The 57,671-nt window shown below is 61.4% G+C and carries 44 protein-coding genes, 2 tRNA genes, 1 other RNA gene and 1 pseudogene (1 of these 48 running past the window's edge); 34 read left to right on the top strand and 14 right to left on the bottom strand.

What is annotated here, in order from left to right:
- The 9 genes from HMPREF2781_RS12720 to HMPREF2781_RS08735 all read left to right on the top strand — a co-directional run.
- Positions 1 to 417: the 3' portion of a PMP-22/EMP/MP20 family protein gene (locus HMPREF2781_RS12720; protein ID WP_246821827.1), read on the top strand. It extends 261 nt beyond the left edge of the window; 417 of the gene's 678 nt are visible here — the last part of the coding sequence; the start codon falls outside the window, past its left edge; the stop codon is at positions 415 to 417.
- Complete coding sequence (locus HMPREF2781_RS08770; protein ID WP_070645445.1) at positions 417 to 3,305, top strand: vWA domain-containing protein; 2,889 nt, start codon at positions 417 to 419, stop codon at positions 3,303 to 3,305. Before HMPREF2781_RS12720 ends, HMPREF2781_RS08770 begins: the two co-directional genes overlap by 1 nt.
- A gap of 70 nt (positions 3,306 to 3,375) precedes the next feature.
- Complete coding sequence (locus tag HMPREF2781_RS08765; RefSeq protein WP_070645443.1) at positions 3,376 to 7,041, top strand: tubulin-like doman-containing protein; 3,666 nt, start codon at positions 3,376 to 3,378, stop codon at positions 7,039 to 7,041.
- A complete protein-coding gene (locus HMPREF2781_RS08760; protein WP_070645437.1) occupies positions 7,041 to 9,878 on the top strand; it encodes an AAA family ATPase in 2,838 nt (945 codons plus the stop codon). The genes HMPREF2781_RS08765 and HMPREF2781_RS08760 overlap by 1 nt, the downstream gene beginning before the upstream one ends.
- A gap of 23 nt (positions 9,879 to 9,901) precedes the next feature.
- Positions 9,902 to 12,322, top strand: a complete 2,421-nt coding sequence (locus HMPREF2781_RS08755; protein ID WP_070645435.1) for a SaeA-related protein — start codon at positions 9,902 to 9,904, stop codon at positions 12,320 to 12,322.
- Between the two features lie 2 nt (positions 12,323 to 12,324).
- Positions 12,325 to 14,022: a GAP1-N2 domain-containing protein gene (locus tag HMPREF2781_RS08750; protein WP_070524552.1), complete on the top strand. Its 1,698-nt coding sequence runs from the start codon at positions 12,325 to 12,327 to the stop codon at positions 14,020 to 14,022.
- 18 nt (positions 14,023 to 14,040) lie between these two features.
- A complete protein-coding gene (locus tag HMPREF2781_RS08745; RefSeq protein ID WP_010188425.1) occupies positions 14,041 to 15,000 on the top strand; it encodes a hypothetical protein in 960 nt (319 codons plus the stop codon).
- Complete coding sequence (locus tag HMPREF2781_RS08740) at positions 15,000 to 16,010, top strand: TRAFAC clade GTPase domain-containing protein (protein WP_070645433.1); 1,011 nt, start codon at positions 15,000 to 15,002, stop codon at positions 16,008 to 16,010. Before HMPREF2781_RS08745 ends, HMPREF2781_RS08740 begins: the two co-directional genes overlap by 1 nt.
- Positions 16,007 to 16,501, top strand: a complete 495-nt coding sequence (locus tag HMPREF2781_RS08735; RefSeq protein WP_010188427.1) for a hypothetical protein — start codon at positions 16,007 to 16,009, stop codon at positions 16,499 to 16,501. The genes HMPREF2781_RS08740 and HMPREF2781_RS08735 overlap by 4 nt, the downstream gene beginning before the upstream one ends.
- Before the next feature lie 28 nt (positions 16,502 to 16,529).
- On the opposite strand, the gene HMPREF2781_RS08730 is transcribed toward HMPREF2781_RS08735, so the two are convergent.
- Positions 16,530 to 17,870, bottom strand: a complete 1,341-nt coding sequence (locus tag HMPREF2781_RS08730; RefSeq protein WP_070645431.1) for a hypothetical protein — start codon at positions 17,868 to 17,870, stop codon at positions 16,530 to 16,532.
- A 58-nt stretch (positions 17,871 to 17,928) separates the two neighbouring features.
- Here HMPREF2781_RS08730 and gluQRS point away from each other — a divergent pair, with 58 nt between their 5' ends.
- Together gluQRS and HMPREF2781_RS08720 are read left to right on the top strand one after the other, a co-directional pair.
- A complete protein-coding gene (gene gluQRS, locus HMPREF2781_RS08725; protein ID WP_070645430.1) occupies positions 17,929 to 18,870 on the top strand; it encodes a tRNA glutamyl-Q(34) synthetase GluQRS in 942 nt (313 codons plus the stop codon).
- Between the two features lie 11 nt (positions 18,871 to 18,881).
- Complete coding sequence (locus tag HMPREF2781_RS08720; protein WP_070444250.1) at positions 18,882 to 19,217, top strand: hypothetical protein; 336 nt, start codon at positions 18,882 to 18,884, stop codon at positions 19,215 to 19,217.
- Positions 19,218 to 19,453: 236 nt separating this feature from the next.
- On the opposite strand, the gene HMPREF2781_RS08715 is transcribed toward HMPREF2781_RS08720, so the two are convergent.
- Positions 19,454 to 19,542, bottom strand: a tRNA-Ser gene (locus HMPREF2781_RS08715).
- A gap of 166 nt (positions 19,543 to 19,708) precedes the next feature.
- Between HMPREF2781_RS08715 and ffs the strand changes: the two genes are divergently transcribed.
- From ffs to HMPREF2781_RS12645, 8 genes are all read left to right on the top strand, one after another.
- An RNA gene (ffs, locus tag HMPREF2781_RS08710) (signal recognition particle sRNA small type) lies at positions 19,709 to 19,807 on the top strand.
- A gap of 81 nt (positions 19,808 to 19,888) precedes the next feature.
- Positions 19,889 to 21,160, top strand: coding sequence for an aspartate aminotransferase type Ic (locus HMPREF2781_RS08705; protein WP_010190010.1), 1,272 nt, complete (start codon positions 19,889 to 19,891; stop codon positions 21,158 to 21,160).
- The gene (locus HMPREF2781_RS08700; protein ID WP_246815703.1) at positions 21,108 to 21,722 is read left to right on the top strand and encodes a suppressor of fused domain protein; all 615 of its coding nucleotides are present in this window, start codon (positions 21,108 to 21,110) and stop codon (positions 21,720 to 21,722) included. Before HMPREF2781_RS08705 ends, HMPREF2781_RS08700 begins: the two co-directional genes overlap by 53 nt.
- Before the next feature lie 32 nt (positions 21,723 to 21,754).
- The gene (locus HMPREF2781_RS08695) at positions 21,755 to 24,352 is read left to right on the top strand and encodes a DNA polymerase III subunit gamma and tau (protein WP_083308551.1); all 2,598 of its coding nucleotides are present in this window, start codon (positions 21,755 to 21,757) and stop codon (positions 24,350 to 24,352) included.
- A gap of 57 nt (positions 24,353 to 24,409) precedes the next feature.
- Positions 24,410 to 24,790 (top strand): YbaB/EbfC family nucleoid-associated protein, encoded by a 381-nt coding sequence (locus HMPREF2781_RS08690; RefSeq protein ID WP_010190004.1) that lies wholly within the window; start codon positions 24,410 to 24,412, stop codon positions 24,788 to 24,790.
- 113 nt (positions 24,791 to 24,903) lie between these two features.
- Positions 24,904 to 25,560 carry a recombination mediator RecR gene (gene recR / locus HMPREF2781_RS08685; RefSeq protein WP_010190001.1) on the top strand — a complete coding sequence of 219 codons (657 nt, stop codon included), beginning with the start codon at positions 24,904 to 24,906 and terminating at the stop codon, positions 25,558 to 25,560.
- A gap of 482 nt (positions 25,561 to 26,042) precedes the next feature.
- Positions 26,043 to 26,417: a DUF6973 domain-containing protein gene (locus HMPREF2781_RS12815; RefSeq protein WP_371325732.1), complete on the top strand. Its 375-nt coding sequence runs from the start codon at positions 26,043 to 26,045 to the stop codon at positions 26,415 to 26,417.
- A 255-nt stretch (positions 26,418 to 26,672) separates the two neighbouring features.
- Positions 26,673 to 26,903, top strand: coding sequence for a hypothetical protein (locus tag HMPREF2781_RS12645; protein WP_210386024.1), 231 nt, complete (start codon positions 26,673 to 26,675; stop codon positions 26,901 to 26,903).
- Positions 26,904 to 27,294: 391 nt separating this feature from the next.
- Here the strand turns inward: HMPREF2781_RS12645 and HMPREF2781_RS08680 are convergent, their stop codons facing one another.
- From HMPREF2781_RS08680 to leuA, 5 genes and pseudogenes are all read right to left on the bottom strand, one after another.
- The gene (locus HMPREF2781_RS08680) at positions 27,295 to 28,074 is read right to left on the bottom strand and encodes a type 1 glutamine amidotransferase (protein ID WP_070645426.1); all 780 of its coding nucleotides are present in this window, start codon (positions 28,072 to 28,074) and stop codon (positions 27,295 to 27,297) included.
- On the bottom strand, positions 28,067 to 29,356 hold the full coding sequence (locus tag HMPREF2781_RS08675; protein ID WP_070645424.1) for a Mur ligase family protein: 1,290 nt from the start codon (positions 29,354 to 29,356) through the stop codon (positions 28,067 to 28,069). The genes HMPREF2781_RS08680 and HMPREF2781_RS08675 overlap by 8 nt, the downstream gene beginning before the upstream one ends.
- Before the next feature lie 369 nt (positions 29,357 to 29,725).
- Positions 29,726 to 30,931, bottom strand: a pseudogene (locus tag HMPREF2781_RS08670) (DNA polymerase III subunit epsilon); the annotation flags it as partial.
- A gap of 104 nt (positions 30,932 to 31,035) precedes the next feature.
- Complete coding sequence (locus HMPREF2781_RS08665) at positions 31,036 to 32,886, bottom strand: hypothetical protein (RefSeq protein ID WP_070645420.1); 1,851 nt, start codon at positions 32,884 to 32,886, stop codon at positions 31,036 to 31,038.
- A gap of 331 nt (positions 32,887 to 33,217) precedes the next feature.
- Positions 33,218 to 35,032, bottom strand: coding sequence for a 2-isopropylmalate synthase (gene leuA, locus HMPREF2781_RS08660; RefSeq protein ID WP_070645417.1), 1,815 nt, complete (start codon positions 35,030 to 35,032; stop codon positions 33,218 to 33,220).
- Between the two features lie 271 nt (positions 35,033 to 35,303).
- On the opposite strand from leuA, the gene HMPREF2781_RS08655 reads away from it, so the two are divergent.
- The gene (locus tag HMPREF2781_RS08655; protein WP_070645416.1) at positions 35,304 to 36,506 is read left to right on the top strand and encodes a mannosyltransferase family protein; all 1,203 of its coding nucleotides are present in this window, start codon (positions 35,304 to 35,306) and stop codon (positions 36,504 to 36,506) included.
- Here HMPREF2781_RS08655 and HMPREF2781_RS08650 read toward each other — a convergent pair.
- Positions 36,503 to 37,375 carry a DMT family transporter gene (locus tag HMPREF2781_RS08650; protein WP_070645414.1) on the bottom strand — a complete coding sequence of 291 codons (873 nt, stop codon included), beginning with the start codon at positions 37,373 to 37,375 and terminating at the stop codon, positions 36,503 to 36,505. The genes HMPREF2781_RS08655 and HMPREF2781_RS08650 overlap by 4 nt on opposite strands.
- Positions 37,376 to 37,521: 146 nt before the next feature.
- Between HMPREF2781_RS08650 and HMPREF2781_RS08645 the strand changes: the two genes are divergently transcribed.
- Positions 37,522 to 38,787: an aspartate kinase gene (locus HMPREF2781_RS08645; RefSeq protein WP_070444232.1), complete on the top strand. Its 1,266-nt coding sequence runs from the start codon at positions 37,522 to 37,524 to the stop codon at positions 38,785 to 38,787.
- A 19-nt stretch (positions 38,788 to 38,806) separates the two neighbouring features.
- Positions 38,807 to 39,844, top strand: a complete 1,038-nt coding sequence (locus HMPREF2781_RS08640; RefSeq protein WP_070645411.1) for an aspartate-semialdehyde dehydrogenase — start codon at positions 38,807 to 38,809, stop codon at positions 39,842 to 39,844.
- Between the two features lie 99 nt (positions 39,845 to 39,943).
- On the opposite strand, the gene HMPREF2781_RS08635 is transcribed toward HMPREF2781_RS08640, so the two are convergent.
- Both HMPREF2781_RS08635 and HMPREF2781_RS08630 read right to left on the bottom strand, forming a co-directional pair.
- A complete protein-coding gene (locus HMPREF2781_RS08635; RefSeq protein ID WP_070444228.1) occupies positions 39,944 to 41,266 on the bottom strand; it encodes a YkvI family membrane protein in 1,323 nt (440 codons plus the stop codon).
- A gap of 277 nt (positions 41,267 to 41,543) precedes the next feature.
- Positions 41,544 to 42,092 carry an RNA polymerase sigma factor gene (locus tag HMPREF2781_RS08630; RefSeq protein WP_070444226.1) on the bottom strand — a complete coding sequence of 183 codons (549 nt, stop codon included), beginning with the start codon at positions 42,090 to 42,092 and terminating at the stop codon, positions 41,544 to 41,546.
- Positions 42,093 to 42,265: 173 nt separating this feature from the next.
- Between HMPREF2781_RS08630 and HMPREF2781_RS08625 the strand changes: the two genes are divergently transcribed.
- From HMPREF2781_RS08625 to HMPREF2781_RS08615, 3 genes are all read left to right on the top strand, one after another.
- Positions 42,266 to 43,822, top strand: a complete 1,557-nt coding sequence (locus HMPREF2781_RS08625; RefSeq protein WP_070645409.1) for a catalase — start codon at positions 42,266 to 42,268, stop codon at positions 43,820 to 43,822.
- 129 nt (positions 43,823 to 43,951) lie between these two features.
- Positions 43,952 to 45,403: a hypothetical protein gene (locus HMPREF2781_RS08620; RefSeq protein ID WP_070645407.1), complete on the top strand. Its 1,452-nt coding sequence runs from the start codon at positions 43,952 to 43,954 to the stop codon at positions 45,401 to 45,403.
- A 262-nt stretch (positions 45,404 to 45,665) separates the two neighbouring features.
- Complete coding sequence (locus tag HMPREF2781_RS08615; RefSeq protein ID WP_070645405.1) at positions 45,666 to 47,168, top strand: hypothetical protein; 1,503 nt, start codon at positions 45,666 to 45,668, stop codon at positions 47,166 to 47,168.
- Positions 47,169 to 47,246: 78 nt separating this feature from the next.
- On the opposite strand, the gene HMPREF2781_RS08610 is transcribed toward HMPREF2781_RS08615, so the two are convergent.
- Positions 47,247 to 47,323, bottom strand: a tRNA-Pro gene (locus tag HMPREF2781_RS08610).
- A gap of 81 nt (positions 47,324 to 47,404) precedes the next feature.
- Positions 47,405 to 48,310: a metallophosphoesterase gene (locus HMPREF2781_RS08605; protein ID WP_070444218.1), complete on the bottom strand. Its 906-nt coding sequence runs from the start codon at positions 48,308 to 48,310 to the stop codon at positions 47,405 to 47,407.
- Positions 48,311 to 48,352: 42 nt separating this feature from the next.
- On the opposite strand from HMPREF2781_RS08605, the gene HMPREF2781_RS08600 reads away from it, so the two are divergent.
- A complete protein-coding gene (locus HMPREF2781_RS08600) occupies positions 48,353 to 48,817 on the top strand; it encodes a GatB/YqeY domain-containing protein (RefSeq protein WP_010189970.1) in 465 nt (154 codons plus the stop codon).
- A gap of 95 nt (positions 48,818 to 48,912) precedes the next feature.
- On the opposite strand, the gene HMPREF2781_RS08595 is transcribed toward HMPREF2781_RS08600, so the two are convergent.
- Positions 48,913 to 51,357: a transglycosylase domain-containing protein gene (locus HMPREF2781_RS08595; RefSeq protein WP_246821826.1), complete on the bottom strand. Its 2,445-nt coding sequence runs from the start codon at positions 51,355 to 51,357 to the stop codon at positions 48,913 to 48,915.
- A gap of 214 nt (positions 51,358 to 51,571) precedes the next feature.
- On the opposite strand from HMPREF2781_RS08595, the gene HMPREF2781_RS08590 reads away from it, so the two are divergent.
- The 4 genes from HMPREF2781_RS08590 to HMPREF2781_RS08580 are packed head-to-tail and all read left to right on the top strand — an operon-like array spanning position 51,572 to position 53,335.
- The gene (locus HMPREF2781_RS08590) at positions 51,572 to 51,871 is read left to right on the top strand and encodes a WhiB family transcriptional regulator (RefSeq protein WP_070444216.1); all 300 of its coding nucleotides are present in this window, start codon (positions 51,572 to 51,574) and stop codon (positions 51,869 to 51,871) included.
- A gap of 13 nt (positions 51,872 to 51,884) precedes the next feature.
- Positions 51,885 to 52,046, top strand: coding sequence for a Sp36 family protein (locus HMPREF2781_RS12420; RefSeq protein ID WP_010189965.1), 162 nt, complete (start codon positions 51,885 to 51,887; stop codon positions 52,044 to 52,046).
- Entirely contained in the window at positions 52,046 to 52,504 is a 459-nt protein-coding gene (locus HMPREF2781_RS08585; protein WP_010189964.1) for a RidA family protein, read from the top strand. Before HMPREF2781_RS12420 ends, HMPREF2781_RS08585 begins: the two co-directional genes overlap by 1 nt.
- A gap of 18 nt (positions 52,505 to 52,522) precedes the next feature.
- Complete coding sequence (locus HMPREF2781_RS08580) at positions 52,523 to 53,335, top strand: MBL fold metallo-hydrolase (protein WP_070645401.1); 813 nt, start codon at positions 52,523 to 52,525, stop codon at positions 53,333 to 53,335.
- Positions 53,336 to 53,432: 97 nt separating this feature from the next.
- On the opposite strand, the gene glxR is transcribed toward HMPREF2781_RS08580, so the two are convergent.
- Positions 53,433 to 54,116 (bottom strand): CRP-like cAMP-activated global transcriptional regulator GlxR, encoded by a 684-nt coding sequence (gene glxR / locus HMPREF2781_RS08575; protein WP_010189962.1) that lies wholly within the window; start codon positions 54,114 to 54,116, stop codon positions 53,433 to 53,435.
- A 291-nt stretch (positions 54,117 to 54,407) separates the two neighbouring features.
- On the opposite strand from glxR, the gene nth reads away from it, so the two are divergent.
- Genes nth through HMPREF2781_RS08555 form a run of 4 tightly spaced genes read left to right on the top strand, consistent with a single transcriptional unit; the run spans position 54,408 to position 57,545 of the window.
- Positions 54,408 to 55,067, top strand: coding sequence for an endonuclease III (nth, locus tag HMPREF2781_RS08570; RefSeq protein ID WP_246821824.1), 660 nt, complete (start codon positions 54,408 to 54,410; stop codon positions 55,065 to 55,067).
- Between the two features lie 9 nt (positions 55,068 to 55,076).
- Complete coding sequence (locus tag HMPREF2781_RS08565; RefSeq protein ID WP_070645399.1) at positions 55,077 to 55,646, top strand: TlpA family protein disulfide reductase; 570 nt, start codon at positions 55,077 to 55,079, stop codon at positions 55,644 to 55,646.
- Positions 55,643 to 56,320 (top strand): NUDIX hydrolase, encoded by a 678-nt coding sequence (locus HMPREF2781_RS08560; RefSeq protein ID WP_070645397.1) that lies wholly within the window; start codon positions 55,643 to 55,645, stop codon positions 56,318 to 56,320. The genes HMPREF2781_RS08565 and HMPREF2781_RS08560 overlap by 4 nt, the downstream gene beginning before the upstream one ends.
- Before the next feature lie 37 nt (positions 56,321 to 56,357).
- Positions 56,358 to 57,545: a MarP family serine protease gene (locus HMPREF2781_RS08555; RefSeq protein ID WP_070645395.1), complete on the top strand. Its 1,188-nt coding sequence runs from the start codon at positions 56,358 to 56,360 to the stop codon at positions 57,543 to 57,545.
- Positions 57,546 to 57,671 lie beyond the last annotated feature (126 nt).

Here is a 57,671-nt window from a genome sequence, read left to right as displayed (position 1 = left end):
TTTGGCGCGCCGGGCTCGTCTGATGGTTTCGGTGAATCCTCGCCCGCACCGGATTACCGCCGTCAGGTGGCAGCACCGACGAGTCCGACGAAGGGGCCATGGCCGCTGCTCATCGCCGCTGGCGTTTCTGCGGTTATCGCGCTGATCCTGTTGGTGATCGCGCCGCTCATCGCTTCGCCGACACAGACTGTGTTCTTTGTCCTGGCTATCGGTGGATGGCTGCTGGCCGGAATCGTGTCCTTTATTCTCTTGGGCCTGTACACGCTGAAGAACACGCAGCGTCAAGCCGAGACCTTTTATGTTGAGGACACCACGCAAACCTTGCTCTACCGCATCATCATGGGTGGAAGTTTTGTTCTTGTCATTATTGCTGCGGTGGAAATCGCCTTCTACGTAGGAAAGGCGGTTGGCGCCTAATGAAGAAGTTCACTCGAGTTCTTGCCCTATCCGCGGCGATGGCAATCGCTGGCTTCGGTGGCAGCCTGGGAGCGGTAGCGCAGGACGCTCCGCCGCCACCTCCGGAAGCTCCTGAAGCCCCAGAAGCTCAGCCGGAAGAACGCCCTGAGGGAATCGGTTCCGAATCCTCGCTCTCAGAAGTCTCACAAAAGAACTTGTCTGATTTCGGCTCCTGTATTGCCAGCGAGAAATCTGCAGACCTGCTTTTCGTTCTTGACCAATCAGCGTCGTTGGTGGGGTATGAGGGCTCGCAGCCGACGGATGCCGATGCCTTCCGCGTTGATGCCACGGCGGACATCGTAAAGCAGCTGGCCAACCTCGGTGAAGACAATGGCGCAGACATCAACGTGAAACTCGCCGGCTTTGGTTCTGACTATTACAGCGATCCGGCCGAGTACGGTGGATGGACCAACGTCTCCGGTAACGGCGATGCCCTGCAGGGGGAATTGGACAAGTTCCGCAAGGAGGACCGCGTAGCGGACCTCGAAACCAACTACGGCGCGGCCTACAAAGGCGCGTTGAAGGAACTGGCTTCTCACCAAGGCAGTAGCTGCCGCGGCATCGTGTTCTTTACCGATGGCAAGTACTACACGGATGCCGAAGCCAACGATCTCCAGGGTGCGCAGGACAAGCTGTGTGAGGTCAATTCCTCTGTCACCGCGTTCCGCAACTCCAATATTCGCCTCTTCAACGTGGGCCTCGTTCCGGCTGCGGAAGCCCAAGATCAGGTTCGCCAGCTCACCCGCATGGCGGAGGGAGAAGACTGCGGTCAGGGTGCCCCGAACGGTGCATTCTTTGACGCGGGTGAGGACCCAGCAGCGCTGTTCGCGGCTTTCCGTAACCTCATCCCTACCTCGGGTGGTGTAACCAAGGAAGGTAACTTCAAGGACCAGTTTGATTTCGTCCTTGATAACTCCGTGTCCCCTGTGCGTTTGTCCGCGGTGCCGAAGAATTCGGTGGGTGAAGGCGACCTCATTCCGACCCTGACTGGTCCCGATGGCGAAACGGTGGAGCTTAAACCCGATACCACGAGCGTCGCTGGCGCGAAGGTCTCCGTGACGGAGAACAACAAGCTGCCGGGCATGGTTGATATCGCTATGGAAAAGGATGGCGATTCCTGGGCCGGAGCATGGACTTTTGGTTACAAGGCGGCTGAGGGTACGGACGGCGAGTACCTCGCTTCCGTCGTTATGGTGCCGGGCCTTAACCTGGACCTCAAGACCGAAGACGGGGCCAAGGTAGAAGGCGGCATTAACTCGGACCAGATCCTGAAGGGACAGTTGGTCGATGGCAAGGGCGAGCCACGTGCGCTGGAGGGTGAGGGAACCCTCTACGCGGAGTTCGTACCAGAGGACGGCACCCCGGTCACCCTTGTAGAGAATGCGCCGATCACCGATGGACAGCAGGTAGATATTCCGCTGGACAAGGTGGAAAACGCGGCATCCGGTCAGTTGCGAACCCGCGTGGAGATCACCACCAAAGAAACGGGTGAGCGCCCGGGCTCGAAGCTGGACCCCATCAACGCGGAAACGCCGCTGACGGTTACCCCGGTCAATATGCCGACGGTGGGCTCGGCGCAGACAATTACCATGACGGAGAAAGAGATTACCGTCGACGTTCCCGTGACCGGCCCCGGCAAGGTGTGGGTGGCAGACCAGACCATGGATTCTGATGGTGGAATGCTTCCCGCGGGAGTTCCTTCCGTTGCAGTGAGTTCTCAGCACAACTCGGAAGATTCCGCACTCGAGCTCTCCAAGGATGAGAAGGCAACCATCCCGGTGACTCTCAGCGTGGAAGAGATGGCGGATGGACCACTGCGCGTGGAGCCGGTCATTAACCTGCAGTCTGCTGAGGACAACCAGCAGATGGAGCTGCCGCTGACGTTGCAGGGCTCCATGACCGCACCACTGAGCAAGTTTGCTTTCGGCCTCTCCTTTGTCTTGGCGGTACTGCTGGCACTGCTGATTCCGCTGGCCATTCTGTACTTCATGAAGTGGTTTAGCGGCCGCATTCCGGAAAAGCCCCGCATGTTTACGAAGACCATCCCGGTACGCCGTGATGGTGCGAACCTCGTGCGTACCGACACCGGCCGCCCGTTTGCGGTGTCCAAGGATGAGTTCCAGGGTGCCGTTCCGGTGGAAGCCTCTGCACGTTCTGCCCGCTTGGGCAGCAATGATGCCAAGGTAAAGATGGGACTGAGCCCCTTCACTGCCGCCCACGTGGAGGTCCAGCGCGATGGCACTATCTCCGGCGAGGGCAAGAAGTCCGGTTACCGGGCAGTGTTGCCGCTTGCGGTGCAGAACACGTGGTTCTTCATCGGTAACAAGAAGGACCGCGATTCTGGCGAGATTGTCATGACCATCGATACGTTGGCACAGGCCAGCGCATACGACGAGATGTCGAAGGAGATCAGCCGCCAGGCCCTGCAACTCTTTGATCAAGTCGAATTCCCAGCCGAAAAGGCTGAGAAGGCACAGACGCCGCCGCAGGCAGGCCAACCGGGGCAGCCGGTCCAGCAGAACCAGCCCGGCTCCCAGCCGCCGAGCGGTCCGCCGCCGCAACGTGGACCGCAGCAGGGCGCTCCCCACCCGGGTGGGCGCCAGCAGGCACCGCAACCTGGCGGTTTCGGCCAGTCCCAGCCTTCCGGACCGTCACCTCAGAACCAGCCAGGTCGCGCTGAAGAGCCGGGACGCCCCGGCTTCGGCGGAGCACCACACTTTGGTGGTGGATCTGGTTTCGGCGGCGGCCCGAGCTTTGGCCAACCGGGCCAGCAGCGCCCAGACAATCCTGGTAACCCTGGTAATAACGGCGGCTGGCCCCCAGCCCCGGGATTTGGCTCCCAGGGTTAAGCCGGCAGAGCAGCACACAACAGACATAAACAGCACAGAAGCGAACCTCCCCTTCGAAAGGTAGTTAAAGATGAAGAAGTTCCTCGTCGTCGGTTGCGGTGGCTCCGGCGCCAAGACGCTGGCGTTCATGATGGACCAGCTCAAGGCCGAGCTGCGAAACATCGACCCGGACATGACCGAGCTGCCCAAGGCCTGGCAGTTCGTCAACATCGACGTGCCGCTCGAGGAGGAAGCGGGCCCGCAGAAGCTGCCGAATGTTACCCAGAATGGCGGCCACTACGTGGGCATTGGTGCTCGCCAGAACTACAACACCTTCGATGAGGGCGTGTCCAGCATCCTGGGCCGTGCCGGCAAGCTCGGTGAGATCGCAACGTGGGCCACCCGCAACCCCTCTACCAATGACGTGAAGCTGGCTGATGGCGCCGGCCAGTACCGCGCGATTGGCCGTATGCTGACCCTGCCGAATCTCAAGAAGATCCGCCAGTCGCTCAAGGAAGCGGTGGATGAGATGTTCACGCAGGAGGCAATCCAGGAGCTCAACCGCCTCAACTACAAGCAGACCAAGCTGGACACCGATACCGGTGATTCCCAGCCGGTTGTCCTCGTTGTCTCCTCCATGGCAGGTGGCGCGGGCGCCTCGATGTTCTTGGATGTGTGCCGTGTACTCACCACTATTCCGAACGTGAACCCGCAGGGCACCCTCATCTTCATGTACACCCCGGAAATCTTCGCCGATAACAAGGCGGATGACATGGCCGGCGCGTGGCCGAACTCGCTGGCTATGTTCGGTGAGGTTGTCGCCGCACAGATGGGTAATGCGTATGATCACGACCGCGCTATCTTTGAGGCCTTCGACATGGGAACCCCGCCGGAGGGGCAGACCTTCGGCCGTATTTTCCCCATTGGTTCCAAGATGGGCACCACCAGCGCTCGCTTCGGCGATGGTTCCGCCATGTCCATCTACCGCGGCTTGGGCCGCGCGTTGGCGGGGCTGATGGCTTCCACCAAGGCCAGCGATAACCTCGTGTCCTACGCGCTGACTAACACCCCGGCCGGTGATGGCGGCCGCCGTTTCTTCGGTTGGGATCGCCCGGACGGCACGCCGTGGGGGCGCCTGCCCTGGGGTTCGCTGGGTTATGCCCAGGTTTCGATGGGCCGTGACCGCTTTGCCGAATACTCTTCCCAGCGCCTTGCCCGCAGCGCCTTCGAGCGCCTCTTCAACGGCCACCTCGATCCGCAGAACCCCGAGGCCGGCGAGATGCAGATTGCGAAGAAGTTGGAGGAGCGCCTGCCTAGCGCCTTTAGCTCTATGACGCTTGATCCTTCCTGGGCACAGGGCGGACAGATCGATAGCGGTAGCGTCTGGAACTGGCTCAACAGTGTGTTCGGTGGCCAAGCCCAGCAAGCCGCGGACAGCGCCGCGAAGCACCTGCAGAACTTCATTCCGGTGGGCCAGGGCCGCAACGTCAACGAATGGCGCGAAGAGTTTGAGGGCAACATGGCCGATCCCCGCAATGAGCAGGCCATCGCATCGGTTCTGAACAATGCTGCGTATGACATTGTTTACCGCTACGCCAACTTCTTCAGCGATGGTGTCCTCGCCACCGTGGAGTCGGAGCTGGCTGCGGTGGGCGTGCCCTATGTGCGCGAGATGCTCTCCAAGATCACGGATGTGCTCACCAACTCTGACCGTCTCCTGCCGTGCCTGTCTGAGTACTCTGGCTACTACCAGAACACCCGCGTGTTGGCGAAGCCGGAAGGCGCGGATCCAATCCTCAGCCCGCTGACTGGCAAGGGCCAGATGACGGACCCGACTCCTACGGTTAATGCTCTGATGGGTCTGTACTTCAACCAGTTCTACAGCTACGCCCTTATGGCCATTGCGCACCTGCTCAAGGATGTCCTGCAGGACTATGCCGATGAGAACCTCTTCCACCTTAAGCGCGAGCTGGGGGATGCCCACGCGGTGTTGGAGAAGGCCGTGTCAAAGCGCCCGGAGACCAACAAGTTGGCCGACGTCCGCACAGACGAGGTCAACTCGTGGCCAACAGAGCTCGATGAGGTCGTGGAAACCCGCTTCAAGGGTGCCGAGAACGAGATCATGCTGACTGATGTCAACACCTTCATCTCAGACTACCGGGACCAGATGCTGCGTACCATCCAGGGCCAGCAGTCCACCTCGGATGTCACCAACTACGAGCAGGCTTATCCCTTTGCGGTGCGTGCGGTCATCCGCGGTGAATGGGAGTCGCTCGATGCGGCCCAGGCGCCGAATGACACCCTGGCCCCGCAGAAGCGTACCAACGATGCCTACTCCAACCGTGCTGGTTGGGTGTCCAAGTACCTCTCGCGCCATCCGCAAAGTGGTGAGTCCCGCGAATCGCAGCGCGCGCACTACCACGCTAAGATCCGCCCGACTGATCTGCTGGAGCGCTCGCGCCAGTGGATTAACCGCCGTGATTATGAGTTCCAGAAGTTCAACTCGGTGGATCTGCGCCGCTACCTCACTCTTACCCCGGACATCAACGAGGTCGAGCACGCTGAGCGCCAGCGCCGCTTCATCGAGGCTTTCCAGCTGGCCCTGAGCTATGCCCGCCCGTTGGCTGCTGTTAACGACGACATGGTTCAGCGCATCCACGGCAAGTCCGTGCAGTACACCTACTCCTTCTCCGATATCCCATTTGCGGAGCTTGGCTCCGCAGAAACTGGCATTGCCTCCCAGCTGGAGTCGGTGCTCAGCCGCCCGGAGATTGACGGGCCTTCCACGGTGGCTCTGCGCAACTCGCTAAACATGTCGGATCACGTTCAGCACATCGAGATCTTCGGTTCCTACCCCAACTACTCGCCGATCGTCTTCTCTTCGATGTTCAACTACATCGCCAAGGACATCGAGAAGCAGGACAATTTCGATGGTTCCTGGTGGTCGGAGCGCCGCACCCGTCCGCTGCCGGCAGCCCTGCCGCTGACGAAGACGGAGCGTCAGGCCATGGTGGCGGGCTGGATCATCGGACGCATTACCGGCCGCGTCTACATTTCCAACGCCGATGCAGCCAATGCGGCAGCCCACATTTTCGATGACACGGATGGTGGCGTGAACGGCTGGGTTGATTTCCCGGATCCGCTGCTTATCTCGCCGCGCCGCATGATCAAGAAGTCCGACTGGATGCCTTCGGTTCTGGAGTCCATCTTCATCGCCTACGCGAAGGTGCAGGAAACCGGGCGCTACGGATTCGCTTCCTCGCTCTACCCATACCAGCTGTTGCGCGGGCTTTTCGACGACGGCCTGGACTTCGCCCATTCCGGTGCATCCACGCACCCGGTGGTTCACCGCCTCGCGCAGTTCTTGGCATCCGGTGAAGCTCCGAACCGCGGAGTCATGGGTACCTCCATCCAGGACCGCTACGAATCCTTCGTGGAGGAGCTGGATAAGTTCACCCGCGGTGCGGACCACTTCGTGCCGGGCCACACCAATTCCTTGCCGGGACAGGGACGGAAGGAAAAGCCCTTTGCGGAGGTACGCTCCCGCGAGGTCGCATCGCATACGCCGTACTACCGTGACTTGGCGCTGGACGTCATCGAGGTAGTTCCGGTTATCCGCAATTACCTGAACCAGGCCAAGACTGTGGCGGAGAATCCCGTCGCCCAGCCTGCCCCGCAGGTGCGTAGCTCCGATTCCGGCTTTGGCCAGGACGTCGCACCGGAATTCAACCTCAACGACCTGGATGACACCTTCTAATGACGAACGTAATCTTTTTCGGACACGGCGCCACGGCGGATGATATCCGCTCGCGCCTTAGCGATTTGCGTGCGGTTGGCCTCCTGCAGGACTTCCTCTGGATTGACTATGCCCACCCCACCAACGGGGCCGTTGTGCGCTCCTTCACGGAGGAGGGCACGGCGCGCTTGTCGACGCTCGACGATGCCCTCCGCAGCTTCAGCGGGGACGTCCTCCTCGCCACCATTGACCCGATGGATGCTCAGCAACCGCAGGACGTCGCCAAGCTCACGGAGTGGGTCGGGGCCGTCGATCAGCGCCTGATTCAAGCCTCCAACCTGCGCGTGCGTTTGCTGCTCTCCGCCCTGCCGCGTGAGAGCGTGGACATCGTTCCGCTGCAGGGCTGGAGTAACCTCGTGCTCTCCCCAGAGGAGGGTGGAACCCCGGCCTCCTCGCGTATTCGCCCCATCAAGCGCACTGCCAACGGTTTCGAGCTTGCACAGTTTGCAGCCCCAGCCGTAGCCAGCATCTTCGGTTTGTGGCGCGGCATGCCCGAGCCGGCAGTGCTGGACCCGGATACGCATCGCGTCATCGAGACCGGTGACCGGCAGCGCTTCCGTTTGGTGCGTGCCTTCCACCGCACCATCGATGCCGGTGATATTGAGGACAAGGTCAGGAAGGCCGTCTTCGATCCCGGCCAGCGCCTACCGCAGCCGCAGGTCAATAACATTTCTCGCGCCGTGCACTACGCCAATCCGGAGCAGCTGACGGATCAGTGCGCCCAGATGTTCATCAACCAGGAGATTTCCCCGTTGGTGAGCGCTCCGACCGCTTATGAGGAGCTGCAGTCCCACAAAGTCAGCGGCTGGGCGGCGTTGAAGGATAACCTGCGTTTGTACTGGTCCACCGTGGTGGGCAAGCCGCAGGATTGGGTCGAGGGCCAGCGCGGTGCAATGAACAAGAACGCGGCTACCTTCCTGCAGAAGATGCTCTACGGTGCGGACTCCAGCGTGGAGGTCGTCTTGGCCGGGCACTCCGGTAAGGGCAGCGGTGCGACGAGCGTCGACGAGCTGCGCCAAGCCAGTGAGCACACCATGCGAGTTGCCCGCGAGCAGCAGTTCTCCTTGGGCCAGGAGCCGCAACTCTCGCGCACGTGGGAGGCCTATCACGATTATGCGCTGGGGCTTGTCGATGGATCCTGGCGCGACAGCATCGACACCAAGGGGCTGCGCAATAACCAGGGCAACATGTACATCGTGCAATACGGTGGCCAGTCCGTGCAGGATGTCAGCGCTTCTTTCGAGGGCTTCCATCCGCTCATGACCAGCACTCTGGGCTATACGCACGAGTCCCAAGCAACCGTCGCGCCTTTCGATCCGGTGGGTGCCGAGCGCTTCGCCGCCGATATTGAGTACACCAGCCAGCAGACCCGCAATGAAGCTGTCAGCCGCAAGAAGCACGAGTTTGCTTCGTGGCGAGCAAAGAACAGCACCACCTTCGCGTGGAAGGTGGGCCAGGGCCTGTGGGAGAAGCTGGGGCACGCCCAGCAGAAGTACCGCGACGCACACGCCAAGGCACGTGAACTGCAAGAGTTGGCCAACAGCTTCCAAGCGCGTGACTTCAACGCGGAGAACAAAGCGCTGACCCGAAAGCTGCGCACGATGTGGATTGTGTTCTTCGTAGTGCTTGCTCTGATGACCTACATGGTGGCCGGCCGCTACAACCCGGACTTGCCGTTGGGTGAGTACCTGCAGTGGTTCGACTGGCCGTGGTACGTCGTGGGCATCATCCTGGCTGTTCTTCTTTTCCTTGTGTGTTCTTGGGCGGTCTTTACCAAGGCTCAGCGTGAGATCTTTGACTACGTGCAGCGCCGCAAGCTGTTGAACCGCAACCAAGAGATCGCCGCGCAGAATCTGGCGACGGCCTCGGCCGAAATCTCGCGTATCTCTAATGCCTATAACCAGTTCCTGAGCTGGTCGGCATTGCTGGGCCGCGCTATCTACGCGCCCTTTGGGCGCAAGGAGACGTCGAGCGATCACCTGCGGACGCCGCAGTCGGGCCTTCCGGAGAACGCTCGCATTGCTCAGGCCGTGCTCAACCGCGATGATGCCGTGCGCATGACGGATGAAATCCGCTCCCACATTTTCCAGACGGAGTGGGCACACCGCTCGCTCAAGTCCCTCCTCGATGACATGAATGACACCTTTGAGCGCAACCGCACTGGCCACTCGGCCGTGGCGCTCAATGAGATGTGGGGCATGGCTGGCCTCGGCTCCAGCACTGCGTTAGATAACCTATCGCGCAGCCTTGACCACCCTTATATGCAGGACCGCGACCTCAAGCAACAGGAATGGCAGAAGGTCATTACGGATCCACGCATGGCCCGCAGCTTGCAGCAATACCTCAGTCGCGTGACCTTCCGCGAGGAAGGCGGCAGCCGCGTTCAGAGCACCGCCGAGTTCCTCGACGGCATGAACCAGGAAAAGGGTGCTCTTCAGGCCTTTAGCCCCAATGCGCTGACCAATGCGGGCGGCGCTGAAGGATATACCGAAATCGACGGCTCGCGCACCCGCATCGTGGAGGTGGACAGCCAGACCGCACTGACCAGTCAGCTCTCACGTTCTGTGACCGTGGTGCAGTACGGAAGGATCACTGATTTCAAGTACCTGATCCCGGATGCGGCGTCTGGTGCTCCGTCCTTTAAGGATTCCTCGGACTTCTCCTTGGATGATCTGGATGACATGGACCACATGGGCTTCAAGTCGCCGGGGCAGAGCAATAGCGAAAGCCCGACTGCGCAGCCGTCGTTTGGCCGGCCGGAAGCGCCGGACCTCTCAGACCTCGACGAAACTTTCTGACGAGACCTTCTTAAGGAACGTTGATGACACACAATCAGAAACCTTCGATTGCGGATGTGCCGCTGAGTGAGCTTAAGTCCCTGCACCAGCTCAAGCGCGTAAACGCCGATGATGTGCGTGCAGCTGTATCAGCGCCGTTTAGGCAGTTCGCCGAGCAGATTGCCGCCGCGTATAACGGCGAAGCGGTCGAGCACCCGGAGCTGAGCGCGCAGGCGCGCAATGCTGCGGTGGACCAGGAACGTGCTGCGCAGGAGCGCGCGGCACAAGAGAGGGCAGCGCAAGAACGTGCCGCGCAAGAACGCGCGGCACAGGAGTGCGCAGAACGCGAGCGCGCCGCACAGGCTGAAGCGCAGGCCCGCCAACGCGAGCAAGCACAGCGTGCCGCTGCAGCCGCCGGTGTAGCGCAGACAGGTTCCGCGGCTCAACCCCAACCGGCGCAAGCAGCGGCACAGCCGCACGATTTCTTCGCCGAGTGGGAGGCACTGCAGGCAGAGGAAGAGCAAAAGACTCAGGTTAACGAAGAGGACTACATCACCATCCCTGGTTTCGGGATTAAGGCGGAGTACCAGTTTCGCCAGGACCCGAACTGGGAAGCCCCCGGCATCGAGTTTGAAGTCGAGGTGCCGCAAGAGGCGGCGCTGGAGCAGGAATCTCAAGAAGAGCCTGGCTACGGCATAGAGCCAGAACCGGAGCCGGAGGATTCCGATCAGCGCCATCCGGTGCGCCTGTGGTGGCCGGAGCTCGAGCACGCGCCGGATGAGGTGGTGTTCTACCGAGTCGTCGCCGATGACGCAGAGATGGTGGCGTCCCCGGATGCCGGTGACACCCTCGTCTACACGAAGGGAACCGCCTACCGTGAACACGAGCCGGGCGAGACAGGCTTGCGCCACTACGCGGTATGGGCTTATAAGGGCCGCGACCTTCGTGAGCTTGTCAACAGCCAGCCGGTATTCATGGGAGACACGGGCGTGGTCTTCCCGCCGGTGAACGTTCAGGTGTCCACCATCAAGGGCGCCATTCAGGTGTCTTGGGACCTGCTGCCGGGGCACTCGAGCGCCATGGTTTATGCCTGCCGCGATAGCGAGAAGGAAAAGCTGTCCCCGCGCTTCGAACAAGACGTGGACAGCAGCGGGCGCAAGGCGACTATTCCGGTGCAAGAGACCGGACAGACCGTCGTCATCTCCTTGCTGGGCCAGGCGGAGTTCCACGGCGCTACTGAGCAAAGCCAAGACGAAGTCGCAGTCCAGCGCTCCGTGAAGCTCGCCAGCGAGCTGGAGAAGCTGGAGCTCTCCCGTTGCGAGCGCCGCAGCGAATACGGACAGGACACCATCGAGGTGGATTGGTACTCGCCCAAGACCGGCGAGGTAAAGATTTATCTCACGCCCACCGCCCCGCAGGCGGACCTGCGCACGTCCGCAGTGCCGAAGACCTACGTCGAAAGCGCACTGTCGAGTGCTATCAGTGAGACCCGCGGTGTGTCCGAACCGGGCTCCTTCCAAACCACCACGGTGCCGTGGCCGCCAGATTGGTACGAGGTTTACATCACCCCAGTGAACTTCAACGATGCTGATGCCTGGGTAGGTGAATCCAAGGTGCTGCAGCGCGTGCAGTCCATTGAGGATGACCAGTTCCGGCTCATTGAGCGCGTGGACAGCCAGCTCATTACCTTCGATTGGCCGAAGGGTGCAACGGCGGTGGAGTACTCCACCAACCGCGAGCACGATCAGATCCGCGAAGAGGACTACGACCTCCAGGGAGGCATCCGCCTGCACCTCGATCAGCACGGTGATACCGTGCGGCTGAAGCCTTATGCGGTCTTCGCAGGCAAGCGCACCGAGGGCAATGAGCGCGTGATCCAGTACGAAGGTCTGCGCCCAGTGACCTATGACTTTGAGGTCGATTCCTCCCAAGGCCAAGCCAGGGTGTTCCTCTGGAGCTTGGGCAACGGCGATAAGCGCCAGTTCTCCTGCCAGGTGGTCTACCGAGCTGACCGCCTGCCGCTTTTCCCCGAAGACGGCGAGGCGCTCGGCATTGTGGAGACCAATCTGCAGAGCACCACGCACGTGGCTCATGGCTTGGGCCCGATGCGCGGGCAGCACCCAGATTTCACGGTGGCATTAGGCGAGCGCATTCAGCGCGGCGGCTTCATCCGCCTGTTCGCCGTCGAGGGCTTTGATAGCCAGGTTGATACCTCGTTCGACAGCTTCGGTGGTGATGATGCCTTCAGTGGTTTCTCGGAAAGCTACAGCGATGCTTCCTCGACGCTGAGCGCATCAGATAAAGCTGTGGTGGTAGAAGGCGATGTGTCCTACCGACTGGGGCTGTACCCACCCGTGCAGAATCAGGCTCCGAACTATGAGGCGCAGTATGAGCAGCAGAACTACGACCAGCAGAACTACGGGCAGGATTATTCGCAGGATCAGTACTTTCAAGGAGGCCAGTAGTTATGGGCGGCGCCTTTAGCTATGCATCATTTTCCCGTGCCAATGGCCGCGCCGGTGGCTGGGGTGTAGGCCAGAAGGCCGGTGATATCACCCAAGAAGAGTTGGCTGAGCTCGTGTCCTTCGTGCCGACCTCTCTCAACAACGGCACGACGATCCCGGATTTCCCCTCTGCCCAGCAGCGCGCGGAACTGGTTCGCCGTACTGCGGTCTTTGCGCTCACCCCTGAGGCGGAAAAGTGGGTCACCATGGTATCCGTCCCCGCGGGCCTGGATGCGACCGGCCGCGGCGGCAACGTCTTTACCTACACCTCGATTTCGCGCACGGGAACCCCGCCGGCACCGGCGACGGTCCTGTTTTCTCCTGACATCCCAGCACCTTTTTCCATCTACGAGGTGGATAAGGTGCAGATTCCGGAAAAGATCTCAGCGCGCGGACCGTTGCACTCGGACGTGTTGTTGGAAGAGTTTTTGGATGGCGAATTCCGCTACCCAGAGAAGCTTCCCGCACCGTTCAAGGCGGTAGCCCCGAACCCGAATCCGAGCTTCAACCGTGCGCTGGTTTCTGCCATGGCCACAGTGTTGAATTCCCGCAACGGCCTGGTCATCCTCGTGGCCCCTGATAACCAGGCAGCGCTGTGGATTGCTGCCACCGCCCGCGAGGTGGGGGAGGATGGTTTCGGCTTCTCCACTTTTGAAAAAGCCGCCGCCATCAATGAGTTCCCGCTGAGCACCTCCACCATGCTCGTGGTGCCGCCGAGCGAGAAGCAGCGTCTCGCGGAGACGGCGATCCCCGGCAATCCGGTCGTGTTCGCCCTCGATGAGGCCCTGCCAGACGTCAGCTCCTATGCAGAAAATGCCGCGGAAGAAGCTGAGTCTGCGGCTCCGGAGCCACAGCAAGAGCAGGCCGAGCAGCGCACTGTTTCGACACCCATAGCAGAGGAGAACGCTGCAACGGGTAGCGAACCTGCACAGCGAGACGCGCAGAGCTTTGACGATTCTTGGGGTCAGGACCCAGCTGATTTCGGAGCACCTATCGCAGACTCCTCACCTTTTGCGCTCCCGGGCCATGGACCCGCGGGTACTCCGCCAAATCCCCTCGATGCGCCTGAGCCGAACACGGCGCAGGAGAACCCTTTTGCCACGAAGGCGGAGGCCGCGCCGTCAGCTGGTGCAGACACCGCGCCGGCAACGGCGTCGGGCGGCAACGCCAACGTTCCTGGGCTCAGCGCCGAGGAGTGGCATAGGCTCAAGGAATTCGATCCGCGCTGGTGGATCGAGCACCTTGATACCCACCGTGGTCGCTCCATCCAGCTGGCCTACCTCGATAAAAACTCGTTGGGTGAGGGGTTGGACAAGCTGTTGATGTCCGCGATTGTTGCCTCCTGGGTTTTCTACTTCCCGCGGGATTTCAACCTCCTAGCAGAGGATGCCCTGCAGCCCTGGGAGGACCGCGAGCTCGAGCACATCGGATACCTCACCGCTACGCACTTCGCCGGAATCATCGCACTGGATCATTGCGAGCGCTATGCCACGGGGCGCGTCGCCATGTTGCTAGATGGCACGACACAGTTGCTGGCGGAGCGCTCAGCTCCCATGCAGCAACGACCGGGCCCATCGCATTTTGAACCGAACACAGCATGGCAACACCGGGGAGCAGCTCTCGGTGAGCACGGTCGAAACATGGGATTCCACGGAAGGTAAGAGAAGGAAATAAGCGTCATGGCTAAATACACACTGCGGGACGGAGAGTCCCGCCGCATCGGCTCAGACGGCATCCTGCGCGTCGAAGCCTTCGAGATGGGAACCGGCGGCGCCTCCATGGAGCTGGCGATTTTGGGAGAAGGCGTTGATGCCGTGCGCGTCCACGACCTCTCCATCATGGTGCACTCCCTGCCCGAGCGCGCCACCATCGTCGTGCGTCCGAAGCGGAATGGGACCTTCGGCCTGCGCAGCGAGGTCCGCCTGACGGTGAGCAACTCGAGTGATTCGGTGACGTTCCCGCGCGTGCTTATCGACGCCGCCGAGGACTCCGCCGAACGCCTCGCCGAGGTCACCCCGGAATCCGGCAGCTACCACTTAGAAGCATTCGGCACGACCGAAGGCGCCGGAATCACCGATTCCGCCCGCGAGGTGCGCTCCAAGATGCGTCGCGCGGAGCTGGATGTCGCAGGCCTTGATAATGTCACCGTGGTCGTCGATGGTTCCGCCTCCATGCAGATCAATGTCACACCGAAGATCGTCGAGGCGACCGCCAAATATATCGATGCGCTCTCGGATGCCTTCCGGCACTTCCGCGCCACTGATGGGCAGGACAGCATCGAGACCCATAAGGTGGATGAGCTGACCCGTTTCATCGCGGACGTCATTGATAGTGGAGCGGAGCGTGTAGGTCAGCGGCCGTGGCGCTTGCCGACTCTCACCTCCACGTCCTCGCTGGTCATCTACGTCACCGATTCTCCCGTGACTTCCATGCTGGAAACCCAGGTGCCCACCGTCGTGCTCATCACGAGCGCTATCGGACGCCAGGAGCTGGAGCTCGCGCGAATCAACGGAACCCCGGCTCATGTGGCGTACGCGGTGATCGACGGGGACGTCGTCAAGCAGCTCGAATCCGGCGCGAACACGGAGCTTTCGGAATTGACTGACCGCGTCACTGCCATGCTGAAAGAGAGGAACTAATGCGCCAGGCACGTTGCCCGTGGACCTTTAAACCGCTCGAGGATGGTGTGACGGTAAGCCCATACACCAACCGGGAGCTGCCGCAGGGATGGACCGACGCCGTGACACATTGCGTGGCCATGGCCGGCGCGCGTAACTCCGGTAAGTCGCTCTACACCGCGGTGATGATCAAGCAGCTCAAGCAGCTGGCGCACAAGCACAACCGCTCCGTCCAAGCGGCGGATGAATCCACGCGCGAGCGCTACGCCGAGGTTTATGAGAAGCCGCTCTTTGAGGAGATGCGTGCCATGGACCCCACGCCAAGTGCGGTGGCTACCGACGCCTACCAGCGCGACCCACTGATTTTTGAGCTCGGTAAGTGGCCTGATGAACAGGGACACGAGCGCATGAATTACTTGGTCTTCCGCGACGTGGCGGGCGAAGACTTGGAGAACCCGCCAGAGAACGAAGCCGACCGCGAGAACCTCGCTTTCTTCTCCCACGCGGATTTGGTGATTTTCCTCTTTGACCCGCTGCGTGTGCAGCAAATTCAGGACTTTATCCACGGTCTGATTCCCAATATTGGTGAGCTCGGTGCGGATTCCCTGCGGGTTCTGGACAACCTGCTGGCGCTGCTCGATACGGATACCCCGCCGCCACTGGCCGTGACCATCTCGAAGTTCGACACGGTGCAGAAACTTGAGCAGGTGGATGACGTGCGTTGGAAGAAACTCATGGCCAACCGCGGCTCCGCTTTCCGCCGGGATACCGGGTGGAACTTCCGCGATTCGGACCGCTGGATGGTCCACCTTGAAGCCGAATCGCTGTTGCGCTTCTTGGGTGCTAATGACCTCATCAACAAGATCTATTCGGCAGCTCCGCGCGGCGGTAGCTTCTTCGTGGTCTCCGCGTTGGGTGAGGCCCCGACGGGCCGCCAGCTAGCCCGCAGCGGCATTGCGCCCTACCGCGTTCTGGATCCCATTCGTTGGTTGCTGAGCCAACGCGGCGTCTTTGCGCAGGATGTGTCATGACTTTCGGTAGCCCACAACCCCCAGGAACCCCGCCGACAGGCTCGCCTGCCGCGCCCGCACCGGACTATCGCTACGGTGCAGTCACCGATTCTGTCCGTCAGACCCGCCGTGCCGCCGATATGAAGGCGCAATGGGCACCGTGGCCGTTGAAGATTGCAGCGGTACTGGAGGTCTTCATCACGAGCTACGCGGTATACAACATCTGCCGGCTCATCGCCTTTGAAAACAGCCCGGCGGCGGTAAGCCGCACGGACCAGCTCTCCACTGAGCTCGGCGTGTTACTTGCCGTACTGGTTCTCTTGGTGTGTGCCCTCACCACCTATGTGCTGCACGCGCAGCAGTCCGCGCGGATTGCGCTGACCGTTATCAGCGCCATCGTGGTGCTGCTCATTCCGGCGAGTTCGGTCATGCCCGCGTCCATCGCATCGGCGGTGGTCATTGTGCTGCTGTGGCTGCCTGCGAACCGGCAGTGGTTCGGCGGCCAAGCGTGACAAGCCTAGGCCCCGTGCACCGCGGGGCTTAGGCCTTCTTGCGCAGCTCCTCGAGAGCGCGCACATTATTGGCCTTGGCAAAGAGGTTGAACGCAAGGTGGTACATCTTGCGCGCGCGGTCTGTTGCGTCGGCGGAAGAGTAGCGATCACCTAAAAGTTCGGCGACCTCCGCCATGGCGTTTTGCTCCGACGGCGTCGTGGCTTCGGCGACAGAATGCCGGTCCAAGAAATCGAGCAAAACCTGGGTGGATTTAAACATGTCCTGCGCCTGCAAGCGGAGGCTTTCGGAATACAGGACGGTCCACTTGGCGGATACGGGAAGGCTCTGGAGCTTGAGCGAATCCACGTAGCGCGAGGCCAAGATGTCATAGGCCTCCTCTGGATCGCTGTGGCGAACATCGAGGGCCACGGTCTTGAGCAAAGCATGGAGCTCGCCATCGAGGTCTCCGCAGCGTTGGAACTCGCGGGCAGCAGCGGCAAAGCAGGCCACGCGCTGCTCTAAGTCTGAAGAAGAGTGCTGTGCAGCATCGCTATAGAAGCGGGCTAGCATCACTGCGGGGAGCTGCTGGTACTCCTCGTCCGCCCGTGCGTTGGAGAGGATGGTGAAAGATTGCGTAGCCACGCGCTCGCAGTCGGCGGCAGAATTAGATGCCCACAGCGCGCCCACGGCGGACTCGAGGATGGTGCGGAGGATGTCACCCATCGTGGCCCCTGCGCCGTCGAAATCTCCTCCAGTGACGGCGTCGTTGATAGCCACGAATTCAGCAGCGTGTCCTTTCACTGCACTCGCTTCACCGCTTTTGGCAGATTCTAGGCGCTCTTGGAGCACGGCCAGTGATACATTGCTGTCGGTGCTTGAGGTGTTGCTGGCGGAGCCGGAGGACACCTCCGCGCTGGTGGGGGCGGATTCAGAGAAGTCTTTTTGGCTGGCCACGGTGCGCGCTGCGGCAATTTCATTCAACGCCGTGTCGTCGCCAGCTGCAGCGGCCTTGGCTGCGAATTTCTCTGCCGCTTCAGTGTTGTTGTTATCCAGCCATGCGCGGGCCACGCGGATATAGCCGGTAGCCACGAGCGCAGGCTGTCCGGTCAGCGCGCCCAGTGAGGCAATGGTGAGAGAATCGTCGATGTTCTCGATGGTGCCGGCAGCCACGCGAAGGGTTTCGCGGGCTTCTAGGTACTGGGCGGCGGGGACGGCGTCCTCCACGCTGCCCAAGAACCTGTCATCTGCGAGTACTCGGTTGATCTGCTCATCAATGTGGGCGGATTCATCGGTGGGGAGAGAAACCCCCGGCGCCTGGGCCCGCGCGAAGGCGAGCATCTTCTCGGCGTCGGCAGAATCAAGCAGGGGATACGTCGCATCAGAAGCCATGGGGGAGATTCTAGTAGAGGACCCCGACGCGCGCGGGACTCCTCGTAGACTGGTTGCCATGGATTTTCTCAGCCCCGCTGGGCGCTATGCCCCGAGCCCGTCCGGAGATCTGCATCTGGGTAACCTGCGCACGGCGTTGCTGGCTTGGCTCTACGCCCGAAGCAGTGGGCGCCGCTTCCTTGTTCGCGTGGAAGACATTGACACGCAGCGCTCCTCCCGGGAGTCGGCACAACGCCAGTTGGAGGACCTTGCCGCGCTCGGCCTGGACTGGGACGGGGAAGTCATCTACCAGCAGGATCGCTATGCGGCTTATGAGGCGGCGCTGGCGCAGCTTCCTACCTTTGAGTGTTACTGCTCGCGCAAAGATATCCAGGAAGCTTCCCGTGCGCCGCATGCTATTCCTGGGCAGTATCCGGGAACGTGCCGCGATCTCAGTGACGCCGAGCGCAAGGCCAAACGCGCCGAGCTCGCCGCCCAGAACCGCGTGCCCGCCATACGCTTGCGTGCTGACGTCTCCTCCTTCACCATCCATGACGCCTTCGCCGGCGAGTACACCGGGGAGGTGGATGACTTCATCTTGCGCCGTGGCGGCCAGCCCCCGGCGGATCCGAGCCAGGGTATGGACTGGGCCTATAACTTGGCGGTTGTCGTCGACGATGCCTTCCAAGGCGTCGATCAGATCGTGCGCGGCGATGACTTGCTGTCTTCCGCCCCGCGTCAGGCCTACCTGGCGCACAAGCTGGGCTATCCGGAGCCGGAGTTCGTTCATGTCCCGCTCGTGCTGAATTCGGACAACGTCCGCCTGTCCAAGCGCGATGGGGCAGTAACTCTCCGCCAGTTACTCGCGGAGCCAGGGCGGGAGATGGGCGATGTGCTTCGCCTACTCGCCCGCTCGCTGGGATATGACACCGAAGGGATTAACACCGCCGCGGACCTCCTCGAACGCTTTATCCCCGATAAGCTTTCACGGGAGCCCTTTGTCTGGGATGGAACGGTGTAGAACGGAGCAGCATGGAAGCCTTTGAGTACGCCCATCTGGAAGACGGTCTGGACTACCTCTATGACTTCTTCGAAGAGGACTTGGAGGAGCGCGTGCGCGCCGGGCGTGAGCTGCTGCCGGCGGGCATGGAAGACATCCTGGGGGATAGCACACTGGATGACTACGTGTGGCTCTGGATCAAAGAACCTGGGCCCAACGGTTTCCGCCAGTACCTGCGCGATGGCGGCTATGGCGAGGCCGAGGTGAAAGAGGCCTTCCTGCTTGCCCGCACCGAGTGGGGCATGAACACCCCGCCACACGTGGAGTGGCTCAAGGAAGACGGCTACGAGGCTCCCGAGTTCGATTAACAGCGTTTGGGTTGGATGGCACGGCTGGCAGACGGGCTGCAAAGAAACCAAAGTACTGACACCTTATGCGAAGAATCACATGTAATCACCTGGGGTTTTCCGTTTGGGGTCCCGCAAATGGTTCCCCTACTTTGGTTCCTTTTGCCCGGGCGGCTTAAGGGTTAAGGGTCTGCAGTGCTAAATGCGAGAAATCCCGGACCTCTTAGCGTGATGCTGTGAAGCCCGGGATTTCCCAGTGGCGGAGGATAGGGGATTTGAACCCCTGAGGGATGTGACTCCCGCACGCGTTCCAGGCGTGTGACATAGGCCGCTAGTCGAATCCTCCGCTGAGAAACATTACATGAGCCCCCTAATGAAGCAAAATCGCCAGGTCAGCGCGAAGAACTTGAGGATTTAGGGGCGCGAGGTAAGAAGTGCGCTTGGAAGCGGAGCGGGAGCCGGGCGGTGGGGGAGCGGTTTGGCGTCGACAAGCAAGGCACGCTAGGCTAGACCGCAGGATTCCGCGTGGCGTCCATCCTCTGAACTCCCCCAGGGCAGGAATGCAGCAAGGGTCAGGAGGCTCTGGCGGGTGCGCGGGGTCCCCTTTTATTTTGTGTGCTTTAACGCGGGGGATGTAACGGGGCGTTAGTATGGTTGCCATATGTCCGCACTACGTCCCGGAAGGAAGACGGATGTCTCTTCTTAATCTTGAAAAGTCCGAGCTTACTGAGCTTGCCGCGCAGGTGCGCAAGGACTACGAGGCCCTCAAGGCTGAGGGGTTGGAACTTGACTTGACCCGAGGAAAGCCGTCTAAGGCTCAGCTTGATCTGTCCAATGATCTGCTCGTCCTGCCGGGCCGCGGCCACTACACCGATGCCGCAGGCAATGACCTGCGTAACTACGGTAACCAGAAGGGCATCAAGGAGCTGCGTGAACTGTGGGGCAAGCTCACCAACATGGATCCGGAGCTCCTCATCGCGGCGGATTCTTCCTCCCTCAACATCATGTATGACCTCATCCTGTGGGCCTACACCTTCGGCACCAACAGCTCTGAGAAGCCGTGGTCCAAGGAAGAGACCATCAAGTGGATCTGCCCCACCCCGGGATATGACCGCCACTTCGCCATCACGGAATCCTTCGGCTTCGAGCTGATTTCGGTGCCGATGGAAGAAGACGGCCCGGACATCGAGGCGGTAGAGGAGCTGGCCAAGGACCCGCAGGTCAAGGGCATGTGGGTTGTGCCGATGTTCTCCAACCCTTCGGGCGCTGTCATCTCTGAAGAGAAGACTCGCCGCCTTGCAGCGATGGAGACCGGTGCACCGGACTTCCGCATCGTGTGGGATAACGCTTATGCCGTGCACACGCTGACCGAGGACTTCCCGGAGGTTCTGCCGATTCTGGAGATTGCAGAGCAGGAAGGTAACCCGGACCGCTTCTGGGCTATGTCCTCGTCGTCGAAGATCACCTTCGCTGGCTCCGGCGTGAGCTTCTTCGGATCCTCCGCGGACAACCTGAAGTGGTACCTGGAACATGCCGGAATCCGCGGCATTGGCCCGAACAAGATTAACCAGCTGGCACACTACGAGTTCTTTGGGTCCGCCGAGGGCGTGCGTGCGGTTATGCGCCGCCACGCTGCGCTGCTGGCGCCAAAGTTCGAAGCGGTTCTGCGCATCCTGGATAAGAACCTCACCCATCACGAAATCGCTGATTGGACCCACCCGGAGGGTGGCTACTTCATCTCCCTGAACGTGCTGGAGGGCACCGCGACCCGCGTGTGGGAGCTGGCCCGCGATGCCGGCATTCTCCTGACCAAGGCTGGCTCGGCCTTCCCCTACGGCAAGGACGAGAAGGACCACAACATTCGCTTGGCCCCGTCCCTGCCGCCGCAGGAAGAGGTTGAGGCAGCAATGGATGGCGTGGCCACCTGTGTGCTGCTCGCCGCACTGGAGAAGCTGGGGGCATAAGGCAATCAACTCTGACGAGACGGCCTACTGGCTCGACCAGATTATTCCCGCTGAACTGGCGTTTAAGAATGTCGAGGGGCAGCGCTTGGGCTTAGCTTCGCTGGAGGGTGAGCAGTCCCTTGCGGTCACTTGTGGCTTCGCCGACGTCGATACCGGCTTGGCGCACGCCGAGCAGGGGATCGATGTGCGCTGCGAGCTCCTCACCGTCGCCCGCACCAACCAGGCTGAAGCGGCTGCTGCAGTGAGTGCGGCAGCGGCATTGCTCACAGAGTCCGCAGGCTTGCTGCCCGCGCAGCCGGGTTTGCTCCTGCCCAAACTTTTTGCTGAAGGGGACGAGCGCTTCGCCCACGTGAGCGTGCGTCATGGCATGCTCATCGCTCCGTACCTGTGGGGTGGCCAGACCCCGCAGGTGGCGGAGGAGGACCGCCTGACACTGGTCTGCCAACTGCTGATGCTGAGCGACGCCGAGTACGCCTACGCCGTCGAGGAAGGCGTGCCGGCGCTGCAGCAGGCGGTGGCGGAGCAAGGCATCGATCTACTGGATTGGCAGCGCTCGGAGTGACGTGTCGGGGCGAGACGCTAGACTGACTAACCGTGGCTCTTTACCGGAAATATCGTCCAGCAACGTTCGCGGAAGTGGTAGGCCAAGAGCAGGTCACCACGCCGTTGTCCGCCGCCCTTGATGCGGGGCGCATTAACCATGCCTACCTCTTTTCCGGCCCGCGTGGCTGCGGAAAGACGTCGTCTGCGCGCATCATGGCCCGCTCGCTGAACTGCGAACAGGGCCCCACCTCTACGCCGTGCGGGGTGTGCGATTCCTGCGTCTCGCTGGCCCCTGGCGGCCCGGGCAACCTCGATGTCACGGAGCTCGACGCCGCCTCCCACAACGGTGTGGAGGATATGCGCGAGTTGCGTGATCGCGCCTACTACGCGCCGGCAGAGTCGCGCTACCGCATCTTCATCATCGATGAGGCTCACATGATTTCTGCCTCCGGTGCGAATGCCTTGCTCAAGGTTGTCGAGGAACCACCGGAGCACGTCATCTTCATCTTCGCCACGACGGAGCCGGAGAAGATCATCGGCACCATCCGTTCGCGTACCCACCACTACCCCTTCCGCCTGCTGACCCCGCCGGCGATGAAGGGGCTGCTGGAGCGCACCGTGGCCTCGGAGAACGTCCACGTGGATGACACCGTGTACCCCATGGTCATCCAGGCCGGCGGCGGGTCACCGCGTGACACGTTATCCATCTTGGACCAGCTGTTGGCGGGCGCGGGGCCCGATGGCTTGACCTACGATGTGGCCCGTCCGCTTCTGGGTGTCACGGACGAGGGCTTGCTGGATAACACGATTGAGGCTCTGGCTAGCCAGGATAAAGCGGGGCTTTTCCGGCTTGTCGACGATGTCATTGAAGCCGGCCACGATCCCCGTCGTTTTGCTATTGACCTCTTGGATCGTTTGCGGGATTTGATGATCTTGCAGGCCGTGCCATCCGCGTTGGAGGAAGGTTTGGTCTCGGCTCCGACTGACCGCGGGGAAGTACTGACTGCCCAGGCGCAGCGCTTCTCTGGCCCGCAGCTGGCCTACCTGGCGGAAACCGTCAACGAGCGCGTGTCCTCCCTGCGGGGAGCGACGTCCCCACGGCTACTTCTAGAAATTTTGTGTGCGCACCTCATCGTTGGTGCCGCCCCCGCAGCGGCAGCGGCCGGTCAGCTACCCACCGCTGCCCCGCAAGGTGCGGGAGCGCAGCCTTCGGCACCCGCAGGGCAGCCCACCGCGCCTGCACAGCGCCAGCAATCTGTGGTCGCCAGCGCCCAGGATCCCGCGGCCGCCGCTGCGGCGATCATCGCGCAGCGCCGCAGCCGTCAAGCAGCAAAGCAAGAGGCCCAGCAACAGCAACCACTGCAGCAACCGCAGCAGGCCGACAAGGCTCAGGAAGCAGTCCAGCAGGTGCAGCAGCCCCCAGCCCCCGAGGACTCGCAGCCCCAAGTGCCAGAGCGTCCTGCACAGCCGGAGGCGCAGCCTGAGCCGCAGCCAGACCAGGCTAAACAGCGCCAAGAGCCGCCGGAGCGCCAGCAACAGGAACAGCAGCAACAGGAGCAGACGGAACAACAAGAACAGGCTCAAGAACAGCATCCTGAGCCTGAGCAGCCGCACGACCCAGCCGCGGAGATTCGCGGGCGGTGGTCGGACCTGCGCGCCACCATTGGCCGTCGCAACAAGGTCGCTGAAATCATGCTTGCCGAAGCCCGTGTCCTCGGCGTGCGTGATGACACCCTGGTTCTTGGGCACACCACCGGTGCGCTGGCGGAACGCATCAATTCTCCAGGCACCAACGAGGTCATCGTGACCGTCCTTCAGGAGGAGCTCAACCGCACCCTGAAGGTCACGTGTGTCATCGGCACCGACCCGAAGGCCCACGGGTTCACGGTGACTGAGCCAGTTCAACGTACCCAGTGGAACCCCAACCAACCGCCACGTGAGGCCGCCGAGCCCGACGAGGAGGCAGAGAGTCCGGAGACTCAGGACAACGCTACTGATTCGCACTCTTCCGAAACTGCGCCAGCTTCCGCAGCCGCAACAGAATCTGATGAGGTCGACAAGACCAGCGAGCCCGAGGCGAAGGAACGCGGCGACGCTAGCGATGACCCGTGGGGCGCGCCGCGTCGGATCGGGCAGCAGGGGCCGTCGTCTGAAATGACGGCGGATCAGCCCCAGTCTCAGCACGGTGCGCGCGAGGAGGCGGGCACGCGACCGGAAGCTGCCCCGCGCGGGGCAGCAGTGCCCCCAAAGAGGGAGGCCCGTGGCAGCCAATGGCGATCACGCATCGCGCAAGCGAGCCAAGTAGCAGCCCAGCGGGATGAAGAGTTTTCCAAGGTTCCCAAGTTTGGCAACGGCGTTCCGCTGCCGCCGGAGCCGGGCCCGGACGAGGGTGAGTTCGAAGCACCACCGGAGAACTACGGTCCGCCGACAGGGATGGGTGGGGCGCCGGAAAGCGCAGGCCAAGCACCTGTCCCGCCGCAACAGTCTGCGCCTCAACAAGCTCCCGCCTCGCAGCCGGAATACACCCGCGCGGATGAGGAACGCGAGATGATGGAGGCCGCGCAGAACGCCGGCGAGATGGACCACCGCAATGCCACGGAAGTCGCGATGGAGCTTCTCGCACAGGAGTTGGGAGCGCGGCGGCTCTAGCGTGGCATCTGTACACTTGGCCCGTAGTGAAAATAACCGTGTGAAAGGATTTTTAGCATGACTGAGAACGACCCGATGCAGCAGGCAAATGACATGAACGAGATCCTGGCGCAGGCCGCCCGCGTCCAGGCTGAGCTGGAGAAGGCTCAGAAGGAAATCCTGGCCGCCACCGTTGAGGGTAGCGCTGGCAATGGCCTGGTGAAGGTCACCATGACCGGTGGCGCTGAGCTGCAGAGCGTGTCCATTGATAAGTCCGTCGTCGACCCGGAGGATATCGATACCCTTCAGGACCTCATCGTTGGCGCCTTCAAGGAGGCTCACGCTGCTGCTGGCCGCCTGGCCCAGGAGAAGATTGGCCCGCTGTCCCAGGGCATGGGGCAGTCCCAGCAGAACTACGATGGTCCGTCCATCCAGGATGTCTTCGGCGGCAACCAGTAAGTCGCGCGTTAGACTTAAAGGCCGTTGTTGCCCTCTTGCGGAGGGCGGCGCGGCCTTTAGTTGTGTCTCCGGCCGTCGCGGTCTAGGGGATTGTTGAGTGAGGGGAGCATTGCGTGTTTGAAGGACCTCTGCAGGATCTCATCGATGAGTTCTCGCGCCTGCCGGGTATTGGCCCGAAGTCAGCGCAACGCATCGCCTTCCACGTACTGCATCAAGACCCAGAGGAGATTGATCGCCTCCAGAAGGCGCTGGGAGCAGTGCGTGATGGTGTGACTTTCTGCCGCATCTGCTGCAATATTTCCCGCGAGGAAGTCTGCCGTATTTGCATCAATTCGCAGCGCGATGCTTCCACCATCTGCGTGGTGGAAGAGCCCAAGGACATTCAGGTTATCGAGCGCACCGGCGAATATGACGGCCGCTATCACGTGCTCGGCGGCGCACTCGATCCGTTGGCGAACGTGGGCCCGAAGGATCTCAACATCTCGCAACTACTGCAGCGCCTCGGCGGCGTGCTACCGGACCGAGAGCTGGCGGACTCCACCCCGGAGGAGCCGCTTTACGACGACTCCCCGGACATCACCGAGGTCATCCTCGCCACCGATCCCAACACCGAGGGCGAGGCCACCGCAGCTTATCTTGTGCGTCTGCTACGAGACTTCCCGGGACTGAAAATCACGCGCCTAGCTTCCGGCATGCCGCTGGGCGGCGACCTTGAGTTCGTCGATGAGCTGACGCTTTCGCGTGCGTTGAGCGGCCGCCTAACGGTTTAAACCGGCGCTTCAGAAAATAGAGAATTAACCGTTGAACTTTTTCGCCAGAGCTTCCATATCGGTAGGACTCATGGGGATTTCGGGTTTGGAAAAACAACTGCGGTAGCTGCCAAGATGATTCGCATAAACGTCCCGACCTGTTCCTGCGGCACGAATCTTGCTGTGGGGACTACTCGCATGGGCTAGTCGGTTTCCGAAATACTTGATTGCCCAGTCGAAATCCTTGAAATCTGGGTCATATTTGTAGGCTGAAATCCTTCCAAGTAGGGCAAAGATCCAATCTGCGCACTGAACTGTTTGGTAAAGATGGCTTTCTACTTCGAGCCGACCCGTACGGTTACTTCGCATCCCTGTCAGCTAATGAACAACGCGCAATCATTGCTGCAGTTGAACGTGCCAGGGTCACTGACATCAATCCTCAGGTAGCGCCTTTTGCGACCGCCCAGTCGGACCCCTACCGGATATATATCCAGGGCCTTGAAATGCTGTCCTGCATCGCGCTGGTCGATGTAGTATCATGCGGCATCGCCAATCAGGCAGCCACAACCGCGAGTATGGAAGCGCAGAACCGGTTTCCTGGCGCCACATCACTCCACAATGGAAAGGGCGATGTTTTTCGGCACTGCTCGTGGAATGCCCTGATGACGATGAGAATCGGTGCAGATGCAGCTGAACGCATTGCTACTAACCACGAAACTGTCGCTCAGGGGCCAGCGGATGAGACCAGCATGGACCTGTATAACAATGCCCAAGGTCGATTTCTTGGATTTGCTTTCGCAAGTAGTGGCGACGAAGCTTCTGCTCTGAACCAGTGCGCCCTCTGGGCTAGCATTGGACTGCTATCTCCACTTTCCTAGGATAGGCACGAGAAGGGGTTTATGTTAATGAGACGCATGATGGCGCGGATAGGGTTCACTAGTATTGTCTCCCTATTACTCTCCTCTTGTAGTTTTGATGACCCATTGGCTTCTCATCTCGCGTCCCTAGGACGATCGGGACATGCAATGCCCGTTACTGAGTCCATCACACTGGAGGAACTCTACGGACCAGAGTGGACTGAGTTTTCGCTCGTGTGCCCATATACTCCGTATCAAACAGTCAAAGAAACACTTATGGCTGATGATCCCCCTGTTCCAGAACACGGCTTCTCCGATCACGAAAACTTCCTCTTTCTTAGAGGAAAGGGCGACAGCGAACAATGGGTGAGGTTCTCTCGACAGGCTCTCGATCTGTGTTCTCCATCAAGTCCGTCTTCTTTAATCATGGAGTCAACGACAGTTGCTCTCACTTTTTCTCTGGATAATCCGGGTAGTGCTTGGATTCTAACCGGCTTGAACAAGTAGTCATATGGGCTCGCTGCTCCTGGGCAGTATCGGGAACACTCAGATTGGGGTCAGCGTGCACGCCCAGGCGATCATCGTCGCGGCCTTGAACGAGCAGTAGGATCGTCTTGATGGTGGCCAGCAACGGAGCATCGTGAACGCTCTGGACGCGTCTACCGCTGCGACTGAAGAGGCCGAAAAGTGGGCGAGGGATCGCCTTCGCCCTGCCGAATAACCCCGGCTAATCCACCCGCGAGGTTGACAAACTATATAGGAACACCCCCTGGATACGCGAAAGCTCGTGTGAACAACACGAGCTTCGGAAGTGGAGCACCTTAGTGCGTCCGTTGCCTACGGTACCGTGTGCCGAAGGTTGTGGTCAATCGGTTCAGTTAGTTACTTCTATTGATATCTAGCGCTGCGAGCGCGGCGGCTCCGAGGCGTTAAAACGCTCGGTGCGCAGCTGGTCAATGGCGGGGATGTTCAAGGGCTCAAGTTCGCTGAGCGCGACTCCCATGGCCTTGGCCAGCAGCAGATCCGCCAGCTGCGGGTTGCGCGCCAAGACGGGGCCGTGCATGTAGGTGGCGATAACGCTGCCCTGTACCGCGCCCTCGGCACCGCGCTGGACGGCCCTGTCGGAGAGGTCCAGAATGGCGGCGGTATCCGCATTGCCGGTTCCGCGCGTGAGCGTTCCCAGCGGTTGGGCGGCAGGCCCCAGGATGGTTGCACCCATGTGGTTCTCAAAACCGGTGAGCGGCTCGGTGAGCTCAGCGGTGATTCCGGCCTTGGTCGGTTCCGTGGATACCTCACCGATAGCGCGCTCGGTCATGGAGGCGGTGGTGGCGTCGATGAGCCCCACACCATCCACCACGCGGCCGGACGCACGGAAGGACTCGCCGAGTACCTGTAGGCCTGCGCAAATCGCCAGAATCGGGCGCTTCGCGGCCGCCGCGCGGGTCAGGCCGCCATCGGCGATGAGGTGCTCTGCGGCTAGAATCTGCGCGGTGTCCTCGCCGCCGCCAAGGGTGTAGACGTCGAGAGAATCCGGCACCGGCTCACCTAGCTTGATGGGCACGATCTCAGCCTCGTGGCCGCGCATGCGGGCGCGCTGGCGCAGGACCAGGGCGTTGCCGTCATCGCCGTAGGTACCCAGGATGTCAGGGAGGATGAGGCCAATCTGCAGGCTAGTCATTCGAGTGCTCCTTTGCTGCTGCGGCGGTGAGGGCCTTCTTCAGATCACGGAAGGCGGTGTAGTTGGCCAAGACCTCGATGCGGCCCTCCGGGCAGGATTGAATAGCGGCGAGTGGGTTTGCGATGAGCTCGTGCGAGATATCCGCATAGACCAAACGCACTGCGAGGTCGGTGCCGCGCTCACCCGCTGCCTTGACGGGAATACCTTCGAAGTCTTCGAAGCGCACGTCCCACAGCCAGGACATATCAATACCGTCGGCGACGTGGCCATTGGCGGCGATGACCAAGCCATCTGCCTCTCGGTCCACCATGGACAGCGCTTCCTGCCAGCCGGCCGGGTTCTTGGCCAGGAGGAGGCGAATCGTGCGCTTGCCCAGCGTGATGGTGGAGTAGCGTCCGGCCACATCATCGACGTCTTCCGCAGCGGCAATGGCCTTGTGGCGGTCCACGCCGAAAGCTTCGACCGCGGCGGCGACGGCTTGGGCAGCATTGCCGCGGTTCGCGCGGCCTGGGAGGGAAAGGCGCAGCTTATCGACGCCCTCCGGGCTCACCAGCCCGTCCTCCGTCACTGCCCAGGTGGGGGTGGGGCGTCGGAATTCGCGGCCGTCGGCAAGCGGCTTGACCGCGTGCCAGTCCTCGCCCTCGCGCACGATGTGGCCCCCAGTGCGCGGGCAAGTGACGGATTCACCCATCCAGCCGGCACCCGCGGAAACCCAAATGACATTCTTCGCGTCATAGGCCACGGAGGTCATGAGGACGTCATCGCAGTTGGCGATGACGAGCATGTCCGGGTGGGCCTCGACGGCGCCGCGCAAGGCGCGCTCAATCTTGTTGATCTCCCCCACGCGGTCCAGCTGGTCGCGGGAAAGGTTCAGCAGCACCAGCGCGGTGGGGTTGAGATTATCCGCGACGTGGGGAACGTGAAGCTCGTCTACCTCAAGGACTAGATGGCTTGCATCTTTGCCGGCCAAGAGTGCGGAGATGATTCCCGCATCCATGTTGTCGCCACCATCGTTGGTGGCCACGGTGTGTTCGGCGCGCACTGCGGCGGCCAGCATGCGCGTGGTCGTGGACTTGCCGTTGGTTCCGGTGACCAGGATAGCCGGGCGCTGCTTGGCCAAGTTCTGCATGATGGTGGGGTCGATGGCATTGGCGATGAGTCCGCCAATCATGCCGCCCGCGCCGCGGCCCGTGGCGCGCGAGGCGGTGGTGGCCAGCGCCGCAGCGGTGGTAGCAACCGCAGTGCGCGCGGAAGAAAACGCGCTTCGGAAGTTAAAATTCATGTTCCCCAGAGTAGTCGGGGGACCTTAGCTATCGGTGTTGTGTGAGCGGTTGTGTCCCGAGTTTTGCTGCTTCTGGTGGTTGCCACTACCGCGGCGGCCACGTCCACCGCGCCGGCGACGGCGGCGACCTTTATTGCCGCCCCTGTTCCGGTTGTTCGAGTCGGAGTCCGACTGGGCGCGCTTGTCACTCGCAGATCCGTCGGACGAAGAGCCCTGGTGCTTCTTCTGCGCGTGTTCCTGCTTGGCAGAGTGCTGAGTACCGGAGGACTTGCGGCGCGAGCGGCGGCGGTTCTTGTTCGTGGAACGATTGCGGTTGGATTGTCCGCTGCTGTGGCGTCCGCCCGAGCTACCCGTTGACTTAGACCCGGATTCTTCCTCTGACTCCGTGGGTTCCTCGATGCGCTCGAGAGCGGCAAGGAAGGCAACGTCGGACATCAGGGGGATGTCCTTGCGGTGAGCGTGCATGGGCTTGCCCACGAGGTTGGTGGTGATGTTGCAGACCACCAGGGACGTTTCTCGGGTGAGCTTTTCAGAGTAGTTGAGCTCCTCGCGGGCTAGGGCGGCGATGATGGTATCGGGGTCCTCGGTGATTTCCGGGGCTACAACGATCTCCATGCCGCGGATGAGCTCCTTGCCGGGCACATACGCGCCAGGGTTGTGGTGCTGGCGGGGCGCTTCAGCAGCGTCGACGCGGACGTGGGAACGCTGCAGCCCAAAACGGTCCGCTCGCAGATCATCCGGTGCTGCACTGCTCAGTGGGCCTGAAGCTTGCGCGCGATAAAGATCCACAAGCAGGCGGGTTGCTTCGCGGGAGGTCTCCTTCTCCGGCTTCTGCGCACGTTCGACGCTGGCCGTGGGGTCAGGCGCCGGAAGGCCGGTATCGCGAGCAACTGCTGCCAGACGAATATCGGTGCCCCACACGCTTTGGCGACGAGCCGTGGCGAGGGTATCCACGATCGCCACTGGGGTGGGAACGTGTCCCACCTTGAATCGGCGGCGCCGGCCCTTGCCGCGGTTGCGATTGCGCGCGCGGTTTTGGCGGGCGGCGGCGGTCATTGCGCGGCGTGCCTCTGAGACGATGAAACCCCAGGTGTAGGGGGCGTCGTGGACGATGAGAGTGCGGCCATCGATGAGCCGGTCCAGTGGTTTGAGGAGCATGGAAAAGGACTGTCCTGCCTGGACTTCCTCAGCACTGAGACCGTGCAGGTGTTTAGGGCCTGGGTCCTCGCCCGGATTGATGACGGCGTGGAACTCTTGGCCGATTTCGCCTTCGGCGTTGAGGGTTAGCGCATCCACAGTGAGCAGTCTGCCGGTGGAAGGGTGGATGCCGGTGGTTTGGATGGTCAGCGCCACGAAGGGGAAAGCTGCGAGGGCTTCCTCGCGGGCGGTGGCCTTGTCCTTGTTGTCGTCCTTGTGCGGCTGGGCCGTTTGTTGCTCATTCCCGGTCTGCTTTTGGGCAGCCTGGTGCGGGCGTGGTCCCGGCTTCGGGGCGTTGGTGTTCGGTGACGCCGCGGCCGGCGTCCCTGCTGCGCCAGGCTGCGCTGCAGGCTTGGTGGGGCCGGGTGTCGTAGTCATTGTTCACAGTTTAGTACCCAACTGCGAGGAAGCTGGAAAGGGCACACGTGAAGCGGTGCGAACCACCTAAATGGAAGTAAGGGTGGCGCTACGCGCTGAGGTGACTAACCGAATTCGATGATGATGACCCAGCCGTCGCGGTCAGGCGTTGGCTCTGGAGTTGGGTCCGGTGTGCGGCTTGGTTCAGGAGTGCGCTCTGTGCTCGGCTTTGGCTTGGGCGTTTCGCTGGGCTCGGGCGTGGGCTCAGTGGTCAGTTCCGACGTTGGTGTCTCGCTCGGTTCGGGAGAGATCTTTGGCGTGCTGCTCGGTTCGGAGGTGTGCTCAGGCTTCGGCGAGGACTCAGTGGTCGGCTCTGAGGTGGGCGTTTCGCTCGGCTCGGGAGAGGACTCGGTGGTTGGCTCTGACGTGAGGGAATCGCTGGGCTCGGAAGTTATCGGCGCAGCCGTGGTCGACGGAGCTGGTTCAGACGTACGTGGGGTAGCCGTCGGAGTGGTGTTCGGAGCCGCCGAAGTTGGGGTCGCCTTCTGAGTCGGCGTAGAGCTAGGTTCGCTCGTGCGCGTGGAAGGGGTGTTCTTCTCCGGCTCTTCGGGCTGAGTCTCTGCTTCCGGCGTTGCGGGCACTTCGTGGCTGCTGCGAGGGGAAGGAGTCACTTCCTCAGGCGCAGCCAGCTCTGCATGTTGAGTGGGCTCTGCTGGTTCAGTTGGCTCAGGCTGCCCGGTCAGCTCAGTTGGCTCTGCCGAGGCGGAGAAAGCAGTGTTCTCGATGGCGCGGGATGTGGTCGCAAGACTGTGATGCTCAGGGCGGTGAATCCCTGCGGCGGTGCCTTCGGTCTCCTCTTCTGCCCAGGCGGAAGGTTCGCTGTCAGCTTCTGCATCATTGGCCGGGCTCGGAGCCGGCAGCGACGTGGTATAGCCCTCCAGAACCGAGTCGGTGACATGGTCATGGGCGGGATGCATTGCGCGCACTGAGGAGACAAAGCTAGCGGTGCCGCCGACGAGTACAGCGACACTTGCTGCGCAGGCTAGCTTGAGCCCGGTGCCAGCGACAGCGATCTGGGTTCCAGTCGTCGCGGCAGCCCCAACTGAATTCAGGGAGAGGGCTTGTGCACCCTTTGTAACAGCGGAACCAGTGGTCTGTGCCGCACCCGCTGCCTTGGAGCTGCCGATAGGTGCGATTGTTGCGTGTGCCTTGGCGGTACTTGCCGCCGTCGCGGCAGCCGCTCCCGCGGCAGCGGCGATGACGCCTGCGGTTTTCACCGCAAAACTGGTGTTTGGTGTTCCATCTTCGGTGTAGAGAGTTAACGTTGGGGCTTCGGCATCTGGGGTGAAGTAGGCGCGAGCAATTGCGATGAGACCCTCGTGTTTGAATCCCGTGATGGTATCGCTCAACTGCGAGGCTTGATCGCGCGGAATGGTGGCGACGAGTTCGTCATCTAGGTGAACCTCGATGGCACGGCGGAAAAAGTGCCGGCGGTTGGACAAGCGCACGAGGAGATGGGCGGGGTGCTTCGGCAAAGAGTGCGTGGTCGCCGAAAAATCAGTGATATGCAGTGCGCGGTCACCGTTGAGCATGCCCCAGCGCTGGGCTGGGGGGATATTGAAGGGAACGCACAGGCCTGGTTCGGGGAGGAGAACCTCAAACACCGGGATGGATTCCTCTGCCGCATCTTCGCGGAGCGCGATCTCTGCGGTGGCCTGAGGAGTTAATCCCGCACCGATGATCGAGTCCAGCTCTGCATAAGCGGCAGACTGGGAGGCGGGAATGACGCCGACGATTTCCCCTCCATGCCGGACACGGAAGCCGGAGCTGGAGTGCCCACACAAGGTAACGGGGAGATGGCTATTTTCTGCTGAAGAGAACAGCTGTAAGAACATCTCTGGGTTGACGGCGTCAACCGTAAGGCGGCGGGGTTCACCAAAACCACGGTGGGGGACCACGTAGTTGGTGACCGTCATACTATTCGCCTTCGTTACTCGTACCGTGCCGAATTCGCTAGGTGTGAAACCGTGCGCAGTAGGGAATGTCGTAGCGTGGACTTAAATCCATTTAACCGCACAAGATGCTCAAATTGTTCTTGTGAAAAATTATCTTTGTTGATTATATAACTCGCCGTGGTGGGCTACAACAGTGCATATCCAGCACAGCGTTGCAAGGGGAAACATTAGCAAAAGAGATTGTGCTGGGGATTATACGCAAAGGAGGAGGTCGGGTGATGAGGCCGAGCTCCTCCTTCTTCTTCTTCTGCTGCTGCTGCTTCTTCCGGCTGGTCGGCGGATGTGGTCAGCGTTAGTCCGCGCGGTTGACGGCAGAGGTAATCGCGTTGATGGACGCGCGCGTCGTGGAGCCGGCGATGCCGGCACCCCATACCTGGGCGCCGTTGACTTCGGCGGCAATGTAGCAGGCTGCCTCCGCATCGTCACCGGAGGTGCGGGACTGCTGGGAGTAGTCGATGACCTCAAAATCAATTCCGACATCCTCCAAGGCATTAGCGTATGCGGCGATAGGGCCGTTGCCGGTGCCTGAGACGATGCGCTTTTCACCGTTGAAGACGATGGTTGCGGTTACCTTGGCATCCTCATCCTCCGTGGTGGAGTTGTCCACCTGGAAGGAGACCAGCTCCAGCGGGGAAGTGCGCTCCAGGAATTCGTTGGCAAAGATGTCCCACATGTTCTTGGAGTTGACCTCGCCGCCCTCGGCATCGGTCACCGCTTGGACCACGGAGGAGAACTCCGCCTGCATGGCGCGTGGCATGTTGATGCCGTGATCGGTCTTCATGATGTAAGCAACGCCGCCCTTGCCGGACTGCGAGTTGACGCGAATGACCGCCTGGTAATCGCGGCCGACATCCTTCGGATCGATGGGCAGGTAGGGGACTTCCCAGGTGGTTTCCTGCAGCTCTTCCCAAGAAACCTCGGTGTTGTTCGCGCCTGGGCGCACCTCCTGTGCCAGGGCGTCCAGGCCCTTGTTGATGGCGTCCTGGTGCGAGCCGGAGAAGGCCGTAAATACCAGTTCGCCGCCGTAGGGGTGGCGCTCCGGTACGCGCAGCTGGTTGCAGTATTCCACGGTCTCGCGGATCTTCGGCAGATCGGAGAAGTCGATCTGCGGATCCACTCCCTGGGTCAGCATGTTCAGTCCCAGGGTAACGATGTCCACGTTGCCGGTGCGCTCACCATTGCCGAACAGACAGCCCTCGATGCGGTCTGCACCGGCCATGTAGCCCAGCTCAGCGGCGGCGATGCCTTCGCCGCGGTCGTTGTGGGGGTGCAGGGACATGATGATGGAATCACGTCGAGCAAAGTTGCGGTGCATCCACTCGATCTGGTCGGCGTAAACGTTCGGGCTGATCATCTCAACGGTGGAAGGCAGGTTGATGATCATGGGGTTTTCTGGAGTTGCCTCCATGATGTCGACAACGGCATCGCAGACCTCAACAGCAAAGTCCAGTTCGGTTCCTGTGAAGGATTCCGGCGAGTATTCCCAGCGCCAGTTGGTGTCCGGGTAATCCTTGGCAATGCTCTTGATGAGCTCCGCAGCGTCCGTTGCCAGCTTCTTAATGGCCGGGCGGTCCTTGCGGAAGACCACGCGGCGTTGCAGCTTCGAGGTGGAGTTGTAGAAGTGCACGATGACGTTCTTTGCGCCTTGGCATGCCTCGAAAGTGCGGCGGATCAGGTGCTCGCGGGCCTGTACCAGGACCTGAATGGTGACGTCTTCCGGAATCTTGTTGCCCTCGATAATCTCGCGAACGAAGTCGAAATCCGTCTGAGAGGCGGAAGGAAAGCCCACCTCGATTTCCTTGTAACCCATCGTGACCAGCAGGTCGAACATGCGGTGCTTGCGCTCGGGGCTCATCGGGTCAATGAGGGCCTGGTTGCCGTCGCGCAGGTCCACCGCGCACCACTGCGGAGCCACGGTGATTTTCTTATCCGGCCACGTGCGGTCAGGCAGGCTAACCGGCTCGACCTCTTCGGCGAAGCTCTGGTAGCGGTGAACTGGCATCGAGGAACCGCGCTGTTTGTTCCAGGCAGGTTGGTTGTCATTGCGCGGGCCGGCTGGGGTGGTGATTTCGCGGGGAGCGGAGATGAAAGAATCGTTGGGGGACATAGTGTTGGTCTCTTCCTTATGTGAGGCGTGTGTTTCGCTGTGTCGCTGTGATGAGCAACTGTGGAGCGAATCGTGGGGAACGGCCAGCTGCGGTGTGTGTTGGCATCACCACGCTCCGCGACGGGGCGCTGGCCGTAAAGCTACAAACCTAAATCCCGCCGCGGCTACTAAGGAGAAGAGTGTGCCGCAAAGTCATGTGAGCCACAATACAACGCTTCTCATTGTGTGGCAACTGATTTCACATATTGGGACGTGGTGCGGTGTGGATAGGATGTGTGGCGTGCACGAAGAAAACTCCACAAAGACGAGACCGGAACCTCGGGCGGATACCGCAGTAGAAGGCGCCCTATCAGCTGCTGCCTCCCCGGCAGGTGCGCAGGGGAGGCTAGCGCTTCTGTCGGTTGCTGTGCTGGTCGCGGTTGTCGGCACCGCAGTGCGTATCACTGTTCTCGGCGTCACTGCCGCCGTTAATGAACAGGAAATGTGGGATCGGCTCACAGCCTGGGATTCCAAGTACTACCTGGAAATCGCACGCGCGGGGTATTTCGACGCCGACATCAACACGGATGGCCCGGTCCATGAAATCACTATGGCTTTCTTTCCGGGCTTTCCCATGCTGCTGCGGGTGCTGGGCTGGACTGGAATCAGTCTGGAGATAGCCGCGCTCATTGTTAACACCGTGCTTACTGCAGTCATGGCCGCCGGAGTCATTGTTTTGGCGCGGCGCGTGGGTGCGCAGCGTCGTGGGCAATGTGCAGCGGCCCTCGTGGTGAGCAGCGCACCGATGTCTATCGTATTTTCGATGCCCTATACCGAGGCCCTTTTCGGTGCCCTCGTGGTGTGGGGGCTTATAGCCTTAGATGATCACGCCTGGTGGCGTGCAGCGGCATTCGGCTTCGCCTTATCCTTCGTTCGGTTGACCTCCGTCGACTTCCTCGCCGTCTTTGCTCTGTGGGTGCTCATTTATGGGCGGCGCTCCTGGCAGGCGTGGCTTGGTGTCGTCGTCGCAGCGCTCCCGCTACCGGCATATCTACTGTGGACGCAGCGTTATTTGGCAGATGCTGGTGGCTACTTCGGGATTCAAACTGAGCATTGGAATTCCACCTTTGATGGCGGTGTGGCAACCGTGCAGTTCGTGTGGGAAACCCTGACTGAGAACAACGACGTGGGCTACCTGCTCACCACCCTGGTGATCGTGGGCGTTCCTGTGCTGCTGGTGGCAGCATGGGGGAGGGTTACCCCGGTGGCCTGGTGGTTTAGTGCTGCGCTTTGCGCGAATGTGCTGCTTTCCGACGGCATCATGCACTCGCGCCCGCGTCTCCTCCTGCCCGCCATTATCTTGATCCTGCCGTGGGTTGTGCGAGCGGCTAGTGCCCTGCGGCCGCGCGTGCTGTGGGCTGCCTGTGGTGCATGGGTCCTGTGGTCAGCGTGGTTCTCCGCGTATATGCTGGTGGTCTTTGAGTGGGCGATCTAGCGCGGGCTTTGCTCCGCGCGCTGAGTGCTTCCCGGGTTGACCGGAACGCGCGATAAGACGATCGTCGCCGAGATCATGATGATGAGTGAAGCGCCCATCACGCACCATCCCGCAACGCTCTCGACCTGAAATTTTTCACCCAGGACCCAGTAGCCTAAGCCGAAAGCCACGATGGGCTCCATGATGGTCATGGCGGGAAGGGAGTGCGCCAAGGCACCGGCGTGGAAGGAATACTGCTGGATGACCGTGCCGGAAGCCGCCAGTCCGATGAGTGCGTATAGCTCCCAACTGGCTAGCAATGTTGCGATGCCTTGGTGGGAGAGGACGTCAACCACCGCTTTTGCTACGAGCGCCACGTAGCCGTAGAGGATGCCGCAGGCGGCGCCGAGTGCCAGCGCGGATTCCTCCGGCCGGTTATAGGCCGCCACAAAGAGCGCGGTGAGTGTCAGCGCGCCGAGGGCGAAGGCGGGCCACCATTGGGACCAGGTGGGCGTCGTCAAGCCTGCGGTGGGGCGCCCGTAGACCACCATGATGCTCACTGCGATGGTCAGCGTCAGGCACCAGAAGATCTCCCGCGGCGGCATCGGCCGGCGGGAATACCACGCAGCAAGCGGCAGCGTGAACATGAGGGATAGGACAAGGATGGGCTGCACGATGAGCAGTGTGCCGAAATGGAGCGCGATGAGCTGCAAGGCATAGGCGACAATGGCGGCACCGGTGCCAACCCACCACAGGGGCGTGCGAATTGCAGTGCGCATGACGCTGCGGGAGCTGGCGTCCAACACGATGCGGTGGCGTATGACAGTTCCCCAGGCCACGACTAGTGCCGAGGCCAGTGCGAACGCAATGGCGACCAGGTTTGAAAACACTGTTTCTACCCTACCTGGAATTAATACCCAGTACGTGTTTCGATGGTAGCCAAAGGGCGGTAGGCTAAAGGAGTTGACTGCCGGTCTATAGGTATTGGGCGGTGAACAGATATTGGCCCTCACAGACAGGAAAGGTGGGACCATCAGTGGCCCTAGTCGTACAGAAATACGGGGGATCCTCCCTCGAAAGCGCAGAGCGCATTCGCGCGGTGGCGGAGCGCATTGTGGCGACGAAGAAACAGGGCAACGACGTGGTTGTCGTGTGCTCCGCCATGGGGGATACCACCGATGAACTCCTAGACCTTGCGGCCCAGGTCAATCCCGTCCCGCCGCAGCGCGAGATGGACATGTTGCTGACTGCCGGCGAGCGCATCTCCAATGCGCTCGTTGCCATGGCGGTGGAGTCCTTGGGCGCGCAGGCTCAATCCTTCACCGGCTCCCAGGCCGGCGTGCTCACCACCGAGCGCCACGGAAACGCCCGCATTGTCGACGTCACCCCGGGCCGCCTTACCGAAGCGCTGGAAGAAGGCAAGATCTGCATCGTTGCGGGTTTCCAGGGTGTCAATAAGGAATCGCGTGATGTCACCACCCTCGGCCGCGGCGGTTCAGATACCACCGCGGTGGCGCTGGCGGCAGCACTTAAGGCCGATGTGTGTGAGATTTACTCCGATGTCGACGGCGTTTACACCGCCGACCCTCGCATCGTCCATAACGCCAAGAAACTCGACCAGCTTTCCTTTGAAGAGATGTTGGAACTGGCGGCCGTCGGCTCCAAGATTCTGGTCCTGCGCAGCGTCGAGTACGCTCGCGCGTTCAACGTTCCCCTTCGAGTTCGCTCGTCTTATTCAACCGACCCCGGCACGCTGATTGCCGGATCAATGGAGGATATCCCCGTGGAAGAAGCAGTACTTACCGGTATCGCCACCGACCGTTCCGAGGCCAAGGTCACCGTTTTGGGCATTCCGGACCGCCCCGGCGAGGCAGCCAAGGTCTTCCGCACCATCGCGGACGCTGAGATCAACATCGACATGGTGCTGCAAAACGTCTCCTCCCTGGAGTCCGGCACCACCGACATCACCTTCACTTGCCCGCGCTCCGATGGCCCGAAGGCAATGGAGATCCTGGCCAAGCTCAAGGAGGAGGGCCACTGGGCCAACGTGCTGTACGACGACCAGGTGGGCAAGGTCTCCCTCGTCGGCGCAGGCATGAAGTCCCACCCGGGTGTCACCGCCGACTTCACGGAAGCGTTGCGTGATGCTGGGGTCAACATGGAGCTCATCTCCACCTCCGAGATCCGCATTTCCGTGCTGACCCGCGAGGCCGATCTCGATAAGGCAGCCATTGCTTTGCATGAGAAGTTCCAGCTGGGTGGCGAGGAAGAGGCCACCGTTTATGCTGGTACCGGACGCTAAAGTTTAAGGAGTTAAGGTCATGACCACTGTTGCAGTTGTAGGCGCCACCGGCCAGGTCGGCCGCGTGATGCGCACCCTCTTGGAGGAGCGCAACTTCCCGGCCGATACGGTTCGCTTCTTTGCCTCCGCGCGTTCGGCGGGCCAGGAGCTCACCTTCCGCGAGGAGAAGATTGTCGTGGAAGATTTGGCGGAGCAGACCGTTGAAAGCCTTGCTGGGATTGACGTCGCTGTGTTTTCCGCCGGCGGCGCTACCTCGAAGGAGTATGCCCCTCTCTTCGCCGAGGCCGGTGCCATCGTGGTGGATAACTCCTCCGCGTGGCGCAAGGACCCGGATGTGCCGCTCATCGTCTCGGAAGTGAACCCGCAGGAAAAGGGCAACACCCCGAAGGGCATTATCGCGAACCCGAACTGCACGACCATGGCGATCATGCCGGTCACGAAGGCGCTTCACGACGCCGCCGGTCTCACCACCATGCGCGTCGCCTCCTACCAGGCCGTTTCCGGTTCCGGCCTGGTAGGCGTGGAAACCCTGGTTAAGCAGGTAGCGTCCATCGGTGACCGCAGCGTGGAGCTCGTCCACGATGGCTCGGCGCTCGAGGTCTCCGAGGAGGATCTGGGCCCCTACGTCGCCCCGATTGCGTATAACGCGCTGCCGCTGGCTGGCAACCTCGTCGATGATGGCACGGAAGAAACGGACGAGGAGCAGAAGCTGCGCAACGAGTCCCGCAAGATCCTGGGCATCCCGGAGCTGAAGGTCTCTGGCACCTGCGTGCGCATCCCGGTATTCACCGGTCACACCATGGTGGTGCACGCGGAGTTCGAGAAGCCGATTACCCCGGAGCAGGCCCACGAGGTGCTGTCCTCTGCGCCGGGCGTCAAGGTCGTCGATGTGCCGACCCCGCTGGCGGCAGCAGGCATCGACCTTTCCCTGGTTGGGCGCATCCGCCAAGACCAGACGGTGGAAGATAACAAGGGTCTCATCTTCGTTGTTTCCGGCGATAACCTGCGCAAGGGCGCCGCGCTCAACACCATTCAGATTGCGGAGCTGCTAGTTTAAAGGCAAAGCTGCAGCGAGTTTTAGAACCCGCATAAATAAGAAAAGTCCGCCCCAGATATCACTCTGGGAGCGGACTTTTCTTCTGTCAGCGGGGAAACGCTAGTCCTTCGGGACCTCGGGCTTGGTGTGCTCCACAAAGGTCACGGATGGATCCGGGTCCTCGCGGTCGTATTCAATCTCATCGTCAGCTTCGAGTTCTTCATGGATCTCATCGGCGACGGTGGAGACAAACTCTTCAGTTTCCATGTTGGAGGCCGCTGCCAGCTTGCGCAGCTCGCGCTCGTTCTTCTTGGTGAAGTGCTCGCGCGGGTCCAGGCGGCGCTTGACCAGGGTGCGGGCGCGCACGCGGCGGTCAGACTCAGAGGTGATCTTGTCACGCTGGGTAATCCACGTGATGACCATGACGGCAATCATGAGCAGGCCGATCCAGCCCAGAATCGGGTAGACACTGGAGACCAGTTGCTTGAAGCCGATGAAAGAGAGGATGAAGCCGACGACACAGGCGCCTGCGTAGACAGGGTAGAAGAGCTTCGGCTTCTTACGGGTGAGGCGCTTGCCCATGGCGTAGAACATGCCGATGGCGGTGTTGAAGACCATGCCATAGATGATGAACGTCATGAAGTAACCCAGGATTGGGTTCACGTTATTGATCAGTGAGAGTACCGGCAGGTCCTGCTCGTGAACGTCCGGGGCCACCATGTAGAGAGAGACCACGAGGAGAGCGAGCAGGAGTAGGTAGAAGAAGCCACCGATGAGGCCGCCGATGCCTACAGCGCGGTTATCCAGGATGTTGCCGCCGATGACGATGGACATCGACACCGCACACATAACGTTGAGGCCGGTGTAGTTCAGCGCTGCCAGCCACCAGTTGTTGAGGGGACTCTCCACGTTGTTGATGGCATAGTCATTGGCCCAGGACCAATCCACGTCGGTCACGATGATGGTGTAGCCGGTGGCCAGGACCACGAAGAAAATGATGAAAGGCGTAATCGCGCCGATAACAGAACTGACTTTATCCACGTCAAGGAGACCCACCAGCAGGACGAGCACGAGCATGACGGCGCCGCCCACCCAGATGGGCACGCCCTCGAATTGCTGGCTGATAGTGGAGCCACCACCGGCGAACATGACGAAGCCAATGGAGAACAGCGTGGCCAAGGTTCCCCAGTCCAAAATTCGGGAGACGATGGGACCAGTGATCCTGTCGTAGACAGCCGTGTGTTCGTCAGCCTGGAAGTAGGATCCGAGCTGCAGAATCGACACGCCGGTAATGATCATGAGGGCGGCAGCAAGCACAACGCCCCACAGGCCCTTGTTTCCGAAGGCCACGAAGTACTGGACTGCTTCCTGGCCCGATGCAAAGCCGGCGCCGACGACGACGCCGATGAAGGCCATAGAGATGGCCACTGCGCGTTTCCACATAAAGTAAAGGTGTCTCTCAATCTCACACGCGCCGGGGGATGCCATCACTACCCAAGGTGTGGTGCGGGCAATTGGGAAAGCCTCGCGGGCCCGGTTCGACTATCGATTTATCACGTGTGCCTCGAAAAAGATTAGGTGTGTTCGATAGGTATTTTCCAGCTGGGGCTGCGGTTTCCTTAAGGATAGGCAGTGGCGGGGGTGTCAGAACTTGCCGTTTGGCGCATGTAGATGCAGGTTCTGTGACCAGCCGCACCCATTTGTAACGGCTCGATAACGATTAGCCGCGTTGGTCGATTAAGTCCTTGCGAGCGCGGGCCACGCGGGAGCGGATAGTGCCCACGCGGACCCCGGCGATCTTCGCGGCCTCCTCGTAGGTATAGCCCAGAACTTGGGTCAGGATGAGGGCTTCGCGGCGGTCTTCTGGGAGGGCGTCGATAAGCGCGCGGGCGTCGATCCACTCGCTCCACGTTCCGGCGTTTTCGGGAGTCGCAGCAAGGGCGGCGGCATCCTCGTACTCGGTGCTGGACTTGCGTGGGCGGGCCATGTCGTGGCGGATGTTGTCTACCCATACGCGGCGGGCAAGCGAAAGCAGCCATGTGCGCGCTGAGGAACGGGCGGCGAAGCGGGGGAGTGCGCCGATGACGCGCAGATATGTCTCTTGGGTGAGATCGTCTGCGATGTCGGGGCCGCCGAGGTGGGCGAGTAAGCGCCAGACATCATCCTGGGTGGACTTGATGAACTCCGTGAGGGCTGCGCGATCGCCGCGGCCTGCCTTGAGGGCGAGGTCGGTGACGCGCGCATCGTCGCGCTCGGAGTGTCGTTTCACCTCCCATAACTTACCAGTCGGGGAGGTGGGATTTGGACACCTCGGTGTTAAGGCTATGACCTCTGGCAACCTTAAAAACTGTTGCGCAGGTCATTTTTTATGGGTAGTCTATGAAAGGTCCGTGATTGATAATGTAAAGCAAATTATCAACCGATCTAGGAGGCATTAACCCCATGACTAACGCTTCGAATGAGTCCGCGGCAGACAAGGTTCTAGACAAGGGGCAGCGCGCCCCGGGCGGCCCGAACACTACCCGCCCGTCCGGTCAGCCGGTTGCTACTGAGAACACCAGCATCACCGTTGGCCAGAACGGCCCGGTAGTGCTCAATGACATCCACCTGATTGAGAAGCTGGCGCACTTCAACCGCGAGCGCGTGCCGGAGCGCACCCCGCACGCTAAGGGCCACGGCGCTTTTGGTGAGCTGCACGTTACCGAGGATGTCTCCGCCTACACCAAGGCAAAGCTCTTCCAGAAGGGCACCGTGACCCCGATGATGGGCCGTTTCTCTACCGTTGCCGGCGAGCAGGGCTCCCCGGATACCTGGCGTGACGTCCACGGCTTCGCGCTGCGCTTCTACACTGAGGACGGCAACTACGACATCGTGGGCAACAACACCCCGGTCTTCTTCATTCGTGATGGCATCAAGTTCCCCGACTTCATCCACTCCCAGAAGCGTCTGGGCGCCAACGGCCTGCGCGATGCTGACATGCAGTGGGATTTCTGGACCCGCAACCCGGAGACCACCCACCAGGTGACCTACCTCATGGGTGACCGCGGTACCCCGAAGACCACCCGCCACCAGAACGGTTACGGTTCCCACACCTTCCAGTGGGTCAACGAGTCCGGTGACGCCTTCTGGGTGAAGTACCACTTCAAGACTCGCCAGGGCGTGGAGAACTTCACCGACGCCGAAGCCACGGAGATCGCTGGTAAGAACGCGGACTACCACCGCGAGGACCTCTACAACGCCATCGAGGAAGGCAACTTCCCGGTCTGGGACGTCAAGGTTCAGATCATGCCGGTGGCGGAGGCCGAGGAGTACCGCTTCAACCCCTTCGACCTCACCAAGACCTGGTCCAAGAAGGATTACCCGCTGGTAGATGTCGGATACTTCGTGCTCAACCGCAACCCGCGCAACTTCTTCGCGCAGATTGAGCAGGTTGCCCTGGATCCGTCTAACATCGTCCCGGGCATTGGCCTGTCCCCGGATAAGATGCTGCAGGCACGCGTCTTTGCATACTCTGACCAGCAGCGCTACCGCATTGGACCGAACTACAAGCAGCTGCCGGTGAACCAGCCGCTCAACCAGGTCAACACCTATGAGCATGAGGGGCCGATGCAATACCTGTTCAACGCTCCGGAGGATCCGGTCTACTCCCCGAACCGTCACGCCAAGGGCGGCGGCTACCTCGACGGTGATGAGAACCTGCGCTTCAAGGAGCAGGAGACCACCACCGCCCCGGACCTCTACGTAAACCCGGACCCGGCAGGTATCGACCTGGTCCGCGCGCCCTACGTCCATCACGCTGAAGACAATGACACCATACAGGCCACCGACCTGTACGAGAACGTCTACGACGATGGTGCCAAGGAGCGTCTGGCAGACAACATCACCAATGCCATGGCAGGCGTGTCCCCGGAGACCGAGGAGCGCGTTTACGCTTACTGGGATGCTGTCTCCCCGCAGCTGGGCAAGCGCGTGCGCGAGCTTTTCGCTGAAAAGAAGTAATACCACCTCAGTGAGTTAATCTCGTGGCTTCAAAAGCCCCGCCGGTCTAGTTCATTAAAGCTAGTTCCTGGCGGGGCTTTTCCGCGCGCCTGACCGCTTTTGCGCAGCGTGAACGATAGTTTCTTTTACATGACCTCACGCCTAGCCAGCCCTGCAGATGCCAACCGGAAAATTGGCGCCCGCGCTCTTATCCTCACCCTCGTGCTCATCCTGCCGCTCATCATCGGCGCGGCCGTCGCCGCCGTATCCGAATGGCAACCAGCCGAGACCTGGTCCCAGGAACAGGCGGGTGCGCCCAGCGATGGCACCATCGATCCGGCTGAGCTTTACGACGTCGCCCGAGCCCTCTCCGAAGCCAATGCCCAGGCCGGCTTCCTGGCTAATGGCGCGCAGCAGCTTGCCGATGGCACCGGCGAGCTGCAGGATGGTGCCGGTGAGCTTGGCGGCGGAGTAGACAAGCTGGCTGGTGGCTCGCAAGAGCTTTATGACGGGCTTGTGCAGCTGCAGTCCGGCACCGCGCAGCTGGGCAACGGCGCTACTGAGCTGGCTAACGGCGTCGGCGGAGCCGTCGACCAAGTCATCGGTCTCGGGGTGGTTCGCGGACAGATCCTGCAGGCAATCGACGGCACCCTCAAAGACCTGGAAGGAAATAACTCGGCGGAGGCAAAGAACATCCGCGCGCAGCTCGGTGATCTGCGCAGCCAAGTGGAGAACTTCCAATTTGATCAGTCCATTCAGGACCAACTGACGCAGTTGAAGGATGGCTCGCGCGAGCTTTCCAACCAGTTGTCCGTGAGCGGCTATGCCTATCACGATGGTGTCTACCAAGCCACGGAGGGCGCACAACAGCTCAATGCTGGCATTGGCGAGCTCAATGCCAAGGTCGATGAGGCTCTTAAGGGCGTGGACAAGCTTGTGGAAGGAGCGGAAAAGGTCGACGGCATGGCCAAGCAGAATCAGACCAAGGTGCAGGGAGCGCAGCGTGCGATGCCGACCGTCGCCGGGCCCGCTGAGGCCGGTGCCGAGCCCGCTCAGCTGCTGAGCCCCATCGTCGCTATGCTCCTTGCGGCTATTGCGGTTCTGGGCGGGGGCGTTATCGGTGCTCTGCTCACGCGCGTCAACCGCCGTATCCTCGTGCTGCTCGGCGGAGCGGTGCTCATCGGTGTTGTCGTGGGCCTGCTCGTGGCTCTTTTGGCTACCGGCGTGACCGCGGCCGCGGTGGCCTGGGCGGGGCTTGCGGCGGCGGGGGCTGGGGTGGCGTCGGCAAGCATGGTGTTCGCGCTGGTGCGCTGGCTTGGTGCGGGCGGCTGGTTCCTGGGAAGTGTGCTTGCTGTCGCACAGGTCGGCGTCGTGGGATGGGCGTGGAAGGCGGCGTCGACCGGCACCGATCTCAACGCCGCGATGAGCGCGCTCGTGCACCTCTTCCCCATGCAATGGGCAACCTCCGCCATTACCGTGGCGGGCAATGGTGGGCAGTCCCCGCAGCTGTGGACAGCCCTGGCTATTTTGGGGGTGATCGCGGTCGCGGCCTTCGTGCTCGTAGGCGCACCCGCCGGGCGGGAAGGCAAAGAAAAGGCCTAGCTCACAGGTCTGCGGACGGCACATCGCATAAGTGTCAAGATACGTTACGTGCATTTCCAGATTTTGCTACCGCTGTGAATGAAAAGAGTGCTAGAGTGAGAGGCGCTCACAAAGCCTACTTAGGGGGTAGGCAAACGGTTTCTCCAATCCGTTGTGAGTGATAGGGAATAGGGGCGACGCGGCTGCTGTAGGGGCACCGCGTCGTTTCCAATTGTGGGGGTAAAGTTGGCGGAAACGACCGCTCCGGAATTGGAGGCTCACCGTGACCGACTCCCGCGATATCAAACCTTTTGCTGCCAGCCGCGGCCCCAAAATAACCTCCGTTGGCGCGATTATTGGTACGGCCCTGGTGGGCGGGTTGCTGCTCGGGGGAATCGGTGTGGGTACGAGCTTGGCGGTCTTCGATGAGCCGGAGCGCTCCGATTTTCTCATGCAGCCCGCGCAGCGTGAGGTGCAGGCCGACATCATGGACCCAGACGATGTGCTTTCCCCGGAGGAAGAAGAGCGCATGCTCGGCGATGTCTCCCGGATCGCCGCCCCCGACGTGGTCCAGGGGCTGCACTACATGGTCTTTGCCAAGAACAAAGAAAACGTCAACGACTCCGTGGAGGCGTACCTGCGCGATCATCACCCGGAGCTCATTGGCAAGGACAAGTTTGCCGATGGTCAGGTCTTCGTCGGCGTAGGCCTTGACCCGCGCCAGGCCTTCGTCTTCGCGGGTGAGGACGTGGCCGATCGGATGAAGCTGCGCAAGGGTGACAGCCATTTGGAGCAGTCCATTGAAGCCATTAAGCCGGGCGTGCGGGATGACAACATTCCCGCTGGTCTCTTTGCGGGTGCGGCGGCAGCGATCGATGTGGACCGTGCTGCGGATACCCAGTATGAGAGCGCGAAAAATGGGCGCATTGGGGCGGCCATTGGCCTGGGGGCGGCGGGACTGAGCGTTGGTGGCGCGGGCGCGGGCATCGTCGGCGGTGCTCGTCGCAGCCGGCAGAAGAAGGCGCAGCAGGCGCGCGAGGATTGGGACTACGTGTCGCAGACCTATACCGATGTGGCGCAGCGCCTGAGGGAGATCGATATCCGGGCACACTCGCTGCAATCGGGGCTGGTAGATGAGCGCCTACGTGAGGACTGGGAGGGTCTGCGCGATGACTTCCTCGCTATCGACTCCCAGGTAGGCTCGCTGATGTCGATACCGGCTGACGCGCCGGATGACCAGTTCCGCTCGCATGCCGCACCCATCGCTCACGCGCGCGAACTGTGTGAGCGCGTGGAAACCGCCGAAGTCAACATTGAAAAGCTGCGCCGAATCGAAGGCGCTGATGTCGATGCCCGCCGCTTCGAGCTCTACGAGTTGGGCAAAGACCTGGCCCAGGCAGGATACTTGGCTGCGGATATCGACTCGGCGCTTGAGCGTCACACCAAGGAGCTGGAGGACGCCGCCGTGGCCTTGTCCAAGGAGCCAAACCACCCGCAGTTCATGGAGCGCTACTTGGAGCTCTTGGACCGCACGGCGTTGCTCTCGGAGCACCTGCAGGCGCAGCTGCAGAAGCGCAACGAGGCCGATGAGCGGCCGGAGCGCACGCGTATCTATGACTCCAATTTCTTCGCCGGTTCCGGCTACCACGGCTACGTGCCCTTCTACGTTGTGAGCACCTGGGACAGCGATGCCACCACCGCCCGCGAAAGCTCCTCCAGCAGCGGTGGCGTCAATAGTGGCTTTAGCTCGGGCTTTTCCGGTTCCGGTGGTTCTTCGAGTTTCTAGGCGGGGCAGGCGGCTCTGCCCGTCGGCGCCTGCTGCTCGGTGAAAACACAAAAGAACCCGCAGTTTCCTGCGGGTTTGTGGTCGGGATAACAGGATTTGAACCTGCGACCTCTTCGTCCCGAACGAAGCGCGCTACCAAGCTGCGCCATATCCCGGTGTCTCGCTCTAAGCGGTACCGGATTACTGTAACGCACCCCAGCCTGAAAGGACAAAACGGCAGCGTGGAGGGGGTATCCCTAGGCGGCCTTCTCGGTGATGTGCAGGAGAGTGGCCGACGGGCGGCAGAACACGCGGAAGGGAACGAACTTCGAGGTGCCCAGTCCGTTGGAGACGTGCATGTACATCTCTCCGAAACGGTGCAGGCCCTCCGCGCGAACGCGGTCGATGCCACAATTGGTCACGATGGAGCGCGAGCCCGCTACCTTGAAAGGCAGGCAGAGCTGGCCGCCGTGCGTGTGCCCGGACAGGGACAGCTGGTAGCCGTCGGCGGCGAATTTCTCCAGGACGCGGGGTTCCGGGGAATGCAGTAGTGCCAGGGAAAGGTCGGCGTCCTCGTTCGGCGCACCGGCAATCTCTGAGTAGTCATCCAAGTCGTGGTGTGGGTCATCCACGCCGGCGGCAGCGAGGCGGACGTCGCCGACCTTGAACTCTACGCGGGCCTGGTTGGCGTCGTGCCAGCCGTGCTCGAGGAAGGCCGCGCGCATGCCCTTCCAGGGCAGGTTCACGTAGGAAGGTTCGTTCTTCTTCCCAACCAGGTAGTTGAAGGGATTCGGGATGCGCGGCGCCCAGTAGTCGTTGGTGCCAAAACAGAACATGCCCGGACGGCTCAGCAACGGGCCCAGGGCGCGGAGTACCTCGGGGACGGCGCGCTCGTCGGAGAGATTGTCACCGGTGTTGATCACCAAGTGCGGGTCAAGGGCATCAAGCCCCGAGACCCACTCGATTTTGGTGCGTTGGCCCGGAATCATGTGGAGGTCGGACACGTGCAGGATACGAAACTCGGACTCCTCGCGCAGCGTACCGGGCTCCAGTAGCGGCAGGGTGTACTCCTTGAGCTCGAACTTGGTGAGCTCTGAATGCGCCCATGCGGCAGTGCCCAGACCAGCGGCGGCGAGTCCGCCAAGGACAGGGTAAATCTTCACCCTCACCACACTACCTGGGCCGGCAGGCGTAGATTGAAGGGCATGAGTGAGTTGAAAGAAACTATCCGTGCTGACCTCAAGACCTCGATGAAGGCCAAGGACAAGGCCCGTACGAGCGCCATCCGTTCTCTGCTGTCTGCCATCCAGGCGGAGGAAACGACTGGTTCTCGCCATGAGATTACCGATGAGGACATCCTCAAGGTCATCGCTCGTGAGATTAAGAAGCGCCGCGAATCCGCAGAGGTCTATGCAGAAAATGGCCGCCCGGAGCTGGCGGAGGAAGAGCTTGCTGACGTCCCCTTCTTCGAGGCCTACCAACCAGAGCAGCTTGACGACGACTCCCTGAACACCCTCGTCGCTGAATCTATCGCCGAGGTTGAGAAGGATTCCGGCGAGCCGGTGACCATCAAGCAGATGGGCAACGTCATGAAGGTGGCCACCGCTAAGGCCGCCGGCCGCGCCGACGGCAAGCGCCTGTCTACCGCAGTGAAGGCCGCCCTTAACTAGAGCCCGCCTTCTCGCGCGCTAGTGTTCCCGCCCTAGCGCGCCCGCTCTAGTCCGTTCTACGCTTTAGCTCGATATTCACGCTTTAGCGCTCGGCACTAGAGCCCGAAGAAGCTCCGCACGTCATTCGTGAAGCGGTCGACGTCTTCTTGGCTGAATAGCGGCTCAGACTGCGAGGGCTGGCCGCCACCAGTGCCGGCGCCGTCACCGCTTGGGGCAGGGGGTGCGCCGTAGGTGGAGTCCCAAGCTGCTTGGTCCGAGTTCGCGGAAGAGGAGTCGCTTGCGGAGCCGTCGGAAAGCTGGAGCGTGACCTCCGAACCCTTCTTTGCGCCGGATGGGCCGGTGATGACGCGAACCACTTTGCCGTAGCCCACACCGGGGGCGGGAACCTCGGTGGTTTTCACTACGAAGCCGGCCTTCTCCAGAGCGGACCGGGCTTGGCTTTCGGACTTGCCCTTCAGGCCGTCGATAAGCGGCGATACCGTACCGGAGTCGTAGGCGCGGTCATAGTCCGGCACCGTGCCCTTCTGGGCCGCGGGAACGCGCGCAGCCATCGTGTAGAAGGTTGCCGCCGGCTCTTTGCCGCCAAAGAGGTTGCCGCTGGCGCACTGGCGCACGGGGCCGGTGCACAGCGGACTCGTGGTGGTCCCGTCATTGTAGATATACGGTGCGGCAGCGACGGCCGAGTTGAAGCCCAAGAAAGCCGAGGACTGGTTGGACTCCGTGGTACCGGTCTTGGCGGCGGCCTGACCGCTGAAGCCGGCAGCGCGTGCCGAGTCGGCAGCGGTGCCCTTTTCGGTATCGGCCGTCATGTTGTTTTCCAGGGCCTTGGCTACTTCCTTGCCCACTGCGCGCTCGCACGGCGTGTGTTTGAGGTAGACCTCGTTGCCGTGGGAGTCCGTGACTTCCTCGATGGGGTTCGGCTCGCACCACATGCCTTGCGAGGCCACCGTCGCACCCACATTGGACAGCTCCAGCGCGTTCACTGCTGTGGGGCCGAGTGTGAAGGAACCCAGGTTGGATTCCTTGATGTGGTTGGCGATGGAAGTCTCGCCGTCGTAGCTGCCGGGTTCCTCATAAGAACGCAGGCCGAGCTTGACGGCGATGTCGACCAAGCGCTCGACGCCCAGTTGCTCGGTGAGCTGGATGAAAGGGGTATTGGGGGAGTAGGCCAGCGTGTCCTGCATAGTCATCGTGGGGGCATAGCTGCCGGCGTTTTCCACGCAGTACTTGTTGGGCGGGCAGTTAGCAGCGCCGCCGTATCCTAGCCCTTCCGCCTCGTAGCGCTTAGGCACAGCCAGCTTGTCCTTAATGCCGTAGCCTGCCTCCAAGGCGGCCGCGGCAGTAAAGAGCTTGAACACCGAACCGGCACCGTTGCCCACCAGCGAATTCGGCTGGGGGAGGAGGGTTTCGTTGTTGTTGAGGTCGAGCCCGTAGGTGCGTGACGAGACCATGGCCAGCACCTTGCGGGTACTGGTGCCGGGCTGGATGACGTTCATGACCTCCGCCACGCCTTCCGCATCCGGGGCGGTATGGCTGCGCACCGCGTTGAGCGCCTGGTCCTGGACATCGGGGTCAAGCGTGGTCTTGATGGTCAGGCCACCGCGTGTCAGGTGCTCGCGGTCGATGCCTTTTTCGTCGAGGTATTCCAGCACGTAGTCGCAGAAGAAACCGCGATCGCCCGCGCCGATGCAGCCATTGGCCAGGGTAGCGGGGCTATCCAATACACCCAGGGGTTCCTGGGCAAAGGAATCGGCGTCCTCCTGGGAGAGGGAGCCGGTGTCGGCCATGGCCTGGAGCACCATGTTGCGGCGTTCGATGACGCCTTCCTCATTGGTGTAAGGGTTGAGATACTCCGAGGACTGCACCATGCCGGCGAGCATCGCTGCCTGCGGCACCGTGAGGTTCTCGGCACTGGTACCAAAGTAGGTGCGGGCCGCAGCCTCAACGCCATAGGCGTGGTTGCCAAAGGGCACGAGGTTGAGGTAATTAGCCAGAATCTCATCCTTGGACAGCTTGGCGTCGATATCCGTGGCCATGCGCATCTCGCGTAGCTTGCGGGCTACGGACTGTTCCGTCGCGGCCTGGCGTTCCTCGTCGGTCGTTGCATTGACCAAGAGGAGATAGTTCTTTACATATTGCTGGTCCAGCGTCGATGCACCCTGGGAGACGCCGCCTGCGGACAAATTGGTCCACAAAGCGCGCAGATTGCCCTGCAGATCGACGCCTTCATGCTCATAGAAACGGCGGTCCTCGATGGCCACGACCGCTTGCTTCATGGCATCCGAGATTTCATCCGGCTGCACCGGATGGCGGCGTTGCTCGTAGATATAGGCAAGGGTGTTGCCCTTGGCATCCAAGATGGTGCTCACACCAGGGGCCTCGCCGTTGGTGAGATCCTGGATGTCCGATTGCATCGTGTCGTTCGTCCTGGCCACGGCAACGCCACTAACGCCGGCGACGGGGGCGATGGCCAGCGCGATGAGGACGCCGACCAGTGCTGTGGACAGGACGAGCTTTCCCAGGGATTTGATCACAGTCACCCTCCACACACTAGTGGTTCAGGTGCAGATCCGGGAGACCCCCCTAAAGTGTGACCTGTTAGACAGGGATACCGGTCTGTGAATAGACTTACCAATGGTACATAATATTCCGTCGAGTAGAGGGTTATTCACGATCTTCAGCTTCGACGGGGGTGAGCTTGGAAGGAGTTACCTAGCCGTGACAGTCAGTGTCAAAGGTGCAGGACGGTCCACAATGCTAAAGAATGCCTCGCTAACTTCTGAGCGTGGTGAGTGGGTTACCCAAGCTAAGTGCCGCAACGGTGACCCCGATGCACTGTTCGTGCGAGGTGCTGAGCAGCGAAAAGCTGCGGTGATTTGCCGCCACTGCCCGGTGCTCAATGAGTGCCGCGCGGATGCTCTGGATAACCGCGTGGAGTTTGGCGTGTGGGGCGGCCTTACGGAGCGCCAGCGCCGCGCGCTTCTGCGCAAGAACCCGCACATCACTAGCTGGGCTCACTACCTTGCTGAGGGTGGCGAACTCATCGGTATTTAGTAGCATTGATTCCATGACTAAATGGGAATATGCCACCGCGCCGGTTCTTACGCACGCGACGAAACAAATCCTCGATTCCTGGGGTGAGGACGGCTGGGAGCTCGTCACCATCACCCCGGGCATGAACCCGGAGAACGTTGTCGCCTATTTCAAGCGCCCTTTGGAGGAATCCTAATGGGTGCGCTTGCCCGCCTTGAAGAGCTCGGCGTCGAGCTGCCTTCCGTCGCTGTTCCTCTCGCGTCCTACATCCCGGCTACCCAGGTGGGTAACCAGGTCTGGACATCTGGCCAGCTGCCCGTTGTGGGCGGAGAATTGCCTGCCGCCGGCAAGGTCGGCGCAGAGGTAAGCCTCGACAAGGCGCAGGAATTGGCGCGCACGGCGGCGCTGAACGCATTGGCTGCAATCGATGGCCTCGTGGGGCTTGACCGCATTACCCGCGTGATAAAGGTAGTCGGTTTCGTAGCTTCGGATCCCTCTTTCACGGATCAGGCCGCAGTTATCAACGGTGCCTCGGATTTCCTCGGTGAGGTCTTCGGGGACGCTGGAATCCACGCGCGTTCTGCGGTGGGGGTAGCGGTCTTGCCGAAGGATTCCCCCGTTGAGATTGAAATCATCGTAGAAATCGCTGAGTAATCGGATAGGGTTAGAACCATGGAGCATCCTGCATATAGCCAACTGCGTCCCGTGAGCCAGTCCGTCGGTGTCGTGCTGTGTGATAACCCCAGCTACACCGCCTTGGAGGGCACTAATACGTGGATCATCCGCGCCGGAGAAGATTCCCGCGCCATTGTGGTCGATCCGGGCCCGGAGGATGAAGGTCACCTCAACGTTGTGACCGCGAAAGCGGGCGAGGTGGCGTTGATTCTTCTTACCCACCGCCACGATGATCACGCATCGGGCGCCCAGCGTCTGCGCCAGCTCACCGGCGCCCCCATCCGCTCTTTCGATCCGAATTACTGCAACGGAGGGGACGCGCTTGTCGACGGTGAAGTGATCACCGTCGACGGCATCACCCCTCAGCTTGAGGTGGTCCATACCCCGGGCCATACCGCAGATTCGACCTGCTTCTTCGTGTGGTCGGCGGAAGCGAAGAACTCCATGCTGGAGGGCATTCTGACCGGCGATACCATCGCAGGCCGCCACACCGTGCTGCTGTCTGAGACCGATGGTGATTTGGGCGCCTACCTGAAGACATTGGATCTTCTCGAAGAGCGTGGCAAGGATGTAGCGCTTTTCCCAGGGCACGGCCCGGACTTGGAGGACACCTCCGCGGTTGCCCGTAAGTACATTGACCGCCGTCACCACCGCCTGGACCAGATTAAGGAGGTCCGCGGGCGCCTTGGTGAGGATGTCGACGTCAAGACGCTCGTCGATGAGATGTATGACGACGTCGACCCGGTCCTTCGCCACGCCGCCGAGCAATCCACGCGCACTGCGCTGAAGTACCTCGCGGCTCAGAAGTAAAACACCGCATAGGAAAATCCCCCGAGAAATTCTCGGGGGATTTTGCATTGGGCCAAAGCCGCCCGGAGGCAGCATATGCAGGTTCGGCCTTGAAGACCTAGCGCGCGCGGCGGGCCAAGTGCTCGGTGTCAACGATGAGCACCGACTTGCCCTCCAAGCGGATCCACCCGCGGTGAGCGAAGGTGGCCAGCGCCTTGTTCACGGTCTCGCGGGAAGCTCCGACGAGCTGGGCGATCTCTTCCTGGGTGAGGTCGTGGTTCACGCGGAGCGCGCCACCCTCCTGTACACCGAAGCGGTTCGCCAGCTGCAGCAGGGTCTTAGCCACGCGGCCTGGAACGTCGGTGAAGATGAGGTCCGCCAGGTTGGCGTTGGTGCGGCGCAGGCGGCGGGCCAGCACGCGCAGCAGCTGCTGGGCAATCGCCGGGTGATCGGCTACCCACTGCTTGAGCATCTCAGAGTTCATCGTGGCGGCGGTAACCTCGGTGACGCACACGGCGGAAGAGGTGCGCGGGCCCGGATCGAAGATGGAGAGCTCGCCGAACATGTCGGACGGGCCCATCACGGTCAGCAGGTTCTCGCGGCCGTCCGGGGCGTGGCGGGCGAGCTTAATCTTGCCCGAGGTAATGATGTAGAGGCGGTCTCCCGGCTCACCTTCCTCAAAAATGGTGGTGCCGCGCGGGAAACGGACGGTTTCCATCTGCTCAATAAGGTTCTGTACTGCTACCGGATCGACGCCCTGGAAAATACCAGCGCGGGAGAGGATATCCTGTACGCCTTCCACTGTTACTCCTTAAAGCCTGCGCAGCCCGGAATACACTGGGACACAAGCTGGTTTGGTTTATGTTGACGCACCTAGACTCCAGTGCGCCACGAGGCACTGCACAACATCATACAGTGTAATTAGTCACTATTTCCACCAACGTGAAAAATAATCACACGCCGTGGTTAATCCTCGAAGGCCGTCGCTTCTAGCTTCTCCATGAGAATGGCAAAGAGCGCGAGGCACAGCGGCACGAAGAGGACGAGTGAAATCATGCTTCCCATTCTAACCGCCGTCACTAGAGTTACTTCTATGTCCCCTGACCTTTCCACACCGCATGACGACGATACCGAGGCAGCGCGCATTGTCCATATTCGTACAGCCCTCGCGGAGGAATACCCCGACGCCGACTGTGAGTTGGATTTCACCTCTGCGTTGGAGCTGCTCGTAGCGACGGTTCTCTCCGCTCAGTGCACGGATGCCCGTGTCAATCAGGTCACCCCGGAGCTTTTCGCTGCCTATCCCTCCGCACCGGATTATGCAGCCGCGGATCGCTCCGATCTCGAGCGCATTCTCCGCCCACTCGGCTTTCAGCGCGCGAAGGCCGGCCACTTGCTGGGCATCGGGGAGAAGCTTGTTGCGGATTTCGACGGGCAGGTGCCCCAAGGGATCGACGAGCTCACCTCCCTGCCAGGAGTTGGCCGCAAAACCGCACTGGTGGTGCGCGGAAATGCCTTTGGGCTACCGGGGATCACGGTGGACACCCACGTCACGCGCTTAAGCCAGCGGCTCGGTCTGACTGGGGCAAAGACGCCGCGGGCGATTGAGAGGGACGTCGCCAAGCGCGTGCCCGAAGAGGAGCAAACAGTGTTTTCACACCGTCTCATCCTCCACGGGCGGCGCGTGTGCACCGCCCGGAAGCCGAAGTGCGCGGCCTGCGTCCTTGCGCCATGGTGCCCGTCGCGGGGTTAAGGTGGAGCAATGAGCCAATATTCTCGGTGGCCTGGATACGTGAAGGCGAGCATCGTTGCCATTGTTGCGCTGGCAGCACTCGCATTCGTCGGCGTGGTGAATCTCCTTGAGGATGATGAGCCGGAAGTCCCTGTCCCCGAGGTACAGGAGCAAGAGGTAGCCAAGCGTCCCAAGTGCCCCGAAGGGCCGATCGCTGGTGTGGACCTTCCCTGCCTGGGCGCGGCCGGTACAGCGGCGGCCAAAGACGTCCAGATCGTCACGGTGTGGGCATGGTGGTGTGAACCGTGCCGCACGGAGCTGCCCTTCTTCGAAGACCTTGCGCGCTCGCACTCCACGTGGAATGTCGTCGGCGTGCATGCGGACGCCAACGCCGCCAACGGTGCGGCGCTTTTGAGCGATCTGCAGGTCGATATTCCCAGCTACCAGGACGAGGATGGGACCTTTGCTGGCGAGCTCGGGCTGCCGGGCGTCACCCCCATCACCCTCGTGGTGCGCGATGGCAAGGTGGAAGAGAAGTTTATTAAACCCTTTACCTCCGCCAAAGAATTGGAGGAGGCCGTCGAGGAGGTTCTTAAATGAGCCGACTGTTTCCTGCGCACGCCCCTGAGTGGCTGCACCCCGCGCTCGGGGTTGATGCCGGCAAGGTACAAGAGCACCTCATCCGTCACCTCCCGGCCGCTCGGCGCCGCCGCGAATCGGCAGTGTTGGTGCTGCTGAAGGGTACGAGTTTTGAGGATGGCGAGGTGCTGCTCACGCACCGTTCGCCCTCGATGCGCTCGCACTCCGGCCAGATTGCATTTCCTGGTGGGCGCAAGGATGAAGAGGACACTTCGCTTGTCGACGCCGCCCTGCGCGAAGCCGAAGAAGAAACCGGCCTCGACCGCTCCACCGTTACCCCTCTTGAACAGTGGGGCAAGCTAGATATCCCGGCGACCGGCAACACCGTGAGCCCTGTCTTGGCGTACTGGCATAAACCGGGCACCGTGTGGCCGGCGAGTCCGGAAGAAACCGACGACGTCTTTACCGTCCCGCTGCGGGAGCTGGTGGATCCTGCCAACCGCCTGATGGTGGGCTTTAGCCGGTGGAAGGGGCCGGCGTTTCGGACACGCGGATACCTGGTGTGGGGATTTACTGCGGGAGTGCTATCCGGGCTCATGGACCACGCGGGCTGGAGCGTGGAATGGGATAAGAATCTGGTTCATGATCTGCGTGACTCACTCGATCGCTCTTCGAATAATGAGAAGATAGGCTAGTTCTGCTCCTTTCAGCCCTTAAGAAAGTATCCCCTCTGTGTCCTTAGTCGTTGACGTTCTGATCGTGATTGCCGTGCTCCTCGCCGTGCGCGTGGGCTGGCGGCAGGGGGCTTTGGCAGCGGTCCTCGCGGCGGTGGGAATCATCGCGGGACTGGTGCTGGGAACCGTGCTGGCCCCGCTGGCGATGGGCCTGACTGACCAGGCGGCCGTGCGCTTCTTGCTGGCCGTCGGCGTGCTCATTTTGCTGGTGGGGCTGGGGCAGCTGGTGGGGACGTCGCTTGGCATGGCGCTGCGGGACCGCATGCGTACGCGGTCGGGGCAGCGCGTGGATTCGTCGATTGGCGCGGTGTTCCAAGCTGCGGCGGCCATCGTGGTGATTTGGTTGGTGTCCTTGCCCCTGGCCTCCAATTTGGGAGGCCAGCCGGGGCAGGCGCTGCGTGAATCGCGCGTGCTGAGCTCGCTGAATGCGGTGGCGCCTTCGCGCCTGGCGGCGTTGCCGAATGGCTTGGCTGCGCTCCTCAACGAGTCCGGGCTGCCGCCGTTGGTCTCGCCCTGGGAGCGTTCCGGCTCGGGCGTTGAGGTGGATGCGCCCGCGGTACATATTGGGGATCCTGAGCTCGCGGAACGCGTGCGGCCATCCGTTATCCACGTGCTGGGTGATGCCGAGGCGTGCTCGCGCCGCCTGATGGGCTCGGGCTTCGTTACGGAACCGGACTACGTCATCACGAACGCCCATGTTGTGGCGGGTACGGATAAGGTGCGTCTTGATACCGTGCTCGGGCTCAAGGAAGCGGATGTGGTTTACTACAACTCGGATGTGGACATTGCGGTGTTGCATAGCCCGGGCTTGGACCTAGAGCCGTTGCCGTGGGCGGAGCACGCGGCTGTGACGGGGGACGATGCCATCGTCTTGGGCTTCCCGCAGTCGGGTCCCTTTACTGCAGAACCGGCGCGCGTGCGCGACCGCCTTACCATCGCTGGGCCGGATATCTACTCCACGGGCCGCGTGGAGCGCGATGCCTACACGGTGCGCGGCAGCATCCGGCAGGGCAATTCCGGCGGCCCGATGATCACCCCGGAGGGCCAGGTGCTCGGCGTGGTGTTTGGTGCCTCTGTGGAGGATTCCGATACGGGCTATGCGCTCACTGCGGACGAGGTGCGCGGCCACGTGGGTGACGTCACGCAGCTTGTCGACGCCATCCCAACCGGCTCCTGCGTCGGCTAGTTCTCGCGTGCGCTTTTCTTCCCCTTGGTCGGCATTAACCCCACCTGTGAGACACTTTCTTCCCGCCCCCTTCTAAGCAGGAATTATGTTCCTCCGGTTGCGGGGTGGCTAGTGCTGTTTTAGTCT

The sequence above is a fragment of the Corynebacterium sp. HMSC062A03 genome (assembly GCF_001811145.1).
Classification (GTDB): Bacteria; Actinomycetota; Actinomycetes; order Mycobacteriales; family Mycobacteriaceae; genus Corynebacterium; species Corynebacterium aurimucosum.
Note: the sequence above shows the minus strand (reverse complement) of the source record. Positions and strands in the feature narration are given on the sequence as shown.

Excerpts from the sequence above, each read along its gene's own strand:
- HMPREF2781_RS08770 (WP_070645445.1), top strand. The coding sequence starts at position 417 with ATGAAGAAGTTCACTCGAGTTCTTGCCCTATCCGCGGCGATGGCAATC.
- HMPREF2781_RS08765 (WP_070645443.1), top strand. The coding sequence starts at position 3,376 with ATGAAGAAGTTCCTCGTCGTCGGTTGCGGTGGCTCCGGCGCCAAGACG.
- HMPREF2781_RS08760 (WP_070645437.1), top strand. The coding sequence starts at position 7,041 with ATGACGAACGTAATCTTTTTCGGACACGGCGCCACGGCGGATGATATC.
- HMPREF2781_RS08755 (WP_070645435.1), top strand. The coding sequence starts at position 9,902 with ATGACACACAATCAGAAACCTTCGATTGCGGATGTGCCGCTGAGTGAG.
- HMPREF2781_RS08750 (WP_070524552.1), top strand. The coding sequence starts at position 12,325 with ATGGGCGGCGCCTTTAGCTATGCATCATTTTCCCGTGCCAATGGCCGC.
- HMPREF2781_RS08745 (WP_010188425.1), top strand. The coding sequence starts at position 14,041 with ATGGCTAAATACACACTGCGGGACGGAGAGTCCCGCCGCATCGGCTCA.
- HMPREF2781_RS08740 (WP_070645433.1), top strand. The coding sequence starts at position 15,000 with ATGCGCCAGGCACGTTGCCCGTGGACCTTTAAACCGCTCGAGGATGGT.
- HMPREF2781_RS08735 (WP_010188427.1), top strand. The coding sequence starts at position 16,007 with ATGACTTTCGGTAGCCCACAACCCCCAGGAACCCCGCCGACAGGCTCG.
- HMPREF2781_RS08730 (WP_070645431.1), bottom strand. The coding sequence starts at position 17,870 with ATGGCTTCTGATGCGACGTATCCCCTGCTTGATTCTGCCGACGCCGAG.
- gluQRS (WP_070645430.1), top strand. The coding sequence starts at position 17,929 with ATGGATTTTCTCAGCCCCGCTGGGCGCTATGCCCCGAGCCCGTCCGGA.
- HMPREF2781_RS08720 (WP_070444250.1), top strand. The coding sequence starts at position 18,882 with ATGGAAGCCTTTGAGTACGCCCATCTGGAAGACGGTCTGGACTACCTC.
- HMPREF2781_RS08705 (WP_010190010.1), top strand. The coding sequence starts at position 19,889 with ATGTCTCTTCTTAATCTTGAAAAGTCCGAGCTTACTGAGCTTGCCGCG.
- HMPREF2781_RS08700 (WP_246815703.1), top strand. The coding sequence starts at position 21,108 with ATGGCGTGGCCACCTGTGTGCTGCTCGCCGCACTGGAGAAGCTGGGGG.
- HMPREF2781_RS08690 (WP_010190004.1), top strand. The coding sequence starts at position 24,410 with ATGACTGAGAACGACCCGATGCAGCAGGCAAATGACATGAACGAGATC.
- HMPREF2781_RS12815 (WP_371325732.1), top strand. The coding sequence starts at position 26,043 with ATGCTGTCCTGCATCGCGCTGGTCGATGTAGTATCATGCGGCATCGCC.
- HMPREF2781_RS12645 (WP_210386024.1), top strand. The coding sequence starts at position 26,673 with ATGGCTGATGATCCCCCTGTTCCAGAACACGGCTTCTCCGATCACGAA.
- HMPREF2781_RS08680 (WP_070645426.1), bottom strand. The coding sequence starts at position 28,074 with ATGACTAGCCTGCAGATTGGCCTCATCCTCCCTGACATCCTGGGTACC.
- HMPREF2781_RS08675 (WP_070645424.1), bottom strand. The coding sequence starts at position 29,356 with ATGAATTTTAACTTCCGAAGCGCGTTTTCTTCCGCGCGCACTGCGGTT.
- HMPREF2781_RS08665 (WP_070645420.1), bottom strand. The coding sequence starts at position 32,886 with ATGACGGTCACCAACTACGTGGTCCCCCACCGTGGTTTTGGTGAACCC.
- leuA (WP_070645417.1), bottom strand. The coding sequence starts at position 35,032 with ATGTCCCCCAACGATTCTTTCATCTCCGCTCCCCGCGAAATCACCACC.
- HMPREF2781_RS08655 (WP_070645416.1), top strand. The coding sequence starts at position 35,304 with ATGTGTGGCGTGCACGAAGAAAACTCCACAAAGACGAGACCGGAACCT.
- HMPREF2781_RS08640 (WP_070645411.1), top strand. The coding sequence starts at position 38,807 with ATGACCACTGTTGCAGTTGTAGGCGCCACCGGCCAGGTCGGCCGCGTG.
- HMPREF2781_RS08635 (WP_070444228.1), bottom strand. The coding sequence starts at position 41,266 with ATGTGGAAACGCGCAGTGGCCATCTCTATGGCCTTCATCGGCGTCGTC.
- HMPREF2781_RS08625 (WP_070645409.1), top strand. The coding sequence starts at position 42,266 with ATGACTAACGCTTCGAATGAGTCCGCGGCAGACAAGGTTCTAGACAAG.
- HMPREF2781_RS08620 (WP_070645407.1), top strand. The coding sequence starts at position 43,952 with ATGACCTCACGCCTAGCCAGCCCTGCAGATGCCAACCGGAAAATTGGC.
- HMPREF2781_RS08600 (WP_010189970.1), top strand. The coding sequence starts at position 48,353 with ATGAGTGAGTTGAAAGAAACTATCCGTGCTGACCTCAAGACCTCGATG.
- HMPREF2781_RS08590 (WP_070444216.1), top strand. The coding sequence starts at position 51,572 with ATGCTAAAGAATGCCTCGCTAACTTCTGAGCGTGGTGAGTGGGTTACC.
- HMPREF2781_RS12420 (WP_010189965.1), top strand. The coding sequence starts at position 51,885 with ATGACTAAATGGGAATATGCCACCGCGCCGGTTCTTACGCACGCGACG.
- HMPREF2781_RS08585 (WP_010189964.1), top strand. The coding sequence starts at position 52,046 with ATGGGTGCGCTTGCCCGCCTTGAAGAGCTCGGCGTCGAGCTGCCTTCC.
- HMPREF2781_RS08580 (WP_070645401.1), top strand. The coding sequence starts at position 52,523 with ATGGAGCATCCTGCATATAGCCAACTGCGTCCCGTGAGCCAGTCCGTC.
- nth (WP_246821824.1), top strand. The coding sequence starts at position 54,408 with ATGTCCCCTGACCTTTCCACACCGCATGACGACGATACCGAGGCAGCG.
- HMPREF2781_RS08565 (WP_070645399.1), top strand. The coding sequence starts at position 55,077 with ATGAGCCAATATTCTCGGTGGCCTGGATACGTGAAGGCGAGCATCGTT.
- HMPREF2781_RS08560 (WP_070645397.1), top strand. The coding sequence starts at position 55,643 with ATGAGCCGACTGTTTCCTGCGCACGCCCCTGAGTGGCTGCACCCCGCG.